Annotated in this window: 60 protein-coding genes (2 of these 60 running past the window's edge); 35 read left to right on the forward strand and 25 right to left on the reverse strand. The window is 51.7% G+C overall.

Going from position 1 to position 57671, the window contains the following annotated elements; translation table 11 throughout:
• Positions 1 to 139, forward strand: partial view of a hypothetical protein gene (locus M2367_RS11515; RefSeq protein WP_042042104.1) — the 3' portion only. Its footprint begins 137 nt before the window's first position; only the last 139 of its 276 coding nucleotides appear in the window; its start codon lies beyond the left edge, outside the window; the stop codon is at positions 137 to 139.
• 112 nt (positions 140 to 251) lie between these two features.
• Here M2367_RS11515 and M2367_RS11520 read toward each other — a convergent pair whose 3' ends face one another.
• Entirely contained in the window at positions 252 to 539 is a 288-nt protein-coding gene (locus M2367_RS11520; RefSeq protein WP_259236748.1) for a hypothetical protein, read from the reverse strand.
• Between the two features lie 123 nt (positions 540 to 662).
• On the reverse strand, positions 663 to 1685 hold the full coding sequence (locus tag M2367_RS11525) for a diguanylate cyclase (RefSeq protein WP_259236749.1): 1023 nt from the start codon (positions 1683 to 1685) through the stop codon (positions 663 to 665).
• A gap of 1419 nt (positions 1686 to 3104) precedes the next feature.
• Here M2367_RS11525 and M2367_RS11530 point away from each other — a divergent pair.
• The 4 genes from M2367_RS11530 (at position 3105) to M2367_RS11545 (ending at position 6419) form a co-directional block, all read left to right on the forward strand.
• Positions 3105 to 4172 (forward strand): hypothetical protein, encoded by a 1068-nt coding sequence (locus M2367_RS11530; RefSeq protein WP_259236750.1) that lies wholly within the window; start codon positions 3105 to 3107, stop codon positions 4170 to 4172.
• A gap of 2 nt (positions 4173 to 4174) precedes the next feature.
• Positions 4175 to 5287 (forward strand): hypothetical protein, encoded by a 1113-nt coding sequence (locus tag M2367_RS11535; RefSeq protein ID WP_259236751.1) that lies wholly within the window; start codon positions 4175 to 4177, stop codon positions 5285 to 5287.
• A complete protein-coding gene (locus M2367_RS11540; RefSeq protein ID WP_259236752.1) occupies positions 5280 to 5960 on the forward strand; it encodes a hypothetical protein in 681 nt (226 codons plus the stop codon). Before M2367_RS11535 ends, M2367_RS11540 begins: the two co-directional genes overlap by 8 nt.
• Before the next feature lie 201 nt (positions 5961 to 6161).
• On the forward strand, positions 6162 to 6419 hold the full coding sequence (locus M2367_RS11545; RefSeq protein ID WP_259236807.1) for a lysozyme inhibitor LprI family protein: 258 nt from the start codon (positions 6162 to 6164) through the stop codon (positions 6417 to 6419).
• 244 nt (positions 6420 to 6663) lie between these two features.
• Here the strand turns inward: M2367_RS11545 and cysS are convergent, their stop codons facing one another.
• Positions 6664 to 8040: a cysteine--tRNA ligase gene (cysS, locus tag M2367_RS11550; RefSeq protein ID WP_259236753.1), complete on the reverse strand. Its 1377-nt coding sequence runs from the start codon at positions 8038 to 8040 to the stop codon at positions 6664 to 6666.
• Positions 8041 to 8411: 371 nt separating this feature from the next.
• On the opposite strand from cysS, the gene M2367_RS11555 reads away from it, so the two are divergent.
• From M2367_RS11555 to M2367_RS11580, 6 genes are all read left to right on the forward strand, one after another.
• Entirely contained in the window at positions 8412 to 8909 is a 498-nt protein-coding gene (locus M2367_RS11555) for a peptidylprolyl isomerase (RefSeq protein WP_042042086.1), read from the forward strand.
• Positions 8899 to 9537, forward strand: a complete 639-nt coding sequence (locus M2367_RS11560) for a DUF4269 domain-containing protein (protein WP_259236754.1) — start codon at positions 8899 to 8901, stop codon at positions 9535 to 9537. Before M2367_RS11555 ends, M2367_RS11560 begins: the two co-directional genes overlap by 11 nt.
• Before the next feature lie 70 nt (positions 9538 to 9607).
• Positions 9608 to 10342 carry a UDP-2,3-diacylglucosamine diphosphatase gene (lpxH, locus tag M2367_RS11565; RefSeq protein WP_259236755.1) on the forward strand — a complete coding sequence of 245 codons (735 nt, stop codon included), beginning with the start codon at positions 9608 to 9610 and terminating at the stop codon, positions 10340 to 10342.
• Positions 10343 to 10473: 131 nt separating this feature from the next.
• Complete coding sequence (locus M2367_RS11570) at positions 10474 to 10722, forward strand: GlsB/YeaQ/YmgE family stress response membrane protein (RefSeq protein WP_042042083.1); 249 nt, start codon at positions 10474 to 10476, stop codon at positions 10720 to 10722.
• Between the two features lie 230 nt (positions 10723 to 10952).
• Positions 10953 to 11588 (forward strand): TetR/AcrR family transcriptional regulator, encoded by a 636-nt coding sequence (locus tag M2367_RS11575; RefSeq protein ID WP_259236756.1) that lies wholly within the window; start codon positions 10953 to 10955, stop codon positions 11586 to 11588.
• A 50-nt stretch (positions 11589 to 11638) separates the two neighbouring features.
• Entirely contained in the window at positions 11639 to 12622 is a 984-nt protein-coding gene (locus M2367_RS11580) for an MDR family oxidoreductase (RefSeq protein WP_259236757.1), read from the forward strand.
• A 304-nt stretch (positions 12623 to 12926) separates the two neighbouring features.
• Here the strand turns inward: M2367_RS11580 and nadS are convergent, their stop codons facing one another.
• On the reverse strand, positions 12927 to 13211 hold the full coding sequence (gene nadS / locus M2367_RS11585; protein ID WP_259236758.1) for a NadS family protein: 285 nt from the start codon (positions 13209 to 13211) through the stop codon (positions 12927 to 12929).
• A gap of 1 nt (position 13212) precedes the next feature.
• A complete protein-coding gene (locus M2367_RS11590; protein ID WP_224432628.1) occupies positions 13213 to 13545 on the reverse strand; it encodes a type II toxin-antitoxin system RelE/ParE family toxin in 333 nt (110 codons plus the stop codon).
• 424 nt (positions 13546 to 13969) lie between these two features.
• On the opposite strand from M2367_RS11590, the gene M2367_RS11595 reads away from it, so the two are divergent.
• From M2367_RS11595 to M2367_RS11605, 3 genes are all read left to right on the forward strand, one after another.
• The gene (locus M2367_RS11595; RefSeq protein ID WP_259236759.1) at positions 13970 to 14989 is read left to right on the forward strand and encodes a Fic family protein; all 1020 of its coding nucleotides are present in this window, start codon (positions 13970 to 13972) and stop codon (positions 14987 to 14989) included.
• Positions 14990 to 15393: 404 nt separating this feature from the next.
• Positions 15394 to 16176 carry a nuclease-related domain-containing protein gene (locus M2367_RS11600; RefSeq protein WP_252410774.1) on the forward strand — a complete coding sequence of 261 codons (783 nt, stop codon included), beginning with the start codon at positions 15394 to 15396 and terminating at the stop codon, positions 16174 to 16176.
• Between the two features lie 197 nt (positions 16177 to 16373).
• A complete protein-coding gene (locus tag M2367_RS11605) occupies positions 16374 to 17873 on the forward strand; it encodes a hypothetical protein (RefSeq protein ID WP_259236760.1) in 1500 nt (499 codons plus the stop codon).
• 97 nt (positions 17874 to 17970) lie between these two features.
• Here the strand turns inward: M2367_RS11605 and M2367_RS11610 are convergent, their stop codons facing one another.
• The 5 genes from M2367_RS11610 to M2367_RS11630 form a co-directional block, all read right to left on the reverse strand.
• On the reverse strand, positions 17971 to 19641 hold the full coding sequence (locus M2367_RS11610) for a hypothetical protein (RefSeq protein ID WP_259236761.1): 1671 nt from the start codon (positions 19639 to 19641) through the stop codon (positions 17971 to 17973).
• Between the two features lie 16 nt (positions 19642 to 19657).
• On the reverse strand, positions 19658 to 20188 hold the full coding sequence (locus tag M2367_RS11615; protein WP_259236762.1) for a hypothetical protein: 531 nt from the start codon (positions 20186 to 20188) through the stop codon (positions 19658 to 19660).
• Between the two features lie 554 nt (positions 20189 to 20742).
• Entirely contained in the window at positions 20743 to 22476 is a 1734-nt protein-coding gene (locus tag M2367_RS11620; protein ID WP_252410777.1) for a hypothetical protein, read from the reverse strand.
• Positions 22464 to 23213: a hypothetical protein gene (locus tag M2367_RS11625; RefSeq protein ID WP_252410778.1), complete on the reverse strand. Its 750-nt coding sequence runs from the start codon at positions 23211 to 23213 to the stop codon at positions 22464 to 22466. Before M2367_RS11625 ends, M2367_RS11620 begins: the two co-directional genes overlap by 13 nt.
• Positions 23214 to 23536: 323 nt before the next feature.
• Positions 23537 to 28849, reverse strand: coding sequence for a DUF4011 domain-containing protein (locus tag M2367_RS11630; protein WP_259236763.1), 5313 nt, complete (start codon positions 28847 to 28849; stop codon positions 23537 to 23539).
• Positions 28850 to 29255: 406 nt separating this feature from the next.
• Here M2367_RS11630 and M2367_RS11635 point away from each other — a divergent pair, with 406 nt between their 5' ends.
• The 8 genes from M2367_RS11635 (at position 29256) to M2367_RS11670 (ending at position 38243) form a co-directional block, all read left to right on the forward strand.
• Positions 29256 to 29639: a hypothetical protein gene (locus M2367_RS11635; RefSeq protein ID WP_259236764.1), complete on the forward strand. Its 384-nt coding sequence runs from the start codon at positions 29256 to 29258 to the stop codon at positions 29637 to 29639.
• An 8-nt stretch (positions 29640 to 29647) separates the two neighbouring features.
• Positions 29648 to 30148, forward strand: coding sequence for a WYL domain-containing protein (locus M2367_RS11640; RefSeq protein ID WP_259236765.1), 501 nt, complete (start codon positions 29648 to 29650; stop codon positions 30146 to 30148).
• A 126-nt stretch (positions 30149 to 30274) separates the two neighbouring features.
• A complete protein-coding gene (locus M2367_RS11645; RefSeq protein ID WP_111587619.1) occupies positions 30275 to 30943 on the forward strand; it encodes a TM2 domain-containing protein in 669 nt (222 codons plus the stop codon).
• Positions 30944 to 30955: 12 nt separating this feature from the next.
• Positions 30956 to 31645 (forward strand): hypothetical protein, encoded by a 690-nt coding sequence (locus M2367_RS11650; protein WP_259236766.1) that lies wholly within the window; start codon positions 30956 to 30958, stop codon positions 31643 to 31645.
• A gap of 510 nt (positions 31646 to 32155) precedes the next feature.
• Positions 32156 to 32866 (forward strand): hypothetical protein, encoded by a 711-nt coding sequence (locus M2367_RS11655; protein ID WP_259236767.1) that lies wholly within the window; start codon positions 32156 to 32158, stop codon positions 32864 to 32866.
• A 503-nt stretch (positions 32867 to 33369) separates the two neighbouring features.
• Positions 33370 to 34533, forward strand: coding sequence for a site-specific integrase (locus M2367_RS11660; RefSeq protein WP_259236768.1), 1164 nt, complete (start codon positions 33370 to 33372; stop codon positions 34531 to 34533).
• A gap of 354 nt (positions 34534 to 34887) precedes the next feature.
• Complete coding sequence (locus M2367_RS11665) at positions 34888 to 35343, forward strand: hypothetical protein (protein ID WP_259236769.1); 456 nt, start codon at positions 34888 to 34890, stop codon at positions 35341 to 35343.
• A 56-nt stretch (positions 35344 to 35399) separates the two neighbouring features.
• On the forward strand, positions 35400 to 38243 hold the full coding sequence (locus tag M2367_RS11670; RefSeq protein ID WP_259236770.1) for a hypothetical protein: 2844 nt from the start codon (positions 35400 to 35402) through the stop codon (positions 38241 to 38243).
• A 390-nt stretch (positions 38244 to 38633) separates the two neighbouring features.
• Here M2367_RS11670 and M2367_RS11675 read toward each other — a convergent pair whose 3' ends face one another.
• The 15 genes from M2367_RS11675 to M2367_RS11745 all read right to left on the reverse strand — a co-directional run bounded on the left by M2367_RS11675 (position 38634) and on the right by M2367_RS11745 (position 50814).
• On the reverse strand, positions 38634 to 39299 hold the full coding sequence (locus tag M2367_RS11675) for a hypothetical protein (protein WP_259236771.1): 666 nt from the start codon (positions 39297 to 39299) through the stop codon (positions 38634 to 38636).
• Between the two features lie 95 nt (positions 39300 to 39394).
• A complete protein-coding gene (locus M2367_RS11680; RefSeq protein ID WP_259236772.1) occupies positions 39395 to 39997 on the reverse strand; it encodes a hypothetical protein in 603 nt (200 codons plus the stop codon).
• Between the two features lie 154 nt (positions 39998 to 40151).
• Positions 40152 to 40694, reverse strand: coding sequence for a hypothetical protein (locus M2367_RS11685; RefSeq protein WP_259236773.1), 543 nt, complete (start codon positions 40692 to 40694; stop codon positions 40152 to 40154).
• 94 nt (positions 40695 to 40788) lie between these two features.
• Positions 40789 to 41322, reverse strand: coding sequence for an SLATT domain-containing protein (locus M2367_RS11690; RefSeq protein ID WP_202007779.1), 534 nt, complete (start codon positions 41320 to 41322; stop codon positions 40789 to 40791).
• 25 nt (positions 41323 to 41347) lie between these two features.
• On the reverse strand, positions 41348 to 42229 hold the full coding sequence (locus M2367_RS11695) for an SMODS domain-containing nucleotidyltransferase (protein ID WP_259236774.1): 882 nt from the start codon (positions 42227 to 42229) through the stop codon (positions 41348 to 41350).
• 701 nt (positions 42230 to 42930) lie between these two features.
• Positions 42931 to 43350: a DUF2787 family protein gene (locus M2367_RS11700; RefSeq protein ID WP_021139615.1), complete on the reverse strand. Its 420-nt coding sequence runs from the start codon at positions 43348 to 43350 to the stop codon at positions 42931 to 42933.
• Positions 43351 to 43410: 60 nt separating this feature from the next.
• The gene (locus tag M2367_RS11705) at positions 43411 to 44046 is read right to left on the reverse strand and encodes a hypothetical protein (protein ID WP_042648291.1); all 636 of its coding nucleotides are present in this window, start codon (positions 44044 to 44046) and stop codon (positions 43411 to 43413) included.
• A gap of 136 nt (positions 44047 to 44182) precedes the next feature.
• Positions 44183 to 44485, reverse strand: a complete 303-nt coding sequence (locus M2367_RS11710) for a YkvA family protein (protein WP_025201450.1) — start codon at positions 44483 to 44485, stop codon at positions 44183 to 44185.
• A complete protein-coding gene (locus tag M2367_RS11715; RefSeq protein WP_034523852.1) occupies positions 44478 to 44834 on the reverse strand; it encodes a hypothetical protein in 357 nt (118 codons plus the stop codon). The genes M2367_RS11710 and M2367_RS11715 overlap by 8 nt, the downstream gene beginning before the upstream one ends.
• Positions 44835 to 44981: 147 nt before the next feature.
• Positions 44982 to 46187 (reverse strand): site-specific integrase, encoded by a 1206-nt coding sequence (locus M2367_RS11720; RefSeq protein ID WP_021139619.1) that lies wholly within the window; start codon positions 46185 to 46187, stop codon positions 44982 to 44984.
• Between the two features lie 520 nt (positions 46188 to 46707).
• Complete coding sequence (locus tag M2367_RS11725) at positions 46708 to 47070, reverse strand: hypothetical protein (protein WP_259236775.1); 363 nt, start codon at positions 47068 to 47070, stop codon at positions 46708 to 46710.
• A gap of 27 nt (positions 47071 to 47097) precedes the next feature.
• The gene (locus M2367_RS11730; RefSeq protein ID WP_259236776.1) at positions 47098 to 48153 is read right to left on the reverse strand and encodes a site-specific integrase; all 1056 of its coding nucleotides are present in this window, start codon (positions 48151 to 48153) and stop codon (positions 47098 to 47100) included.
• Between the two features lie 409 nt (positions 48154 to 48562).
• Positions 48563 to 49456: a hypothetical protein gene (locus tag M2367_RS11735; RefSeq protein WP_259236777.1), complete on the reverse strand. Its 894-nt coding sequence runs from the start codon at positions 49454 to 49456 to the stop codon at positions 48563 to 48565.
• 344 nt (positions 49457 to 49800) lie between these two features.
• Positions 49801 to 50118: a DUF1889 family protein gene (locus tag M2367_RS11740; protein ID WP_259236778.1), complete on the reverse strand. Its 318-nt coding sequence runs from the start codon at positions 50116 to 50118 to the stop codon at positions 49801 to 49803.
• 45 nt (positions 50119 to 50163) lie between these two features.
• Complete coding sequence (locus M2367_RS11745; RefSeq protein WP_259236779.1) at positions 50164 to 50814, reverse strand: LexA family transcriptional regulator; 651 nt, start codon at positions 50812 to 50814, stop codon at positions 50164 to 50166.
• A gap of 119 nt (positions 50815 to 50933) precedes the next feature.
• On the opposite strand from M2367_RS11745, the gene M2367_RS11750 reads away from it, so the two are divergent.
• From M2367_RS11750 to M2367_RS11810, 13 genes are all read left to right on the forward strand, one after another.
• Entirely contained in the window at positions 50934 to 51122 is a 189-nt protein-coding gene (locus M2367_RS11750) for a Cro/CI family transcriptional regulator (RefSeq protein ID WP_259236780.1), read from the forward strand.
• A 25-nt stretch (positions 51123 to 51147) separates the two neighbouring features.
• Positions 51148 to 51417, forward strand: coding sequence for a regulator (locus M2367_RS11755; protein WP_259236781.1), 270 nt, complete (start codon positions 51148 to 51150; stop codon positions 51415 to 51417).
• Complete coding sequence (locus M2367_RS11760; RefSeq protein WP_259236782.1) at positions 51410 to 51919, forward strand: phage regulatory CII family protein; 510 nt, start codon at positions 51410 to 51412, stop codon at positions 51917 to 51919. The genes M2367_RS11755 and M2367_RS11760 overlap by 8 nt, the downstream gene beginning before the upstream one ends.
• Before the next feature lie 13 nt (positions 51920 to 51932).
• Positions 51933 to 52391 carry a hypothetical protein gene (locus M2367_RS11765; protein ID WP_259236783.1) on the forward strand — a complete coding sequence of 153 codons (459 nt, stop codon included), beginning with the start codon at positions 51933 to 51935 and terminating at the stop codon, positions 52389 to 52391.
• A 65-nt stretch (positions 52392 to 52456) separates the two neighbouring features.
• Positions 52457 to 52642 (forward strand): hypothetical protein, encoded by a 186-nt coding sequence (locus tag M2367_RS11770; RefSeq protein ID WP_259236784.1) that lies wholly within the window; start codon positions 52457 to 52459, stop codon positions 52640 to 52642.
• A 2-nt stretch (positions 52643 to 52644) separates the two neighbouring features.
• The gene (locus M2367_RS11775; RefSeq protein ID WP_259236785.1) at positions 52645 to 52914 is read left to right on the forward strand and encodes a DNA-binding transcriptional regulator; all 270 of its coding nucleotides are present in this window, start codon (positions 52645 to 52647) and stop codon (positions 52912 to 52914) included.
• Positions 52915 to 52916: 2 nt separating this feature from the next.
• On the forward strand, positions 52917 to 53090 hold the full coding sequence (locus tag M2367_RS11780) for a hypothetical protein (RefSeq protein WP_259236786.1): 174 nt from the start codon (positions 52917 to 52919) through the stop codon (positions 53088 to 53090).
• Positions 53087 to 53281, forward strand: coding sequence for a hypothetical protein (locus M2367_RS11785; RefSeq protein WP_259236787.1), 195 nt, complete (start codon positions 53087 to 53089; stop codon positions 53279 to 53281). Before M2367_RS11780 ends, M2367_RS11785 begins: the two co-directional genes overlap by 4 nt.
• Positions 53281 to 53739: a hypothetical protein gene (locus tag M2367_RS11790; RefSeq protein ID WP_259236788.1), complete on the forward strand. Its 459-nt coding sequence runs from the start codon at positions 53281 to 53283 to the stop codon at positions 53737 to 53739. Before M2367_RS11785 ends, M2367_RS11790 begins: the two co-directional genes overlap by 1 nt.
• Positions 53736 to 53993, forward strand: coding sequence for a hypothetical protein (locus tag M2367_RS11795; protein WP_259236789.1), 258 nt, complete (start codon positions 53736 to 53738; stop codon positions 53991 to 53993). The genes M2367_RS11790 and M2367_RS11795 overlap by 4 nt, the downstream gene beginning before the upstream one ends.
• Positions 53990 to 56302 (forward strand): replication endonuclease, encoded by a 2313-nt coding sequence (locus M2367_RS11800; protein WP_259236790.1) that lies wholly within the window; start codon positions 53990 to 53992, stop codon positions 56300 to 56302. The genes M2367_RS11795 and M2367_RS11800 overlap by 4 nt, the downstream gene beginning before the upstream one ends.
• Positions 56299 to 56787, forward strand: a complete 489-nt coding sequence (locus tag M2367_RS11805) for a hypothetical protein (RefSeq protein WP_259236791.1) — start codon at positions 56299 to 56301, stop codon at positions 56785 to 56787. The genes M2367_RS11800 and M2367_RS11805 overlap by 4 nt, the downstream gene beginning before the upstream one ends.
• 347 nt (positions 56788 to 57134) lie before the next feature.
• On the forward strand, positions 57135 to 57671 hold the start of the coding sequence (locus tag M2367_RS11810; protein WP_259236792.1) for a gustatory receptor family protein. It continues 924 nt past the right edge of the window; only the first 537 of its 1461 coding nucleotides appear in the window; the start codon lies at positions 57135 to 57137; its stop codon lies beyond the right edge, outside the window.

The raw sequence follows: 57671 nt of genomic DNA on the forward strand, positions 1-57671 counted from the left end.
CAAGGCAGGGGATGCCATTGCGACCAAGCACCCTGCCTACTTTTGCGATTTCAATTACGCCATTGCCTATAACGACTACAACTCGGCGTTTTGCATCTATGCCGGGGCCCTGAAGGCGGAGAGAACCAAAGAAAAATAAGCAGTGGCATAGGCCACCATCGCGGGGGCCGATGGGGCAAGGGTGACGTCACGGGAGCTTGTCCGCCCAGGACATCCGCTGCCGGGTTGGCGAAACGAGCCTGCCAGCGGGGCTATTTGACCCGCATCAGGCGATGGCTGACATCCCCGAGTTCAAGCTGGATCACCTGGGAGCGCCGCATCTCATTGACCCGTTGCAGCAAGTCGGCGCTGTAGCCTTTGCGCCGCATCCACTGCATCGGCTCCTCGAAGCTGTCTTCATTGACGATAAAGGTGTCTGTGTAGGCATCCTTGATGATGCTGACCACCCAGATGCGCTGCTGGAACTCACAGAGCCCCGCAAAGAGGGTGGTCACTTTCGCCCCTAGGGCGCGGAACTGGCCGATAACGCGGTTTGCCATGGTAGAGAGTGCCTGTGTTGAGGGAGACGCATCCTAGCATCCCGGGCGCGGGGGCAACAATGCGTGGCATCAAAGCCGTGGCCCCTTGCCATGGGCTGGGGCACCTCAGATGCAATCCGCCCGTCATCCCAGCGCGCGGCGCTGGCGCTTGACCGCATACATGCGCGCATCGGCCTGACGCAAGGCGTCGTCTATGCTGGTGTGGGCCGGATCTATGGCCACCACCCCCACGCTGGCACCGGGATAGTCCAGCACCCGGGAGGGGATAGGCAGTGGGAAGACGCTCTGCTCGAACAACCGGCGCTGGAAGCCTTGCACCGCCCTCTCGACCGTCTCATGCCCCTGATGAGGCCCCATGCCCACCACGACGAACTCGTCACCCCCGACCCGTGCCAGCAGATCGCCGCCGCGCAGGGCTGCCGACAGTTGCTGCGCCATGGTGATCAGCAGCTTGTCCCCCACCTCGTGACCGTGGGTATCATTGATCTGCTTGAAGCCATCGAGATCGATAAAGGCGATGAGCACAGGGTGCCCGGCCCGATCCGACAGGGAAAACAGGCGAGCCAGCTCCTGCATCAGCGCCCGCCGGTTCGGCAGGCCGGTCAGGGGGTCGCTGAGGGCCTGGCGCGCCAGCTCCTGGTTGGCCTGCTGCAACTGCTGCAGCAACTGCTCCCGCTCCACATGCTCGGCGATGAGGCGTGCGAAGAAGCCGATAAGCTGCTCTGAGCCCGCCACGAAGGGCTTGCGCTCGGCGCTGGCGGCGCACAGGGTGCCATAGAGTGACCCCGAGGGGGTGCGCACCGGGCTGCTCAGATAGGTGCGAATGCCCATGATCCTGGCCGCATCCGAATCGCCCCAGCACTCGGCCACGTTGTCGGTGAACATGCGCCCCTCATCGATGGCGCGCCGGCACAGGGCATCGCTCCAGTCCACCGTGATCCCCTCCGGGATCTGCAGCCCGGCCACGTCGTTGGCATTGTTGGCATAGCGAATGCTCTGCTTGCCCTGCACCAGATCGATCTCGGTGAGATAGGTCGACTCCAGCCCGGTCACCGCCTCGAGCATTTCCAGCAGGGGCCGGGTCAGGCTCTCCAGATCCTGCGCCTGGGTGACCCGCTCCGACAGGGTCTGCAATATGTTGTCCATGCCTATCTCCACTGCCTGCATGTGATGGGCGACCACCTTAGCCAACTCGGGACACGCCCGACAAGGGGGAGATGGGACCGACCTGGGGAAATATCGGCCCGTTCACACTTTGGTGCGCCCCCCGCCAAGGCTTGACGCCCCGCGCCACCCCAGGCTTGCAGCCGTAACGTTGAACCAGCGCAAAAACCTGTCGATTCTGACACTTGAGTCAGCAATATCCGTGGAGCGGGCTCCGTAGGATGGAGGTGGGTGCCCGTTGGGCCCTTTTCCTATGCCAGGGTCAGCGGCGCATTGTGGTAGCGAGAGCCAGGAGCGGTAGCGTCGTTGGCGGATGCCAGCCCGGCATCCCGCGCCTCGGCAAGGTGCGAGGGTTCCACCCTCGACGGGGTTTCCGACGGCCCCGGGACCCGGGACAAGTAGGGTCGAGTAGGGTCGATTAGCGAAGCGTAATCGTCCGCGGTAACAGTCCCCTCCCCCCAACGAGAGAGGCGTTGGGCGCAATATGCACGTAGGGTCGATTAGCACAGCGTAATCGTCCGCGGTAACCATCCCCTCTCCCCTTGCGGGAGAGGCGTAGGGTGCAATAAGCACAGCGCATTGCATGCACCACGGTAACAATTCCCTCTCCCCTTGCGGGAGAGGGTTAGGGTGAGGGGTCGCCAACCTATTTGGCATTGGCATGGCTTCGCCATGCAGGACACGAGGGCGCAGCCCTCGACAGGGTTTCGCCCGCCCTTCGGGCTTGGGCGAGTGACTTTTCTTTGCGTGGCCAAAGAAAAGTCACCAAAAGAAAGGCCACCCCCGCTTGTTCGCCCTCCTGCGTCGGGAGCCCTCGGTTCACCCGTTTGTCCGACGGCACGCGCCGATGGGCCATCCCTGGCCCAGCGGCGCTCGCTCGGCGTCCTGCCTCGCGGCCTGGACAAACGGGCTCACCTCGGCGAACAACAGGGGGGCAACACCCAACCCGTAGCACCGTGGCCGGTTAACAGCACTCTGTCTGATCGGGAGGGTTGTTATCTCTGATCCGGCCCCTCACCCACCGTATGGCAAGACCAAATTGTCGCCCCCATGCAACAGGTATTATCGATATGGTTGCATAGGGGAAAAAATCATTGTGAGTACAACAGCAAGCGGCATACATCCCTATCGGGGAAAGGTTTTATATTGAATGTCCGATAGGGAATATTTAGCCATGATGATACCTAATTTCTCGAACGTCCGATTACGCTTCGCTAATCGAACCTACTGTGCTGACACAACGAGTGACAGACGGAAGAAGTATCAGCCAAGCCACTTGGCTGCTTTAAACAAGGCATTTCACGCTTTCCACTTCAACTTACACCCACCAGCTTTAGAAATAGACTTCCAACATCGCCAAACAACGGCAGGGTCTATGTAAATTTATAATAAGGAGAAAAAATGGCAGAAAATGGCCCCATAGAGGAATTAGCAAAAATCATCTCAGAAAAGATTTTTGATAAATTTCATTGGAAAAAAGTTGGTCCCTGTGATCAAGATTACCCGTGCGAAAAGGAATCGATACATAAACCAGAAAATAAAAAACAATCTCACACTCATCCTGTAGACACCGTTTTTTGCTATAAAGATCCTTATTTGAATAAAATCATTTATTTAAATACCGATTTAAAAAGTTATAAAAAAGGCTCTATACAACCCAAACATATCGAAGCAGCTCTCAACTCCTTAGCGAATACTATTGATTGCGCAAGACACAGCCCTATATGGAACGAAAAATATGCCATAGATGTAGGGCAATCCGAGATAAGAGGCCTTCTCTTCATTTACAATCATGACAACAACTATGAACACAATTTTTATGAGTACTTCAATCCAGAAAAACTACCAGGAGCTAAAAAAAAGCCTCCATCTGTTAATATGGAAAGAGTAAAGGTACAACCCAACCAGCAAATTCATATTATAGAGCCAAATATTATATGCTATTTACTTTCTATGATCTCCGACATGAATGAAATGATCACTGAAGGTACTTTCCCAAGAGGGAAGGAATATGGGTTTTACTACCCCCAACTTACATATCATAAAGTTCTTATTGATGATAAACATCTTCCTGCGACAATTGAACAATTAACCGCACCATTTTTAATTATAAAACATGACCCCGTATCTGAACACTGTAGAGAAAAAGACGCTTATATCGATAGGTATCCTGGAGGGTATGTGGTTTATTATAATCGACCAGGTGATTCCGACTTAGAATTTTTATATTTACTTGATATGCTATCAAGCTATCAAATTCTAAATTTAGATAACAAAATTAGGATCAGGGTTGCTTCTAAAAACCGTAATGACTCTATCCGCTCAAATTTTAGGAGAGCATTAGAAAAATTCTCTCACGAATGGGATTTTGATGTACATGCAAGAGAAAAACTAAATAAAATTGAATTACATCTCGTTCCAACGGTTAAGGAATTTTATTCATCAGAAGAGATATCCTGGGACTATTAATTGTGAAAAATAAACTCTACTGCGTTACAGACAAAGCACTCAATGATGCTTTAAATCAGTCAAGAATAACGACGAGTGAGCTAGGAGAATTATTCCTTGATAGAGGGATAATTATATCAAAGCTAACAAAGAGAGAGCATCTTGCACGAAATTACTCAAAGTTTAATCATGATTATTATGACCACCAAAAAATAGCATCATTTTTAGGTAGCACAGCGCGACGCGAGCGAGTCACCTCAAAAAAAATAGATAATGATATAGCTAAACATGACTTGTTGGAAGCAGCAGAGCGGCTAAAGTCGCATATAGAAAATGATGGGGATTTATGTCAAGTATATGCCAGTGACAAAAATGTATATATTGATATCACATATCTCTCCATGGATTATGGTAAGAGCGAGTTTAAGCAAGTAATAAAGAAAACAGCAAAAATAGAAATTGAGAAAAAGAATACCGCCCTTTTAATAAGAAGACCTGATAATGAACAAGTTGAAAGCTATGAGCAAGAATTACTACATCAAATTGAACGTTTAATAACCCATGTTAACGACGACTCTATTAATGAGAATAATGGTGAGACTTTAAATATAAAAGAGATCAGTCTTGAAGATGTTGACGCGCCAAATTTAAGAACATTATTCTTTACCAAATTAATCGACAACTTAAATGGATTCATATTAGACGATGTAACAGATGCATATGTTTACCATCCCAAGCCAGAAAAGGTAGAAGAGGAAGAAGGAGACGTTGAGACTGGGATTCATGTTAGTAGAGCATCACTAAAAGGAGAAGGCATACTAAAATCTGAAGAGTTGAGTTCCCTTTATGATAGAGGCTTCTATATCTGGAGAGTTAGATGGCATTCCAAGGAGAATTCACCAGATCCAGATATTTATGAATTCGAAGCGCAGTTTAGTAATCAATCCGATTTTAGGGGCTTTTCATATGCTGTGAAAGGTGTCAAAAAATACAAAGGGAATGGTGAATACAATAAAAATTTCGTATCACTACCCAGAGCTGATGAAAATAGACTCTGCAATATAATTGAAAATGCAGCATATTCAGTTATTACAATTATTAATGAGTTGGCTCAAGGGAATGAAGAACATGGATAAGCGCATTAAACTTTTTAGAATGAAGACAGTCATAACAGTTGAAGACTTATATTTATATTTTCAAAGAAACAACTTTTCAAATGAATCTACCTATGGTTTTTTAAATTTAGAACTAGATAATGGCAAAATAAATTCGACATACGTGGAAAAAGAAAGCACCTATCAAGAGTTTACTGACCCTTTGGGAGAAGTATATGAACAAACATTAATAACATATAGTACATTTGATTTTACAGTAGAGCCATTATCAAACAGCATCCTTATTTTATCTATAACCAACCCTCCTAGATCAATTAGGAGTTTCGTAGATAAAATAAGTAGGGATTTAGATTACCTAGTCACTTTCAGCCCTATTGAAATATCAATAAAAAAGCTACTGGAAGACTTGCCATCCAACAAAAAAATTTCATTACTCAGAGTAAAAAAGCTAAGAGTTAGCGGGGTTAAATTGAATGATAGTTCTATGGCAACCATTGAAATAACGTCAAAAGAAAATGCTATCCATGACTTATCCGATTATACAAAAAATGCACGTTATGTGATTGATAAGATAAAGGGGAGCATGTTTATTGATAATGACAGTATGAGTTTTGAAATAACAAAAACCGGATTGATTTATCTTAGCAATGACAACTGTTCTTTGGATTTTATTTTTGATGCCATTCAGCGCTAGTGATTATCTCTCTGTGTGTAAAGATCGAGATATCACCTGACACCGGGCTCAAACCGGTGTCAGGTTTAAACTAATTTAGAACGAACTGCCATAGATCTCGATTTATGCCCCTATTCGTTGTAACTAGAATCTCGTGCTTCGCCATTGGAAGAATCCGTTTGCCCCCTGATGCTGCAGGCGGCGGGCTTGGCCCAGGCAGCGATGAATAATCTGTGCCATATAGGATTACACCCTGGCCTATGCGGCACTGAACGCCGTCTATATGCAATTGGTGGCCACCTAGGAAATAAGCTCAAAAGTGCACAGCGCGCCTGGCTCACATTTCGTGATGCACAATGCCGTTATGAGGCCGGTGTTTATGACGGTGGATCTATCGCCCCCCTCGTACATAGCAGTTGCCTCACCAATCTCACCGAGCAGCGCACCAAAGACCTGATCGCACTTCTGGATCAGCCATAAGCAAGAGATTCCAACCTGTGTAGGTACGAACTTCGGGGTTAAGAAACAGACAGCTTGCCGACATTCCTCCTAGGAATGACATTAGCCCCCCTCACCCTGGCCCTCTCCCCCAAGGGGCGAGGGGATCAGACCGAAGGATGCCGAGGCTTCACGGGAGAGACCACAAACAAAAACCGCAGCCCTAGGGCTACGGTTTTTTATTGGGTCAACCTGTTGGCATCAGGCACCAACAAGGCCACCGGCCTCAGGCACGGCGCCAGCTGGTCTTGCCGGCGCTGTCTTCCAGCACTATGCCCATCTCGGTGAGACGGTTACGGGCGGCGTCGGCGGCGGCCCAGTTCTTGTCGGCACGGGCCTGGTTGCGCTGGGCGATCAGTTGCTCGATCTCGGCCACTTCGTCGTCCGCTTCGCCACCCTTCAAGAAGGCGTCCGGGTCTTGTTGCAAAATGCCGAGCACGGCGCCGAGTTCCCGCAGGCGGGCACCGAGGCCTGCGGCGACATTGATGTCTTCGGCCTTCTGGCGGTTGATCTCGCGCACCAGGTCGAACAGGGCGGAGTAAGCTTCCGGGGTGTTGAAGTCATCGTCCATGGCATCTTTGAAGCGGGCCACCTGCTCGTCACCACCGGCGGCAACGGCCGCAGGCAGATCGCGCAGGGCGGTGTACATCCGCTCCAGAGCGGTGCGGGCCTGCTTCAAGTTGTCTTCCGAGTAGTTGAGCTGGCTGCGGTAGTGGCCGGACATCAGGAAGTAGCGCACGGTTTCGGCATCAAAATGGGTCAGGACGTCGCGGATGGTGAAGAAGTTGCCAAGGGACTTGGACATCTTCTCTTTGTCCACCATCACCATGCCGCTGTGCATCCAGGTGTTGACGTACTCCCCTTCGTGGGCGCAGCAGGACTGGGCGATCTCGTTCTCGTGGTGGGGGAACTGCAAGTCAGAGCCGCCGCCATGGATGTCGAAATGGTTGCCAAGGTGCTTGGAGTTCATGGCGGAGCACTCGATGTGCCAGCCGGGACGACCCGGGCCCCAGGGGCTCTCCCAGGTCGGCTCGCCGGGCTTGGACATCTTCCACAGCACGAAGTCCAGCGGGTTGCGCTTGGCTTCGACCACATCGACCCGGGCACCGGCCTGCAGCTGCTCCAGATCCTGGCCCGAGAGCTTGCCGTAGTCGGCATAGGACTCGACGATGAACATGACGTCGCCGTTGTCCGCCACGTAGGCATGATCCCGGGCGATCAGTGCTTCGACCATGTCGATGATTTCGGGGATGTGCTGGGTGGCGCGCGGCTCTACGTCCGGGCGCACCATGCCGAGGGCGTCGAAATCGGCGTGCATGTCGCCAATCAGGCGCTCGGTGAGATCGTCACAGGTGACCCGGGTCTCGGCGGCGCGCTTGATGATCTTGTCGTCCACGTCGGTGACGTTGCGCACGTAGTTGAGTTCATAGCCGCAGTAACGCAGGTAACGGGCCACCACGTCGAAGGCGACGAAGGTGCGGCCATGGCCGATGTGACAGTGATCATAGATGGTGACACCACACACATACATGCCCACCTTGCCGGTGTGGATGGGTTTGAATTCTTCTTTTTGACGAGTGAGTGTGTTGTATATCTTCAGCATCGATGAGGACCACTGCCTGTGAGTGAAATGGCCTGCCATTCTAACCGCATCCCCTTTAGAAAACGAGCCGGGGCCACCAGTCGCCGCCTTTTTGGTCCAGGCTGGCTGCTTTTTCGCCAATTGGCGGCCATGCCGGTATCGACGCAGCCAAGATGGGGACGGGGCCAGGCCGCTCCCCAGCATGAACCCTGGCCGATCTGCTGACGCCCGTCATGGGTTGATCTCCTGAGAGGGTCGTGCGACTTTGCCCGGGGACCGGGATAGGCTAGAATTGCGGCCACTATTTTTACCCCTAGATGAAAGCTTGCCTGTGACTGCCTCCGGGCCCGGTCACATGCCCACTTTTCACCCGACAGAATAAAGGACATATCATGGTTACTCTGCACACCAACCACGGCGACATCACCCTGACCCTGAACGCGGAAAAAGCCCCGGAAACTGTGGCCAACTTCCTGCAATACTGCCGCGATGGTCACTACGACAACACCATCTTCCACCGCGTCATCGACGGCTTCATGATCCAGGGCGGTGGCTACGCCGCCGGTTTTGACGAGAAAGAGACCCGCGCCTCCATCAAGAACGAAGCGGCCAACGGCCTGTCCAACAAAGTTGGCACCATCGCCATGGCCCGTACCTCCGAGCCGCACTCCGCCAGCGCCCAGTTCTTCATCAACGTCAGCAACAACGACTTCCTCGACTTCAAATCCGCCACCACCCAGGGCTTCGGCTACTGCGTATTTGGTGAAGTGACCGCCGGCATGGACGTGGTCAACAAGATCAAGGGCGTCAAGACCGGCAACTCCGGCCGTATGCACCAGGACGTACCGGTAGAAGATGTGGTCATCACCAAGGTCACCCTTGCTGACTGATTGCTGCCTTCTGCGCACTGATAACACTGCGGCCCCGGCCGCAGTTTTTCCATCTGCGCGAGGCCAATCTGGCGCTGACTGGCGCCGCATCGATTATCTGGCCCAGGGCAATGATCGCCAACGCGCGGCCCATGCCCTGCTGACCGAACGTGGCCTCTGGGCAGCCTTGCAGGCAACTTGTCAGGATCTGGCCCTGGTCAGCACCCTGACCATCGGTCTGGACAGGCCCGGCAGCGATCTCGACATCATTTGTCAGCATCCCGATCCGGCGAGCCTTGCCATGGGCCTCGCCGCACAGGGCTGGCATGGCCGGGACAAGGGCAACGGCATCTGGCTGCTGGAGCGACACCTGACCGGGCAAGATGGTCAACGCTGGCCTCTCGAGCTCTATGTCACGCCCGGGCCCATCGAATCGTTGCACGGCTGGCGTCATCTTGGCCTGATGGCGGCGCTGCTTGAGCACTTTGGCATCGACTTCTACCGCGCAGTGCTGCACCTGCGATTGACGCAGGGTCTCAAGGGGGAAGCCGCCATCTGCCAGCTACTGGCGCTGCCGGGCGATCCCTATCTGGCACTGCTAACGCTGGAAGGGAGCGACCTTGGCTTGTTACACTGGCCCCAGCGTTAACGGATCCCGCATTCCCGTTTTTCAACTCTTAACCCTGGCGTTTCGCCATGACCTTCACCAATAGGGCCCCATGAGCACCCTCTTTATCAGTGATCTTCACCTTTGCAGCGCCCGCCCCGACATGACGGCGGCCTTGATCCAGTTTCTGCAACAGGAGGCGCCGGGGGCCGATGCCCTCTATGTACTCGGCGATCTGTTCGAGTTCTGGATTGGCGACGATGATCCCTGCCCGCTCCACCAACAAGTGGCCGATGCCTTCCTGGCCCTGAGCAAGCGCGGTGTGCCACTCTATTTCATCCACGGCAATCGCGACTTTTTGCTCGGCAAGGGCTTTGCCAAACAGGCTGGCATGATGCTGCTGCCCGATCCCTGCATCATCGATCTCTATGGCACCCGCACCCTGCTCAGCCACGGGGATCGACTCTGTACCGACGATGTCGACTACCAGAAGTTTCGCCGCATCACTCAGTTAAGCTGGCTGCGCTGGCTATTCCTGCGCCTGCCCCTGGCGCGCCGTCGCAAGATAGCGGGCAAGCTGCGTGGCCAGAGCCAGCAGCAAAACAGCCACAAGCCCCACATCATCATGGACGTCACCGAGCAGGCCGTGGCAGATCTGATGAAAGCCCATGACTGCCAGTTGCTGATCCACGGCCACACCCACAGACCCGCCATTCACGACTTTCGCCTCGGCAAGCGCAGCGCCCGCCGCATCGTGCTGGGGGATTGGTTCGAGCAGGGATCCATACTGGTGTGCAAGCCCAGTGGCCAGCAGCTTGAGGCACGGCCACTGCGTCCTATCGAGTAAAGTGCTGATGAACTAGGCTGTTAACGGCCCATGAGTCCGACGATTGCTGGCTCATGCCCCCCTGAGGGCCCTGTGCCTGGGTGACATTTGGGCCTATAGTCTGACTTCCAAACATTGATGAGGATAGTGTCATGGGATTCTTCTCCTGGATTGTGCTGGGTCTGCTCGTGGGCATACTGGCTAAGTGGATCATGCCGGGCAAAGATGGCGGCGGTTTTATCATGACGGTGGTGCTGGGGGTGGTCGGTGCCATGGTCGGGGGCTATGTCAGCACCCTGCTCGGCATGGGCACAGTGACGGGCTTCAATCTGCCCAGCCTGATCATCGCCGTGATCGGCGCCCTGCTGGTGCTGTTTATCTACAAGAAGATGAGCAACTAAGCGGCCGGTCACAGCCATCTAGTATCAAAAGGGCGCCTTGGGGCGCCCTTGCTATTGGGTTCAACCTGGCGTGGTGATGCTGGCTCTCTTCAACAGAGAGGCCAACCAAGGGGGATGGCTGCCGCCTGCTCCTCTCAGATGACTGCCCAGGGTGGAGGGAGAAACCAGGCTCAACATGGGTTCATCATTGTGGATTGATCTATTTCTAGATGAGGCGTCTAATAATCCCTATGCACATAAACGACTCGCTTCCCCGCCGCCCCCGTGGCCGCCCAGCCCTCCATGGGCAATCCTATGCAGACACCCGTGACCTGCTGATCCGCCGTGGTATGGCGCTGCTGACCGAGCGGGGCATCAGTGCCACCTCCATTGACGAGGTGCTCAAGTCTACCCAGATCCCCAAGGGCTCCTTCTATCACTACTTTGCCAACAAGAGTGAGTTCACCCTGGCGGTGATGGATGCCTATCACCACTACTTCTGCGGCAAGCTGACCCGCTACCTAGGGGATAGCAACCAAGCGCCCCTGGCCAGACTCCATGCCTTTGTCGATAGCGCCTGCCGGGGGCTGGAGCGGTTTGATTTCAAACGCGGTTGCCTCATCGGCAACCTGGGTCAGGAGGTCGTTCAGCTCGAACCTGCGCTGCGTCTGCGGCTCGAGCAGATCCTCTGCGGCTGGGAGGCGCTGCTTGAGCAATCCCTCAAGGACGCCGTGACCGCGGGAGAGCTGGCCCCGGAGAGCGACTGCGCGGCCCTCGCCCACCAGTTCTGGATCGGCTGGGAAGGGGCCGTGCTGCGGGCAAGGTTGGCGGGCTCCACCGAGCCAATGACCTCTTTCCTCCAATTTTTCATGAAAATAGCGAAGTGATTTTTACCGATCATTAATAAGCAATCAGTCCAATTAAGGGAGTGCACAGCATGTTCAAGGGTATCCTGATTGAGAAAGATGAGGCGGGCTATCGCGCCACCTACCAGGCCATCGCCCAGGAGACGTTACCCGAGGGGGATGTCACCGTGGCCGTCGAGTGGTCATCACTCAATTACAAAGATTGCCTGGCACTGACCGGGGCATCACCTGTGGTGCGTAAATTCCCGATGATCCCGGGGATCGACTTCGCAGGCACAGTGCTGGACAGCAGCCACCCCGATTGGCAGGCTGGCGACAAGGTGGTGCTCAATGGCTGGGGCGTGGGTGAAACCCATTGCGGTGGGCTGGCCGAACAAGCCAGGGTCAAGGGGGATTGGCTGGTAGCCCTGCCCCCTCGCTTCAGTGCCCGAGAAGCCATGGCCATTGGCACGGCCGGGTACACCGCCATGCTCTGCGTGCTGGCACTGGAAAAACACGGCGTGGCTCCCGGTGATGGCAGCATTCTGGTCACTGGCGCCAATGGCGGCGTCGGCAGTGTGGCCATTGCCCTGTTGGCCAAGCTGGGCTATCGGGTCGTCGCCTCCACCGGGCGTCTCGCCGAAGCGGATTACCTCACGTCACTGGGCGCGGCAGAAGTGATCGATCGCAGCGAACTGTCCGAGCCGGGCCGTCCCCTTGGCAAGGAGTGCTGGGCCGGTGTCGTGGATACCGTGGGCAGTCACACCCTGGCCAATGCCTGCGCGACGACCCGTTACGGCGGCGTCGTGACGGCATGCGGACTGGCTGGCGGCATGGATTTCCCCTCCACCGTGATGCCCTTCATCCTGCGTGGCGTGACCCTCTGCGGCATAGACAGCGTCATGGCCCCGCTCTCCCTGCGCCATCAGGCCTGGGCAAGGCTGGCCGACGATCTCGACATCGAGCGCCTCAACCTCATCACCCGGGAAATCCCTCTCTCCCAGGCCGTTGCACAAGGCGATGCCTTCCTGGCTGGCAAGGTACGCGGCCGGATAGTGGTCAACGTCCAAGGTTGATCCCAACCCCAGGCGGGCGGTTACGCTCGCCTGAATCGCCCCTCGTTCTTGCAATGCCCTTTTATCCCCCCGGTCATTGCCACGACCCAACGCCAGTCATGGTGCAGCGATGGAGCGGCTCCGGATCCGTTTCTCATATCAACCAGACAGTGCCGGTCGTGCCCGCAGTACCATTCACTGCATCAAACGGGTAGCGCCTCTGGATGTTAGGCGTCATGAGGGGTGAACGGATAACTGAAATTTTGAAAGTCATTAGAGGCCCCACTGCCTGGGACCTCTTCACTCTACCTCGTTCAACACCACATCAGTGAGAGGCTAATTCTCGATAGAGATCCGGCTTTTCTTGCATAAGCGTCAATACCTTCGCGGCCAGTCCAGTCGGGTTCCGACGTCGGGTCTCCCAACTTTTAACAGTATCAACACTCGTCCCAAGAGCCTGAGCAAACTCTTGCTGAGAGACATTAAGCGCAAGGCGAATAGCCTTGACGTCAGCAACCTCATAGCGAGTTCTCACGGCAGGCTCAAGACGGCCCTGCTTAATCTCAACAGCCTCATCAAGGGAAGCCTTCAATTCGTCAAACATATTCATGTTAAACCTCGCCTTTCAGTAACGTGGTCAAGCGCTTCAAGTCGGCTTTCTCTGCCGATGTCAGGCTATCTTTCTCATTCTTGGCATACGCGAGCACTAAGTAAATCATCTCCGCTGTCGCCAAAAAGTAGATGACTCTCGCGCTGCCACTCTTTCCTTGCTGGCCAGTTGCCATGCGAACTTTTCGCAAGCCTCCGGTGCCCTGGATCAAATCACCCTTTTCCGGTTGGGCAATGAGTTCCGTTTGTAACGCTCTGAGCTCATCATCTGTTGCAAGAGCTTTTATCTGCCTGGTAAAGACCGATGTTTCAACAAACTCAATGGCGTTACTCACCCATCACTCACTCTAACCATTCGACCTAATGGTGTACATGGTACACCTTGGCGTAAATAACAACAATCACTGGCATTTTAGTGTCGCCACTCTGTCGCCATTCGGCCAAAAAACAAAAAGGCCACTATCGCTAGTGGCCTTCGTAAGTCTTTGATTTTTAATGGTGCCCGAGGCCGGAATCGAACCGGCACGCTCAGAAAGCGAGGGATTTTAAATCAAAGGGCTTCGTTTGCATCTCATTGCATGAAATAGCAAGCAGATGGAGCGAGTAACACCGCTAATTCACAACGAATGGCACCATGTCATAGGTCATCGCATACCGCTTATCACAGAATTCACAAAGATACGCCGCCGTGTTGGTCTTGCCCCCGATCTGATAATCTCTGAGCCTTCGCATTTGCAATCGTTTCAGTCGGAGTCCCCCATGGCAGCCTATTCCCCTCCCTTCACCCTGACCCACGCCATGTTGAGCCGGGTGGCGGAGATCGCCGAATTGGTGGGGCAATGGCGCTCGACGCAGAGCTCGCAAGTGCCCATGCTGCGCCGGGAAAACCGGATCCGCACCATCCAGGCCTCCCTGGCCATCGAGCACAACACCCTGAGCCTGGAGCAGGTCACGGCGGTGATCGACGGCAAACCTGTGTTGGGATTGCCCCGTGAGATCCAGGAGGTGCGCAATGCCTTTGCCGCTTATGAAGCAATGTCGGCTTGGGCCCCTACCTCTTCTGCGGATTTGCTCAGGGCCCATGGACGTTTGATGCACGGGTTATGCGATGACGCAGGGCAATGGCGTAGCAGTGGGGTCGGCATCTATCGGGGTGAGCAATTAGTGCATATGGCTCCCCCCGCGACTCAGGTTCCACGCCTGATGGAACAACTGATGCAATGGTTGGCAGAAACAGAGGCCCATCCCTTGATTGCCTCTTGTGCCTTGCACTACGAGTTGGAGTTTATACACCCCTTTTCCGATGGAAATGGCCGTATGGGACGCTTGTGGCAAACGGTGATCTTGAGCCGTTGGCAACCAGTGATGGCCTTCCTGCCGGTGGAAGCGATCATCAAAGAGCGCCAAGAGCACTACTACCACCAATTAAGTCAGGCCGACAGGCTGAGTGACTGCACCGATTTTATTCTGTTTCTGCTAGAGGCGCTGCGAGATGCGTTGGCCGAAGCGATTGCCGCACAGCCGACATCTCAGCCCACCCCGCCAGAAAAAGTGAGGGTAGAAACGCCGGTAGAAATGAAGGTAGAAATGCGGGCAAAAACACCGGATGCATTGTTGGCGCTCTTGGCGAGCGAGCCTGCCCTGACCCTGACACAAGTAGCCGAGCGGATAGGCAGATCGACCAGCACGGTGGAGCGGGCGGCGGCGGCGTTGGTTAAGGCGGGACGATTACGCTTTGTTGGTCCGCGCAAGGGTGGGCATTGGGAAGTGTTGTCATAGGACTGCTTGCTAAGGCCACCGAGTGAGTTGCTACAGCCGCCCAGCTTCCGGGTCGCATCAGTAAACATACAACCAGCCAAGTAAACCCAAGCGCAACGACCCCCATTTGCGCACAAAGGGGGGCGCAGTAACTCTCTGTTTTATCTCACTAACACCACAAGGTGTAAGATCTCCATTGGGGATAATCAGATACTGTGATACTTGCCCCACATCCCAATGGATAGACTCCTATAGGTCAGCTAACCTGACCTCACCACATCCCCAAAAAGACGCATGAAATGGAATTCTCGTCGCTCGCGGTATCTGTTCTGGCAACTACTGGCTTGTTCTTGTGCCCAATATTCTTATCTGTCGGGATCATCTTGTTAATAAGAAAAAGGCTTCGCTCACATAGGGTCAGCCCGTTGACCGCCGACCTGCTCAGGCCAGCGGGTCACACCCTGCAACAGCAAATCCAGGACCTGCAGATAGACCTCTTTTCCCAAATGCTATTCACGCCATTGACCATGATGATGATCGGGTTCTACCTCTTGTTACAGAGCTACATCGATAAGAGGGCTATGAGCACGACTGTGATGCTGATTTCCGGGGTTGTTATGCTGGGTCTCTTTGTCTATGGCACAACCAAAACTTACAAAATGGCCAACAAGGTTCAGCACCTCAAGCTGGGTTATTCCTGTGAACTGGCAGTTGGGCAGGAGTTGGACCAAATCGTTAGGCCCCAACAGCACCCCTATCGGGTTTACCACGATATCCCGTTTGATGGATTCAATATCGACCATTTGATCATCTGCCCTAACGGGGTCTTTGTCATCGAGACTAAAGGCCGCTCCAAACCCATCAACAATGGAGAAAAACAGTTCAAGGTGCGGGTCGAAAACGATGCGCTGCACTTCCCAAACCATGTTGAAAAAGCACCACTCGAACAGGTCCGCCGTAACGTCACCACCGTGCGTAACTGGCTCAACAGTGCAACAGGGACCGAGGTCCCGGTTGGTGGAGTTCTGGTTCTGCCTGGCTGGTTTGTGGATTTACGCCAGAAGATCACCTTCCCCTACATCGTCAGTGCCGCTGCACTCCCCAAACAACTCCCCCAATTTAGAGCTGGCTCACTAGAACTGGCCCAGATCCAGGCCATCGCGCACCAAGTAGAGCAAAAAGTACGGGACGTCGCCAAGGCTGGCTAACAGGGCTTGATTACCAACTAATACTCCATCAGTCAGCAAACTTATCCCGCCACCCTTGAATGCCCCTCAGTTTGAGGCCTTTGGGGTATAGGGGAACACCGGGGGATTCGCTGCGATGAATTTGAAGCCACCCATTGCAGGTAAAAAGCCAGCGGCGCTATTGTACTAATTCTTTTTTTGCACAAGGAGTGTGCTCGATGTCTATCTCGCTCATGGATCTCGCAACTTATTACGGTGTCGATGACATTCCTGCTGCCCTATCGATGGGCGATAACCTCCATAGTTTGCTCGTAGCCATATTCAGGAATGAGCCTCTGACTTCGCCCCGCTACGACATTCTAGCCAGCTACGATCTCAACGCCTTGAGGGGCTTTATCAACGGCGATATGACTCTCCCTGAGTTCAGACGCCAATCTGCGGTAGAACAGGAGCAGCGCCGTTCTAAATCTCTTTACTATAAGGGCCGAAAGATTGTGCATCGCTACCAACCTTCAATCACGAAGCCCTTGGCTGCTCAGCCAGACGACAAAGCTAATATAGAGAAGACCAGTCAAAATCCCACTTGGGATTACCTGCAGAAATTCCGGATCAAAAATGGTCTGGCCGATGGCCAGCATTCTGTGTCCCTCCCCCCGCATGAACTGGCCAGACAATTCTGGGTGGATGATATCACCAGTGCGATCACGGGCGGTGCCAGATTGCACAGCCTCCTTGTCGCTGCCGGACAAGGCGCGACGATATCAGCAGCTAACAGACAATTTCTCTTGAACAGGGGGTTGAATGCCTTGCTGTGCTTCTTGACCGGCGAACTATCCCAAGAGCAGTTCGACCAAAAAGGGAAAGCGGAACAGGAGCAACGAAACGAGCTTGCGCAACAGAAACAACGCGAGATCGCCGCTCAGAAGGCCGCAGATGAAGAACGTTATAAAGCCGAGCAGAAAGCCCGCCGTGTGCGACTTGAGGCTGAGCGGATTCAGCGTGAAAGCGACCCCAAGTACATCGCGCGGATGAAGAACCAAGCACTCAGGGAGAAGTATGGTGTCACTGGATATGTCGAATCACACCACCTCAAACAGCTCATGGCAATCCTTCTCAAGCTGGATGCAGGCACAAGGCTGCTGGAGACTGAAACCATCTGGCTCAAGAGCAATGGCCGTGAGTACGAGACAAAGGAGATTCTGCATAGCTACAACCGACTCGAAGCGGATCACTGGCTAGCAGAGTACCGCAACAGCAAGAACCCATGGAGTGCAGTCAATGCCAGCGGACACTTGCGTAAATGCGCAGCATCGAATGAGGCGATTGCGCTGCTGAGTGCCATACCAGCCAAGAGGCAGGGTCAGCCAAAGCTGAAATCAGCCATTCTCACCACTCATGGTGGTGCGATGCGTGACCATGGCGAACATACTGCCGCATTGAGCATGGGCGCTGAAGCTCACCGCCTTCAACCCAACAACTTTCGCCCCTGCACACTACTTGGTGCAGTCTGTATCGAGCTTGGCAACATTAGTGAGGGACATGAGTGGTATTGCAAGGCGGAAGCCAGAGGCGCTGGTCGTGACAGTATTATGTCGGATGTCAGGTCGCTTCTTACCCGGATGACAGCCGATAAGCGTGAAGCGGTTATCGCGGAACTATTGCGCATTCATCCCGAACAGTATCGATGGCTAACGAAGTGGCGTCAGGCCAAGGTGTAGCTGACATTATTGCTAGCAAACTGAAAGTGAATCGCTACCCGTTACTGAGAATGGACTGGGATGTGTTTAGAACACTGGTAGCGATTCACCCTTTTTATTAAGCCAGCTTCGCCATTGTCGAGAAGATGCCTTCAGTGGTCGAATCGATTTCGCTTTGCAGCAACTCATCAATCCGGCGCGATTGGATTTCGCGATTCACACCAAACAAATCCATCTTATCCAGCAGGTGCATGACCAAAGAAGTGACGACCGCAGTCAAGATGGATGAAGCAATGATCGCAAGCCACTCTGGCATGCCAGAACTGCTTAGCCATGATTCAATGGCAAGAGAGGCAAAGATGGATAGTGAGCCCGCGAACAGCTTCAGCAGGGCATCGCCTTTCTGTGACGACGTAGTTTTCTCATCCCGCAGGATAGGAATAGCGCTCATCAATATCTTGAACCCTTCCTTCACCAGTCGCATGACTTGCTTGAAGACACCCACAAAACAATTAAGAATGCCTTCCATTAGCATCGAAAGGAAGTTCTTAAAAAAGCCCAGCGCGGCATCTTTGAGCAACGGAAGTGCATGAGACCACAGGTGGTCTTTCATTCTCCCCAAGCGGATCTTAAGGGCTTCCGAAAAGCTGTCGGCCCCAACCCCCTCCTCGATACCATTCTTGATACAGTCGCTCAGCTCATAGTAGATAGGCTTTATCGCGAATATGATCACGTTGCCTAGCGCATAGTGACTGGATGCATTGGCCGCATCCTTCCCTAGCGTGATCTGCACTTCGTTGTCGAAGAGAACGTTTTTGGCTACGGTCACATTGGCTTTGGTATCAATGGCTTGTTGTGCCTTATCCATCGCCTCGATCTGGTTTTGCCGGGTTTTCCTCTCTTCATCGCTAAGTTTGTGCTTTTTGTTTTTGAACTGGACATACCCTTGGTCTAATTCAGCCTGCAACTCATCCCGCGTTTTGTCGAACTTACCGATATTAGAGCCGGCGTTGTTTTGCTTGCTGGTGACGGCATAGTTTTCATCAATGTTGATGATGGTTTTGATGTCGTCCAGATGTAGCGCCTTATTGCTCTTTAGCGAGTTGCAAATCTCAGCACAAGAAACGATGTGATCCGTTTCAGCATAACGATCACTTCTTCCCTCACTATTGGCCTGAGCTTTTGTCAGGAAAATGTCCTTTCCGTCGTACTCATCTTTGGCACGATAATCGCCATTAAAATGAGCCTCCTTCTTGGCTTTCATCTTTTTACCATCACGCATCAAGAGTTCTTCATCTTTGCGCGTCATGGATCCGCCATTGAAGCTCGAATGACTGCCGAACTCCGCAATGTTGTCCCGCTCATTCAGGTTTTCGGTATAGCTATCTACCATTGGGCTACTGTTTGCAGCATTCGCATAGGTAAACACCCTGCACTCCTGATACAGGCGGGAGGCGGTTAGCCCCTGCTTGGTGCCCATCTTGAAAGCCCGCATAACACCGTCGAACAAGCTGAGGAAGACAGGCTCCAATATTTTTTCGATGGCACTGCCTGTGTTCAGGCTATCCAGAAGAGCCTGAGCCTCCCTTTGAGTAGCTATGGCATCCGTGTCTTCAAGCTGGTTACTGAAGGCTTTTGCCGAATCAGTACCTTCAATGAAAGCCTGATCAACCGGAGTGTCCAAAAACTCCACCATCGTTGAAGGTGAAGCAAGCGCTCTTGGGGCCTGCGCATCTCTGGCTTGACGCATCTTTTCCAGACGGTCTAAATGTTGATTTTTAGTTGTCATATCGCGCCGACTCCCATTACGCTGCTGCCAGCTTGTTCCAGATCTCAACGAACTCAACATCAGCTTTAGTCGGGTTTTCTTCAATACTCGCCATGATGTCAACGATTTCGGTGAACATTCGCTTGTGATGCAGCTTATCAAAGCCCTTTTCTCTGATGAGCGACCAGACCGTTCTCAAGTTTGGCGGGGTGAGTGTCATTTCCCTGACCTTATCTTGGACGTGTTTGGATCGCGTTTGCACCTTGCCAATGCCGAACACCAAGTCTTCCAAGGCTTCGACCTTGTAGACTGGCAATGATCCATTAGCGCGGGCACAGCTAATACCGACTGCATAGGCGCAAATGATGAAGTCATCGCGCTTCAACGCTTCTTCACTCATGGCATTGATCTTTTGATGTAGAGCCGAGAGCTCGGCAGCGTATTCCGCCTTCGCCATTTTATAGCCATCGGCGCGACCTTCTTTTTTGCCAGATTCTTTGCCTGCAAAATACGTCATTAAGATTGCCGCAACCCCCCCGACTCCTGCCGCTATTCTTCCAAAGCTCATTGGCCGCTCCCTCTTGTTGCCATTATTATGAATGGTGAATAGTCTGCCATAACAATATAGCTAGCTGTAATTCCCCCACTGCGAGGCGTTGATGCGATAAACCTACTGGATTTGCCATTACATGAGTAGGTAGGGGGATCACAATCACAGGAATTCTGGCGTATTCTTCGCACCAAGCGAAGTGGGTGTGTGCTCCTATTCAATCCAACCCTCTTTCGGTATCTCCCTCAGTGGCAAGATACCGGTATCGCAGTTAAGTGGCTCAATAGCATCAACTCCGCCCCATCTCTGGGCGAGCAGCAACAACCTCACCGAGCGCGTCTTCCTGGCCCGCTCAACCGCTTCTCGCCAGTCGATAACAAAACCCCTCTGAATCGCCCCGGCTTCTCTAAACACTTTTGAGCCGTTCGAAATATTGCTTTTCACACTCTACTGGCGGCGCCGCATCAACACAATGATGGGATACCGCCAGCAGAAGCCGAAAAGCGGCTTAACTATGTGTCCGGATTTAGTTGACCACTACAAAATGACTTTGAAAGTTATCATTGCGATACCTAGGCTGCATTTCGTTTTCGTTGAGATTCATTGCTTAACGCCGCCTGTAATTGTTTCTGAAGCGCGGCCACGTTGACCTGAACCTCTCGCATTGTGCGCTTTGGCTCGGCGCAATGATACAGACATAACAGCGCCAGGGAGCCGACCAGGGGGATAATCACATAACAATGCTGGAGCAGAACGGCGTTAACCGGGTAGACGAACTCCTGTAACCGGATGATGAACTCCAACCCCAGCGAAAATGCTCTGCCGCTATTGAGGGTAGTTGCCGCGGAGAAGGTCTGATATGCCTTGGCTTCGACCAGGGGATTAGCTGCATAATACAGAGCCGACACCCCCGTTGAGACCAGGGCTATAGCTGCGGTCATGGCTTTCAAGGTGCGAGCCTTGCTCTGCTCATCGAGCAAACTGCGGAAGATCAAGGTGGTGAGCTTCATCATGTGGCCAAACCCCCCGAGCAGCGACAACAGCAGGGCCAGCGGAACAACCACCAGGGTCTTGACCGCGGAATCGGCCTTCTCAGCCAGCGGTCCCGGCCCCACGAATCGAGCGGTGGACGAATCCACCTGCGCTTGTAGCCTGGCGATGATGCTGTTTGCTATTGGGAGGTACACCTGGCGCTCGATGTCAGCAAACTCCGTCACAAGCGGGATCCGCCTAATTCCGTCTACTCCCAGCTGCTCGCGCACCGCGGCCTGTACCGGTTTGAGCAGCATGAACGATTCGATAGTCACGTAACGACTGGGATTGCTGATCCCCATCGAGTCGCCCAGAGCCTTCCAGGTGTCACGATAGGCTTTCTGCCGCACCACAGCCTCGAAAGTCTTGCGATCGGTAGGGCGCCAGTTATTCGGCACTGGCACCCCAGCCTCGCGCACCTTTTGACGTACCTGGGCAAATTTAGAGGACGGGACCTGGTTAGGGCGGGCGTGTTTGGTGAACAGGTTAGTAAACCCCGCACGTTTTAGCTGGAACAGATAGTCATCCCAAGCGTCTGTGGCTGCTTGCTTCAATGCCTCCGGGCTAGTCCTTACAACGGCCTTGTTATAGGCGCGGGTATATTCCATATAGCGTTCTTCCACCCCCCGAACGATCTGGGGCCAAGTGTCATTGTTGAACTGGGCTGGAGACCCCAGGCATTTGGTCCGATCATCGAGGGCGTCGCAGGGCTTGGTCACGCTGATGGAGATCGCCTTTTTCAGCAGCAGGGTCATCTCGTCCTGGACATTGGGGTAGTTGAACGCCAATGCCGGGAAGATGGCAACGAATGCCATTACGGATGACTTATGCTCCAGCACCTCCGGGGTATGGATGCTGCGTAAGTTCAGGGTGCCATTCGAGAGGCTACGGCCCGCCAGGGTCAGCAAAAAGGCGCCTTTTCTCGCTTCAGCGGTAGCAAACTCGGTCTGAATCCGATGGTCGATGAACGCGTCCTGCGCTTTATGGTTCAGACCCGTGAACAAGAGTACCAGCCCGAACGACCAAAGGATCCGACGGGAGGGTCGTATGTGCTGTTTGTCGATGAACATCCCGATGAACAGCAGCGAGATGGCCACCCCCGTCAGCAGCCGCCCGACGTTTTCGAGCTGGTTGATCTCATCCAGGGTTGCCTCCCGGCTGCATAGCTCCAGCAGGCTTGCGCTGAACGCCAATTCGCACAACAGATAGAGCAGGGTGAGCCAAAACAGTTTTGTGCCAAGCAGCGCCTTAAAGCGCCATGTTATTGCTCCCATGTCACCACTTCCTGGGTGGTCTGGCTGGAGACCTTCTTAATCTCAATGGTGCCAGGCTGATAGGTTGCCTGGCGAATGACCGCAGGGGGGCTGGTGGCCGGTCTGGTCTTGGCTGCCGGGGTGCGTTTGCGTGATGCCGTTGCCGTCTGCTTGGGACGCGCTGGCGAGCTCTGGCGAGCTGTCTTTGTTTCGGTAGGGGTTGCCACTGGCCGCTGGTATCGGTATTCAGCAAATTTGGCCTGGCGCACGTCGAATGCGTAAAGCGAGTCGCTTTTCCCTGCAGGGTCTTCAAACATGATGTATTGCCCATTACGGGTTACGGTGTTCTTGGTGTACGGCTGGCATCCTGGGAACGGGTGGATTACGGTTTGGCGGTCGTCGTACCACACAGCCCATTGCGCTGTGGGGCAGTTGGCGCTGGTCCCGCGCACGACGACAAGCCCAGTCCGTGCTGATGTGTCGATAAAGTTTTCGAGCGAGCTGAATCCGGTCATCCCCCGGATGAGATCGCCGATGGTCATGTACGCCGTGGTGATGTCATAGGTGCCATCTAATCTGTTGCGACGAACCTTCCCGAGGTAGGGGCGATCCCCACTGAGAGCGAACGACCCTACGGACTCATAACTCGCGAAACTGGCCAGCGGCCCAACGATAGGTATTACGGCGTTGCCTTGTGTCGAGCACCCGGTCATTAAGAGACCGGTGACGACGATGGCGGGTAACGTTGCTTTCTTCACTACTCACTCCCTTCAGTGCTGCTCCAGGAGCAACAACAACCTATCCAAGCCCACCAAGAAAAAATGGCTGAATCACCCCAAGTTCACTAAACACTTTTCAGCCTTACCATGAAGCGATGACTGGAGGGTTATGGCCCTGATTCACTCCTGAGTGAACTTCAATTACCCAAGGCGAGAAATGCACTATCCGACGCAAACCATGAGCAATGTGCATTTCTTATGGTTAGTAACCATTTGATTTATATGCAAATCATCGATAGGTGTAACAACACTATTGGGGATAAACACATAACGCTGTATATACCCCCACCAGAGAATTTCATTTAACCCGGTTGTACTTCAAGACGCGCTTGCTCTTCCAATACGTCTAGCCGTGCTAGAAGCGCTTTCAGGGGGATCTCTCGGTTAAACCACCAGTCAGTCGACCAAATACGGTGAATATTCCAGCCTAAACCTTCAAGCACCATTTGGCGCAAGCGATCTCGATCACGAGCACTCGGTGCGGAATGATAAGTAGCGCCATCGCACTCTACTCCCAGCAAAAATTTTCCTGGAGCATGAGGATTGACTACAGCCAGGTCGATTCGATAACCGGATACACCAACTTGTGGCACAACACGCCACCCACGGTTACGCAAGGCGTCAATGACCTGATATTCAAAAGGACTATCAGGTTCCCGCCCAGTTGGTATGGCTTGTTCAGTCAAAACACGGGCGCCATGCAAAGCGAAGTCCAGATAGGCTTTTAGATCTGCCACCCCCCTGGCATTAGTGCGCGATAGATCAATGTCCTCTGGCCGTAGGCTTGAGAATATCTTGACTTTGTGTCGAGCACGGGTAACAGCCACGTTAAGGCGGCGATGGCCCCCTTCCTTGTTCATTGGACCGAAATTCATACTCAACTTTCCACTTGCATCCTTAGCAAAGGTAATTGAGAACAAGATGATGTCACGCTCATCACCCTGAACATTCTCCAAATTCTTGATGAAGAGTTCTTCTGAGCCAGCCTGTGCAATAGCCTCATCCAGTTGCCGATTCGCAAGGCGCCGCTGATCCATTAGTTTCTCTATCAGAGCCTGTTGAGTAGAGTTAAAGGTAATGACTCCAATGGAGAACTTCTTACCAGCACCTGAGAGATAGTGCTGCTCGATCTCATCAACGATCTTGGCCGCTTCAATTTTGTTTGTGCGCGACTTGCCGGGCTCATATACCCCTTTCGAATCAACAAACTCCACAGAGTTATCCGTTTCCACGGGACTTGGGAAAGTAACTAAATCCGACCCGTAATACTGGTGGTTACTGAATGTAATCAACCCTTCGTTACGTGAACGATAGTGCCAAGCCAACCGAGACAATGGCATGCCACATGACAAACATTCATCCAGAATAGATTCCATCTCGATGAGACTTTCATCATCAAAGTTTCCAGAGGCATCCGAGGCACTAAAGAAGTTGGTCGGAGGTAGCTGTTTAGGATCACCAACACAAATCAATTGCTTACCGCGTGAGATTGCACCAACAGCGTCCCACGTCGGTATCTGCGAGGCTTCATCAAATATAACTACATCGAACATCTGAGTGCTCGTGTCTAGATACTGTGCAACGGACTGAGGTGACATCAGTAAACAGGGTTTTAAGCGTGGCAGCACTGCGGAGGATTTTTTAAGCACCTCTCTTATCGGACGATGCATCTTCTGCTTCTGCGCTTCATGGCGCAAAAACCCTATTTCCCCTTTCAAGTCACCCGTCAATTCTGACCCAGTTGGAATCTTGCCGCGCAACTTGGCCTGTACATACTGAACTGTGAGTTTCTGGAAACGCTCATCAGCCTTTTGGAACTCTGCAATTTTATGGGCTTGTGATGCGCCAGAGAAGTTCGCGAGCAACGGCTCTCTATCCAAAATGCACTTTAGCCACCAGCTAGCATAAGACACCACAAAATGATCTTTAAGATCAGCAAGATCTACTGCACCTTGCTCGACCTGCTCAATCAAGCCCTGCAATCCAAGTAATAAAGCCTTCGCACGGGAGTCATTCCAGACACACCATGGTTGGATTTCCTGTTTATGTGACTGCCACTGAGCATGCATTGAACGTATGCAACCCAGTAAGCCCACTTTGGCCGAGCCCCCCAAAAATTCGCTATTACCAGTGAGCTCCCTAAGGCTGGTGAACAGCGCGATGAACCCCGAATAAGAAGTCCTGTAAGCCTGGGCCACGTTATAGAGCCGCCCACCCGGTCTAAAGGACTCATTTTGATCAGAAAGCAGCACTCGAAGCGAACTTCGGGCGATGTCTAACTGCTCCATCTGTGCGTCAAAGGCTTTTTGCACAGATAAAGCCAAATCATCCATCCAGCGAAGGTAGGCTGCCGCCTGACTCCAGTCGGTATTCTCGGCCTTAAAAACGTCTCCCAAGCAACCTGATCCGATTGCTGCATTTTCGTGAAGGTACTGATCCTCTACATTTAATTTGGCCAAATTATCAAGGAATGCGTCCATCTCCTCGTCAGCAACGCGCGACTTATCAAGGCTAAAAAGTCTAATCTGATTAGAAATCTTCCGCTTAGTAAACCATTTCTTGGGCCACCAATCTTGGGATGCCGCTCTCCATTGAAGTTTTAACGGCGCGGCTTTTAGCGTTTTTAGTTCCGCGTCGTAATTCTTGAAGAATGACCATAGGACGGTACGCTGCTCGCCATGCCGGATAAGTTCGCCCAATTTCTTACGTTCTTGTGTGCTGAACGCTTGACTAGCTGACTCCATCGGCACCTGTGAAACGTTAAGTAAAGCAGCAGCAAGTTCATCAATGGACTGCAACTGATCCAAGCTCGCTTGATTAGCCTCGATTTTTACGAGCGCGGAGAAATCCTGCAAGCTGGCCTCGATATCGCTCACTTGCTCAACGGATTGCTTAGCCGTTTGCAATAGGCTGTCCTGCCAAGTAGGAGTCCAAGTTGTCTTCTTTACTTCATTGAGCGGGTGAGTCGATATTTTGGAAAGGCGTGTAGCCAACGCTGCCAAATCACCCACAAAATCTTCCAGACTGCATTTTTCCTTGTAGTCATGTGTCTCTGGGTCAGTCCAATCAAAGCGAGCTGGTTCTTTGTCGCTCACTAACGTCCAGCCCATAGCTTCGTACACTGTCAAACCGTTTCTATGTGTCTGATGTAACACCCTAACCAAGGCATTCAGTTCGTTTCTCAGCGCAGCCAACCGCTCTGCCTCGTACTCCCAATCAGCAACGAGTTTGTTGTCCGCGCATTCGAGCACCTGCACAAACTGCTTGGAAATCTCTGATTTCTTAGCTTTAGTCGAATGCAGCTCTAGGCAGAACTCCGCCAACCCAATGTCTGTTAATCGGTTGTGTACTACCTCCAACGCAGCCATTTTCTCAGCTACAAAGAGCACAGTCTTACCATTGGCCAGGAAGTGAGAGATGAGGTTGGTAATAGTCTGAGACTTGCCCGTTCCTGGAGGTCCCTCAACGACCATGTTTCGACCCTTTTCGGCTGTGCAGATGACAGCCAATTGAGACGAGTCAGCCAACAATGGTGTGTACAAAGATTGAGGTGAGAAGTCGCGATCCAAATCCTCAGGCCTGATTGCTTTTGTGTCATCCTGGAAATTTTCACCGTGATGGTTAACCAAATGGTCTACCACCTTATTTTTGAGTAAATCCTGAGAATTTTTGGATAAATCTCTCCACATGAGGTACTTAGCAAAAGAATACAGTCCAAGATAAGAATCCTCGATGACTTCAAAACCTTTCAAGTCCTCAATTTTCTTCCTTAATGTCGCAAAAATCTTGTCTACGTCCACACCGGAATCATCATTTGGAAGCTGCCCGTCGAGATACGGTAAAGAGATGTCAAATGTTATTGCCAGCTTTTGTAAGAGTGTGGGGTTAAAAATTGTTTCCTCATCAAGACGTTCCAATCGGATGCCAGAGCCTACCGCACCGCGTTTCAATTTCACAGGAACTAGGAGAATTGGCGCCTTCAATACAGTCTCGGCTTCTGGGGTTTCTTTCCAGCATAATGTACCCAACGCAATATATAGACTGTTAGATCCGGTCTCATCTAAGGTGTTTTTAGCCTCACGGAATATAACAGTGGCGTAGTCCTGCAGTTTTTCTTTTTCTACATCAAAACAGATTTCTTTTTTTGGTAGCGCCGATTTAGCATACTGCTCAGCCGAGGTCATGCCGTATTCGGCTTTAAATTCTTCCTCACTTCGGGGGTCGCCCATGTCAGCCATTGAACGTTTGGCTACGAGCTTGAATTCACCACCTGCTGCCAATGCGTCTTCAAGATCCCCCGCATCATGAGTCACTACTTTTAGGAATTTTTTGCTGGGTTTGAAATTCAGTAGACGATTTCGTAAAGTCAGATCAAGCAGTTTGGACTTCCAGTTTGCCATACGACCTTCCGGAGTGTTGTCAGTCACTACGTTTTCGGTGGTTATGACTCCTGGATCTAATGGCGGCAATTCCGGGACATCTTCAATAATTGGTCCTGTTGGTGAAAAATCCTCACCATAGTCGACAGTGCCTTTGCCTAGCGCTGCAATAGCACGCATCGGGCGAATGTGATTCTGGCGAGCCCGCTTGATGTCAATCGCGTATTCAAAAGTATGCTCCTGGGCTTCTTCCAGATAATTTGCTGCATCGGCAATAGCCTTTTTCATAGAAGCGGCCTGAGGAATCACTGTGGTCTCAAGCGTGAGAAATTCTCCGGAGGCAATTCTCTTTCTCACATCTTGAGCGCAGTCTTCTACCGGGTTGGAAAAGTACGAATCAACTAACCAGACCCCAACCCAAGCATGACCTTCCTTGACCAAAATTACGGGGTTCAAACCCGCCTGTTCCAGACAAGCCGCCAAAAGTACGCTGGAATCCAGACAAGTCATCATCTTGCCATCGAGGATCTGGGCAGTAGTCCGAATCTTCTGTCCTGTTCGCTCGAAAGAGGCAGGCGGCGGTGCGTAATGGAACCCCATGTTTGCTAGAGTTTGGTAAATTGCATTTACCTGTTTCCAGACATACTCACGGTTTTTACTCTGATATCCATTCATGCTCAAGCCTGTGGATGACTTAAGCAAAGAAGATGCGGCTGACAGTATGCGATCAACTTCTATAGGCGTGGGTTGAACATGTGCAGCCAATAGCTCTGGTAAACCCAGTGTTGCTCCCCACTCGTTACGAGCTAATACACGAATCGGTTCGTTGTGAACCAAAGGTTCTTCGCCTTCTTTAGACACGGTAATTATGATGTTACCGGTCTCAGCCTCATCCAGATCGAATAGATAGTCGTGGTTTAGCGAGAGCTTTAGTTGAACTGAGTTGAAGGTTCGAGACTCTTCAGCACCGAAGATATCAAAGGTGAAACGCTTGGGTTCAAAAAATGCCGGATTGACACTTATCTGAAAATCCACCTGCCTGAACGACTGTTCGCTTTTGTTGCGAATAATTAAACGCTGAATTAGTGGGATATTATTTTGAGCTGCGGCGTAATTTACTATCTTTGCCGCTTCAATTGAAATCTCAAATGAATCACTAAATAAAGTGTCTGAGGACTGCACCTCCGTATTAACCACAACACCTTCATTTGGTATATTCTCGGATGTATCACTCATTCACTATTTCCTTATATCGCAATCAGAGACAAACCATATAACTCGAAACCGTGTCACCAAACAAACACAAAAACCCTCCATAAAGAAAGGGAATGGTTATGGGGTCTACCATAACGGACAACCCGTTGTATAGACAATCTAAATTAACACATCTTTCTTATTGTGCGCTGTGGCTCACTGGGCGGTTAAAAAACACACATGGTGTTTTAGTTCCTCCCGAACACAAACGACCATCGTTGCCCGCTCAACCGCTTCTCACCGGTTGATAACAAAACCCCTCTACTGATGATAAAAACCCATCGCCGATGATGGGTTTTGCGAAAAACTACCTACCAGCCAATTCGTCACGCCGTGTCGCGGCCTGTTTGGATAATCCGCGACACGGTTATTCCCCTTCTGTGATGGTATGCACGAACACGACAAGATTGCTCAGCGCCTCGGTATGCTCCTCACCCGCCTGTACAGCGGTGAGAGGCTACACCTGAGTGATCTGGCCACCGAGTACAACGTCACCGTGCGCACCCTGCAGCGGGATTTCAATCAACGCCTCAGTTATCTACCGATAGAGCATCGCAACCAGCAATACTGGCTGGATCCTGAGTTTCTCAATCACAAGAACGACAGAAAACTGCGAAAGCTGGCCGAACAGCTTGGCATCACCGACCTGTTCCCCCGCGCCAGTGAACATCGTCTGGGTCAGCTGCTGGACAGAGGCAACCCAGTCTCTTCGCCATCAAGGGGTTCGATGGTCAATCAGCTGACTCACTCATTCACCAGATACCGGTATTAGAGCAGGCAATGACCCAGCATCTGCAATGCTGGCTCATCCCCAAAGACCAGCGCAAGCAGCTGTTTAGCCCCTATCAGCTCATCAACTATAAAGGCACCTGGCACTTGGTCGGCGTCAGCGAGGGGCGGTTGCAAGCCAATCCGCTGAGCTCCATCGCACTGATTGAGCTATCGCAACAGACCTTTACCCGCGATGCGCTAATTCAACGACAAATCGATACCGATCCGACGCTCTGGCGCTCCGGCATGATCGAGGTGCTACTCAAGGCCAATGCCGCCATCGCCATCAACTTTCAGCATCGCCCGTTGCTGCCCGAGCAGGAGATAGTCAAAACCCTGGATGACGGCGCGCTGTTATTGAGCAGTCGTGTGCTCGATGCCAACCAAATTCTGCCTGTCATCAAATCCTGGATGCCGGGGCTCACCGTGATCTCGCCCGGTTTTATCCATGAGCAAATCGTCCGTGATTTACGCCATCTATTGACCCTGATGAGCCAGGCTCCGCCCTGACCCATTTGTGACAAAGATCCCAATTTATACATCTGGCGACAGCGCCTGACATGCCGCGACACCACCTGTCGTCGCTGTTTCACATTGTCGTCAACCATCCCGCAGTCGATATCCAAGGAGTAATGCATGAACACCATCAGCCTGCAAAAAGTGTCCGACAACACTCTTTGCTCCACCAGTCCCTATGAGCAACTCTTCGAGCATGTCGCCGCCCATTTGCAAGCCCAAGGCGGCACGTTAAAAACCATCGAGCGCACCCAAGGCAGGATCGAAGCAGCATGGAAATATGGCTTTAACCCTTTCGGTATGCGTATCACCGTGAATTTTGCCTCCCAAGGCGATGAGACCATACAGCTCACCCTCAATGGCTCGTTTGTCGATGCCATCGATACCTTCGGCGCCGCAAAGAAGAAAGCCCGAGCCATAACGGATGAGCTGCTGAAGCCTATCGATATCGCAGCATGGCCTATTAAAGAGGGGGCGGCATCCTCCCAACAACCCTCTGCCGCGACCACTCCCCCGCAGGTACCGCTAAACGGCGCAAACGCCGTTGCGCACCGTGGCAAGCGCAAGGGGCTCACCGCTGTGTTCGCATTCTTGGGCGGCGGCATTGGTCTGCATAAGTTCTACACCGGAAACTGGGGCTGGGGGCTTATCTACCTAGCGCTCTGCACCACCGGCCTTCCCCTGATCTTGTCCGTGATCGAGTTCATCCGTGTTTTGTGCCTGACACAGGAGGAGTTTGACCGTCGCTATAACTACCGCCCCATATCCGCGTTTTCATGGGTGTGGTGAGGAGCGCCTTGTATGAACATAAAAACTGCAGTCGGTTTAATGATGCTCTGCTCGACAGGCGCTTATGCTGGCGTACTCAGCATGCTGGATGTGGCAACCCTCAAGGAAAGCGAGCTGGAGATGTGCCCGAACATCTCCGTCGAGAAGATGGTCAACAGCTTTTTCGAAGACCCCGAGTGGACCGGCGGGAAAGCGGCGGATGGTCGGAAATTGGTGAATGTCAGCGGCACCATCACCTATGCCAGTCAGCCTGCACGGGCCATGGTGCAGGTCTGGATGCAAGATGATGGTTTTTCTGTGGAGGCGTTGGAGATTAACGGGCGACCACAGCCCGAGGGAATGCTGGATCTACTGCTAGAGAAAATGTGCCAGAGCGCCAGAGGTACTGACCATACCGGGGATCCACAGCAGCAAGCAGTCGAGCTGCCGTTCACGGGAACCCGGTACTTCAACTTCGGGGATGAAAGTGAGATTCAACAATCCATCACTATCGCCCCCAACGGACGCGTCACATTGAGAACCCACGGCGCAACATCTGTCTCTGTCGATTATCAGGGCATGTATGAAAACCCACTGCTGACACCGGCAGGGAACTACCGAATTGATGCCGACAAGATATATATCACCGACGAAGGCGGAGACTTCCCCGACCCGTCAGAGTGCGAGGTCATCGTATGCGAGACGGAACTGTCTGCACCTTGATGTGCTGATGCCGAAACACAGCGAAAAGTGGACGGTACTCATCGCCTGGAATGTGGCACGGACGGTGTAAACTGGGGGGGAGCCTGTCAGTAATCCGGCACCATAGAGCGGAAAACGCAGAGGTCAGGGCCGGGCGGCACTGACCTCTACTTTTGAACGCTCCTAAAAATGGGGGGATTACCGCATCACCTGATCCAGCTTCAATCGCCCACATGAAAATCCATCATCCTTCGCAACACGCGTGAAATGCGCATTGCAGCCTGCACGTAACCATATGATTTATCGACGAAGAAGTAATAGGTGTAACAGCGCCATTGGGGATACATAGTGTACTGGTCCAGGACGGGAGCTGGGGTGATGTCCTGAGGGATGATTTAGGAAACGACAACATGGCAACCAACCGTAACTGCTTACCCTTCAATGCTATACCAGCTCTTGCAGCGAGTTGAGGATCATGGATAATCAGGAAAAATACTATTAGAAGCTGTTATTCTCACCTTAGGATTTTTTATGCCGCACAAATATCTAATTAATGATAACGACTCAGATATCGCATATGTTCTTGAAACACATCCAGATCTTACGCCAGATATCTTATTTGAAGAAATCGACGGCAAGTTCACTCTTAGAAAGCAGCCTATAAAGAAATATATTTATAGTGAATTTTCTCGAATGAATGATTTTTTTAACTTAGAGTTGCTGAGTAAGTATATTTATTATCTTCATGCCGAATGCATCAAAAAATCGAAAGTGCAGGGTAAAGTTTATGATGCTCTAGTTGCATTTGGATGGCGTTTCATTGGGGAAGAAGACATTACCGAAAATCTATCTGGTGAAGTAAGACAACTGTATTCTGCATTGCAGATTGAATTTGAGAAATGTGGCTCAATTTATAGTGAGACAACCGATGACTCATCATTTTACGGTGAAGATAATGCAATAAAAGAATATGCAACAAAACTTTCCGATTCGATGATAGCTTTCTTGGATAAAGTGGACATTCCCTCAAATATAAACATAAAAAACAATACTAAAAAACGGAATATTATCAAGGCACACTTTGCGAGAGCCTGGCTCGTTGAGCCGGCCATTAAGATGCTAAAGAAAATCGATAAGGATACATCAGAACCCTATTTGATAGACTTAGTTGGCTTTATGTGCATGGTTTTTGGCACCGCAGCATTTTTTGTTTTGTCGAAAAAAAAACGACACATTGTCTGACTGTAGGTCGAAGATAAAAACTCCAGACCAATACTCCATTACAAACCAAAGAAAAACAGAATTTCAAGGCACCACAACAACTGACCTTGCAGTACGAAAACTCACAAGAAACCTATACCTCAAGTTAGTCATATATTATTTAGAAAGAAATTGGGATCACGTCTCCGCACTATACAGTACACCAGAGAAACCCTTTGCATACACTATAGAAAACCTATTGCTTGTTTTGATAAGTATTTGTGATGATGTTTTTATTTGTGATGGTGCCGCGCCAATAGACCTCTCTTCTAGACCGAAACTCGACGAGCTTGAAACCCGGCATGAAATTAGAGTGATGCGGCGTATGCTTAATACGATTATCGGAAAAGATGGACCACTGCTGCCTGAGCCGACAAGTAATGAGAATGCTATTTAACAAAAATGGCATTTCCTGAATGCATGTGATGTCAATGATGTAACCACCCCAGATGACCTAGCATCCTCCTTTTTCTGAAGGAGGATCTATGTCCATTACTAATCTGAAACTGACAAAACGAGCTCTTGAGACCTTACCACCGCCAGCCAATGGCAAGCAGCAGGTATATCGTGATGCTGACGTAAGACAGCTATACGTGTACCGGTACGCTCTATCTACGTCTTTCGTCTTCGACACAACCCATCGTTACAAACGGGTCTTCGAGACCATTGGTACCTATCCGCAGATCTCCATACAAGAGGCCAGGGACGAGGTGCATGCGAGGCTCCATAAACTTGCCCGCAATACGTATCCCCTGGGACAAAACAAAACCCTCCAAGAGATCTTTGAAACCGCCTATCTCGACGATATGCAGCTGCATAAGCGCAATACGCAGTCAGAGCTGTCCAAGGTTAGAAAACACATCCTGCCGGAGTTTGGAAGCCGTCGTCTAAAAACACTGGATCGCCAATCCATTGTGGCCTTCCAAAGGCGACTTGCTGAACACCTCAAGCCTGCCACCGTGAACAAGATCTTGTCTGCCCTGTCGAGGATGCTGACCTTGGCCGTGGAGCACGGATACCTCTCTGTCTCACCGATGAATGGGCTACGGCAACTCAAGGAAAATAACGAACGAAAGCGGATCCTGAGCCTTGATGAACGGTCTCGTTTTATCGATGCATGTTATGTCCAAAACTCGGAAGCAAGTCGGTCGTTATTACTGTCTCTCTACACAGGGATGCGGATTGGGGAGGTGTGCTCCATAGAACAAGCCCACTTGCACCTCGATGAGGCTTACCTGATCCTGCCTACGACCAAGAATGGATTACCTCACCAAGTGGCCCTGACGTCTCATGCCATCAGACTCATCGAAACACAGCAACTACTGGTCAACAAACAGAGGTTCCTTTTCCCCTCCTCCCAATCCTCTTCAGGGTACATGAGCTACCCACGGCATGCCTTTCAGCGGATTTGTGCTACAGCAGGGATCAGTGACCTTTGCATTCATGATCTCCGCCGAACCTTTGCCACGGAACTGATGCTACAGACGGGTGACATTGCCATGGTTGCACAGGCCCTGAACCACTCATCACTACAGATGGCGATGCGATATCAGCAACGCACCACGACCCATTTACTCCCTCATATCAATGCCACTCAACAGCAATGGCTCTCTGAAGACATACCACTGCCCGCAGCGTGTTCCAGTTGAGTTGCGCGGAACACCATTAAGACCCATTCGTAACCAACACACACAAAATTCCGCAATGCATGTGTTGTCAATGCTTTGGGGGGTCAACTTCTGAATACTGCAATCCAGTCGAACGAACAGCACAAACGAGAGGTTGCGATGGACGATGTACATATGTTGACACGAAGCGAACTAGCTATGCGGTGGCGCGTCAGTAAAAGCACCATCGATAAGCAGATGATCATCGCCCCTGAGAAGCTACCCCCGTTTGTAACCATCGGTCGGCAAACCCGGTTCCCACTAAGTGAAGTGGAGAAGTGGGAACGTAAACAACTGCAAAACCTAAATTAACAACCCTAACTACAGGAGGCTCTCATGAGCACAAATAACACCCAACATGCTGCTGTCTACCAAATCGTAGGTGCATTCATCAAAGTAAACGGTCGCTTCACGCACCTCGACACGATAAGCCGCGTTGTTCAAATTCAACTAAATGACCCAGAACAGCCACATGCGCTGATGGCATGGTCCGACAGTAGTCTTTTCCCGGCCATTATGCACAAAAGTCGTGACCCTGAAGAGATAGCAGAACGCTTCAAACAGGTGTCCAGCCTTGTGCTCAAGCAAAAGAAGCGCAAATTCATCCACGTCGACAAGCTGTTGTTTGCTAAAGACATTATTGCCAACATTTCGTCTGTTGTTGATGAAGAGCGCGTATTGCTCAGCATCACTCCGCAGATAGTGGATGCCAAAGCGACTTGGATCACCTACGACACGGAAGAAGAGCTCGATGAGGCCCTAGCAAAGATCGAACATCAGTTAGCTAACTAACTGACCCCATTCAACCAAGGGCCTCTAAAGAGGCCCTTTTTTATGGAAAAACAACCATGAGTATTCACAACCAACCGCCACTACAGAGCGGAACTGCAGTTGCTATGGATTGTCCCATCAACGACAGCCTCTTTGCATTCCCAGAACCGGACGCAATGACCGTCAACGAGGATTATGCACAGCCTGACATTGGTTACGAGCAATTAGAATTGGCTCGTTCTATACAGCTTGCGCTTGATCCCAGCACCTACATCCTGGACTCAAGAAACGCCGTAGATCCCATAATGCGCGGGCAGAGTGCGTCCGCCGAAGAAGATCTGTTGCTGAAAAAAGCATTGACCCGATTGCGAGCGGGGGAAACGGTCACCCTAGCAAAGGGGGAACCCATCCACATCGGTATTGATAGCGAATATGTCTACGACCCCAAGACCAAGCGCAATGTCATCCTGTCATATCAATTCCACGTGATAACTGAGTTAGGGTCCCACTCGGGGATCATCTATCCCAAATCCGGGAAAGTGAGTGATCGGTTAGAGTTTGACCCGTTCATAGCCCGTATCGTCATCATGTGTAAAGAAAAAGGGATCATCACGAAATGGCCCAAAAAGATCTATGTCTATGCCCATTTCCTTCGCGCTGACCTGGCGTCCTTTAGTGATTTCTTCCGTAAGAAAACGAAGGTCAGCGGTATCCGCAAGACCGTGACGACAATGACAGAAACCTACGGTGTAGATATCAAAGCATTGCTGGCACGCAGGGCTCAACCTGAGCCGATGATCTTGAAAGATTCACAACGCAAGAAACACATGACTCTGATTGCCTTTGTCGACACGATGCTACATACCCCCGGTGGAACAGGGTTGGCAACGGTAGGCGAGATGATCGGAATTCCCAAACTTTCCATCCCAGATGGGTATTCCATTGAACGCATGGATGAACTCTTGGCCGGGGACAAATCGGCCTTTGAAGCCTATGCGCTTCGAGATGCAGAGATTGCGGTTAAGTACGGGCTACGCTTGCATGAATTCATTAAGCAACATGGCCTCACTCGACTACCCGCGTCCCTTGGGAGTCTGAGCTGCAGTATGTTTCTAAAGTTCCTCCGAGATCAGGAATATGACCAGCACCAATTGCTCGGAACAGAAGTAGTTGAACGCTCACGGTGGAATGATAAAGAAAGTCGACTAACCTCCCAGAAGCTGCGTCAAATGACGTCGCTTGCTAGGACTTTTGAGCCATTAGCTATCGATTGTTACCACGGTGGCCGTAATGAGAGCTATTGGAATGGGCCGACGCCGGTTTCCAGCTTCTATGATTTTGACTTGAGTGGTGCCTACACCACAGCCCTCGTTGATCTGTTCCCACTAGATTATGGAAATGCTCGACTAACTAGTAACCCAGAAGATTATCGAGGTCACGTCCTCGGGCTAGCACGTGTCAGATTCTCCTTTCCCACTGGATTACGCTTCCCCTGCTTACCGGTCTTTGATGAGAAATATGGTTTGCTCTACCCCCTCAGTGGTGAGTCAAACTGCACTGCACCTGAAATCGAGGTTGCTCTCAACATGGGATGTCAAATCGATATCATTCAGGGGATCATTATCCCTTGGTGTGACGTGGAAGTTAGTCCGTTTGAATCTTTCGTGTCCTTTGTCCGAAAGATGCGTAAATCCTACACAAAGAAATCATGTGACGAGCTGTTGTGGAAGGAGATAGGCAATTCTGTCTATGGCAAGCTAGCACAAGGATTACAAGGTAAAACCGCCTTCGATACAACAACCGGGTTGAGCAAGAAAATTGACCGTTCTGCCATTACTAATGCGTATTTTGCCGCTCATACAACGGGCATAGTCCGTGCGGTGTTGAGCGAGATCCTGGCCGCAATCCCAGCTAACAAAACCATCATTAGCGCGACCACCGACGGGCTCCTTACAGATGCGACGTATGAAGAATTAGATCTGAGTGGACCGCTATGCTGTCGATTTCAGGCACTTGGTGAACGGCTTGATGGCGACAGTTTTCGGATGCTAGAGCTCAAACACGGGGCTAACCAGCTGATTGCCATGAAAACGCGTGGGCAACTGACGGCTATCCCTATGGAGGGTCAGCCGGATATCTTGGCTAAGGCCGGAGTCAAACCGCCCTGCTCCAAAGATCAGCACCAAAACTACATGTTAGACCTTTATTTGAACCGTACACCTGGTCAAAAAGTAGATAGTGAACAATTAGTTAGCATTTCAGAGATGTGGATCAATGAGTGTGATCTTGTCTCGATGACCAAGACCAAGACACTGAATCTTGAATTCGACTTCAAACGGAAACCTATGCAGCCATCCATGCAGAACGTGTTAGGCATTGAGCATATCTGCTTTGAGACGCAACCTTGGCCGACAGCCCAAGCCGCTATTGAAGAGCGCATAATCTTCGACAGCTGGCGCAAGAATCATTGTCTCAAAACACTCGAGGACTGGGAGAACTGGGAAGATTACTTAACCTGCAAGGGCTCGATGAAAAGCAACGTGATGCGTATGACGGATGAGGGTTCGCTTGGCATCCTCAAGCGGGTTTTCCTGCGTGCTTATACCCAGTCCGCCTTCGGTATGACGAAAACAATGGGCTACAGCGAGCTGGCCGAATGGCTGACGGTCAATGGCTGCCCAACCAGCGTGGATGACTGCAAGTCCGCCAAACGCGCCAAGCTGGTCGGGCAGTGTGTACCGGTGACGACGCGCACCATCCGCCTGGTGCGGGTGATCCTGCAAGAGTGTCCGGGGTTAGAGCTGGGGGCGCTGTTCAAGCCCGAGGACATACTTCAGCTCCAAGACAGGCTGAACAGCGCCAAGGCAGGGATGGCGCAAATCACGCAGAATGCGCCGAGTCATGAAGTGATAACCGACTGATTGATATAGCAATATCTGGTTGGTGTAATAACGCGATTGGGGAAGCAACTATTATGTTGCTTCCCCTTCTCTTTTTACTAGCAATGTGATGATGCCGAAGCGCACCAGAAGAAGCACCAGAGTCGATTTAGACGACCGATAGCCTGACAGTGTGACCCGTTAGCATGAATCGGATTGAATGGATTCACTGGGCCGGGTTTGTCGACTATCTTGAATCTCATATGAACCAACGAAGTAGGATTTCATGCATAGCAAATGGAGATGGCCAGCCTTGAAGGTTGCCAGATGGGGAGGGATTACCCGGGCAAGACGCCATTTTTTGCGGCTGTAACACTCATCAAGGAGGAGCATCAGCATGATAGATGACGGTGGTTGAGGGGGCGATGGTAATCAGGATGTGTTTTTTGCTATTACCCATGCAGCTATAGCACTTACAGCTACCGCCCCCCAATGGTTCGTTATTTGAAAAAGTAAGTTTCGATACTTCTCTCTATTTCTGGCATCCCAAAAATACAACCATGCTACATAAGCATTTTCAAAAACTGATGAATACTCAAGCAAACTATCAACCCTTTGAAATATTAGATACTGCCTAATAGACTTAAGTATTCTCTTTTTTGTTAATTTATTGGGGTCTTTACAGCTATAAATGATAAGACTCTTACTTTCCCAAGGTTTGTCATCGTTTTTGGCTGGCATGAGGAAAATATCAAAACTTCCTATTGCTGACGTTGTTATAGATAAAGCAGCTCCAACTTCCTTTTTTCTGTCGAAGTTGGTTGACCTCTCGTCCTTGGTAATGACCATATTTCCTGTAAACCTGAAAGGATGGCTCACTTGTACGCAGTCGTAACCAATATATATTTTGTCGGAGAATTCACTATTAAGGTCGTTATCTATATAAAACTCTCTGCCATTAACATTAAATCCAGAAAAAGCTTCACGGAATATCACTTCAATTTCTTTCTTCTTGATATTCCAATTAATCGTAGCGTAACGACGAAGCCTCTCCGCTTTCTCCCGCTTTATTTTCTCTCTCTCGATAACTGACTTCACACTTCCCCCTTAGGTACATAACGCAGCTTTAAAGGGCCGAAAAAGCGTGGCTTTTGAGGTCCCAGAGAACGCGGCGAACGATTTTGAATGCTTTGTCATGCATAACCGGCTATTTTATCTATTTCATACATAAAGTTATTGTGTTGAAGCAAAGGTATGTAATCAAATCCCTCTCCCTCGCCTTCCTTCCAAATTACATATTGGCAACCATCAAAATCATCTAGAGTAGCTAAACCTTTATATATCAGCGTAGGTACAATAGTTAGATCCAGAACGGTCATATTTGAGAATGTTAGCCATACATGAAGCTCGAGGCTTTCATCAGGACAAAAGCCTTTTGCTATTGTCTTTTTTATCGATGACTTTGAAACCTTATAAACCTCCCTATTTCTGAACTTCACATTCCCAACAGTTATTGCAACAGGAACTAAATCTCCTATGGGCTGTGACATCCAGTTTTCATAAAACTGCTGAGATACACTATGACATAAGTTTTCAAGGCTTTGAGGTGAATTCTCTATAAATCTTTGCGCAGCATTACCAAGATTTTGATCTAAAAAATCATTAAGAACCTTATCAAGCAGCCGACTTTTAATTACACTAGCAACCTCTTCATAGTTAAGGTTAGCTCGCTTGTGTTCCTTGTCGAATTTTTCCAAAAATTTTATGGAATCAACAAATTTATTCAGATAGCTCATTGTTTTATTATCCATGATGATGCATAACGCTGCGTTAAGTGGTGAGCAACACGACAACCAAACCTAAGCCATTGTGCCGTAATCACTAAAGCTGATTCAAACTCAATATGCCAAGCGTTGTGACTCCGTCTTAAACGCTTTGTTATATGCGCAGTCATTGAATGTGATGAACAATTAGAGAACGACCATTAGCCTGTAGTTTTGGTATGATTTCATATTGCCCTTTAATTTCAAAATTATAGTCCCAACGACCTACCTTCTTTTCATAAGATTTAGCATCAATCAAACCTTGAGGTAAATGTTCGATTACACCAGCTTTAACTAGTTGAATGCAAAAACCTTCATGCGCCTCTTCTGATTCAACAATTCGTTCAACCTTTGCTAAATCAGCTAGCATATCCATACAATCTTCTTTGCTTGCACCTTTAAAATACTTTAATTCTATTACTATAGTTTTTGATTCTGTCTGGATATGTAAATCAACTCTACTTCTCCGGTTTTCAGTGGAACTGCCATGCAAGCGATAGGATTGGTAGTCACTTTGCAAAGTGTGTTCAAATCGAATAATTGCCTCTGGTAAGGCTTTATATAGTTCACCAAATAACACGGACTGAAAATCAACCTCCCTATCAATAGGGTAAAGGTTGTCAATTCTTAGCATTGAGCTATCTAACGCTTCCAATACTGCCTTTTTCACTGCAACTCCTAATTTAACTAGTTGAGCACATAACGCGTGCCATCACCGGAAGGAATGGAGCGCAGCGTAATTCCTGTCCGAGTGCATGGCATTGTTAGCCCCTTTTTAGCTCCTTCGGAAGAAACGCATCGATTTCAGCATCCGAAAACGTCATATCTTCGAGTTGCTGTAGAGCTTCCTGAGCCTTCTTGTAAGCTTCATACGTAGTACTCGGTGCGCCCGAGTAGACGGCGTGCAACTGCTCTAGAAGTACGTCCCGTTCCGTTTGAAGTGATTCAAGAGGCTTTTCGCCCATACGTAGGTCTGTAATCAGGGAGAGATACTTCTCCCTAATAATCCACAGATCGGCACCAGCCTGCCGATGTTTCTGGGCGAGTTCGCCCAAGTCGTAGTTCTTTGTGTAGGCGTTCAAGACCAGCAGCACCGTTGAGATGACGATGCCGACAAGCGCACCAATATCACCAGCCCCGAATACAGCAGCAATAAATCCACCGGTCGTTAAGGCTGACAATATGATTTGCCAAAGCTTAACTGTGGAAAGTCGTTTCAGAAGAATATCCGCGCACTTCTCATGGGTCTTGTGGGAATACACAACGCGCCCAAAACATTCGCGCAATTGACCTTCCAAGATTGCTCGCGAATCTGGCGTGTCACTAGTCTGGGAATGAGGTTCCAAATATATCTCTCCACTTCTGTTTTGCCGACCACTCCTGTTTCGGGTTAGATGTCTCGTGCCCTATTGCCTCGACTGCGATGTTGTAGCACCGCGTCGCCTTCCATTGAAACATGCCTTTCCCATAAACGTATTGACCGCTGCCTGGTGCCTTCCAGTACTCTTGATCTTTGTCTTGGTCTGCCATAAAGCGGAAAAAATCGCGACACATGTAATCGTAATACAGGAACGATTTGTCTTTGTACTGCCAAGTATCGATGAACTGGTACGCTAGCGTATCAAGAAGTAACCCCCCGATCGGGACGTCCCATTTTCGTTTCCACGCACGCATCATCCGGCATAGGGGGGCCAAGTTCCCGTTGCAGGCCGCATTTCGCGTCCTTATGGCGGCGATTTCTGGTTTTGGGTTTGTGACTCTCCAACGGCCACCATTGTTCGCATCGGGATAAGTGAAACTATCGTCTTTATTGATGAATGCAGGCACTACCTCGAAGGTGATGCCATCTGTGAACGGCACAAGGATTACCTGTCCGTCGCCCCGTATGCTTGTGGTCGCGTACGTCTTTTCTATGGACTTCTTGACTGCTTGGAGTAAGGCGGATTGACCGTTTCCGGTATGGCCGTCGTACTGTCGGTAAACTTCATAAGGCAACTGGAAAATCATATCCAGGTCGCTGATGCCATGGATTGCCGTATTTCTCCCATAAGAGCCGACGTATAGACTGTGGGCAGTCTCCGAGGTTGTTGTCCAATAATCCGTGTTCAGTCGCTGGGTAATGGCCTTGTACCTCGTTGAGATTGTCCCCCCGTCTTGGACGCGGAGATTTTCACAGAATGTGCTGAACCAGTCCGCTAAGCCCATACGCTCTCCTTGGCTAACAGTGATTAGATGGAAGGTGGCACTAATCCGTTAGCAGCGCCTTCCATCTAACTCCGCCCTAATTTCATCACTGTAAAGTAAAAATTTAAATTAAATCATAGCATTACCAGCAACCTTTGGGTGGCTGAACGTATTCACTTGACTTCCTCTTTTTGCGCTATCATTACCACTGTATAAAAAGTCAGTTGATAAGTCATGGATGCGCAGCCAACCCACGCCTGTGTGAACAGATGCATAAGAGCCCTACCATACCAGTAGATTGAAACATTTAACATTTGCCATCATCACAGAATGAGTGATTACTCGACAGCGGCAGCTCTGTGTTGCGCAAATCGAGCCTGTTGCGTGCAAACAAGCATCCAAAAACTCAGATAGTCAGCCGGTTTCAGGCTTGGTGGAATAACGCTATTGGGGATACACACATATCTGTCTTTCTCCCTCCTCGCTGATGACAAAAAAACAAGCCTCCCAGCCTCGGGCTGGGGATACTTGTTTTGTTGTTCTGGTGAGGTAGATGAACCCCTGTAACAGTCGAAGGATGGACTAACCTACTGAGCCGCTGACCGGTTTCGAGTTGGGTTAGCCCATCGCTCCTTGCCCTACATGGAAAGGTAAACACAGCAGCGCCACTGCCAGTACCAAACCGCCGCTGGTTCCTGTTCCTCTCCTGTCCGGTGCGACGGTTACGCAGCCACTGAGACGGTAAACACGCCCATCTGGTAGTAACTGACGAAGTTCGACTCCCACATCGTATAGAGCTCCCTGGCCGACGCTGGTCCCATCTGGCCGTAACGGAGCAGGTAGTATTCTTCGCTCAAAAAGTTGAAGTCGATCTCTTTGACCAACTCCGCCATATCCTCCGGCCCCTGATAGCTAAAGTCCGTCACGTAATCGAACAGCCACCTGTCTTTACGCTTGAGCAGCCGTATTTCTACCGGATGAAAGCCGCCACGGACCGGGCCGTAATCCGGGTCCCGGAAGTTGAAGACCAGACTGGATTTTCCCTTCAGCACCATTCCAGATCTAACCAGTTCCTGATCCAGAATACTCATCAATGCCTGACTGACAGGCAGGGCAAAATCGCCCGCAAATGGGATCGTCATAATCACCTCAGATTGGTTGTTGGAGGGCTCACCCTTGGACAGGTGAGTGCTATGCAGGGGTTATTCGATGGTAGAAGATACGGTACAGAGCTCATTGGTTAGCGAACCCAAGCGCTCAAGGTAATCAGGCACCAGTTCGTGCAGCATCGGATTGCCGTCTGCCTTCTGGACCAACTTCAGCCCGTCCGAGCGCAGAATGGCTGATAAGAATCCGGCGTTATTGGCACTGCCACCTTTAAACAGTCGCTTCATAACGCTGGATTTAAACGGCTTGTCTGCGGGCAAGGAGCACAACACACCGTCAATCGCCGACAGCGCAATCCACTCCTTGCTATGCAGACCCCCACCCTGATTGCCGGTGATTTTCAGGAACAGCTCGCCACTCTCTTCATGACGACCAATGGCATAGAAAATCAAACCTTCTGATCGGGCACTGAGTTTCTCGGCGGTATGGTTGAGCAAGGTGTGTATGGGTGCAGGGCCGCCGGGCACGGAGTCTGCGGTGTCGCCGGGTCCAGGCCTGGCCTTGTCGGCGTCAGCCGCAAGGGCTGGCGAGAGGGGGTCGGCGCAGCCGCTTGCTCCGGATGTGAGTGGGGGCTCTGTGGTTGGCGCGGTGTCGGGGGTGTTTGATGCTGCTGCCGTATTACTGACAGATTTAGGGGTCTCTTCAACGCGGTTTTTACGGGGTCTTGTCATGATAGTTTCCTTACAACATCGTTAGATAACCAGAGATTGCGATCTCCAGATCATCGGTAGATAGGTCATAGATAAAGGGTCATAGATAAAGGGTCATAGAAAACGCGATAGCGTGGCAGGACCGACTCCATCACTGTCACAGTGATCTCATTCGATCTTTCGCGGATTGACGGTGGTGCGACTTAACCGGCAGTGCGGCTAATGCCGAGGTGATGACTGATAAGTCATCCAGATAACCGGCAAATGGAATGGGATCTGGTACCACGTCGAACGGGTTTACCAGATAAGCCAGCGCACCGATGATGAGCGCATAGCACCAGACCGGCAGATCGCCATCCGTGAGCAAGACATACAAGAGCACGGCCTTCTCCAGCAGCTCCTTAATTCCCTTGATCTCTTTTAACTTGCGCATAATGTCGCTATGGCTGGGATTACTCATGGTGCATCGCCTCCAGGGTGGGAAGCAGCGGTGCATCTGAGTGGATCAGCAGGTAAATTCCCGCCCCCTCATCGTTGAGAATGGCCAGCAGCAGACGCCAATCTTCGGATATGGCGAATTCTTGCTCCGGGTAACGCAAACCGAACATCACCTGATTCTGGGTATGCTGTGGCATGGCCTGGAACTCACTCATCGAGTCAGTCATCTCGATAATGACCAGACTACAACCGGTCGCGTCCCAGAATGCCCTCGCCTCCTCTACTGATGAAAAGGGCTCGATAATTTGCTCCATGACCGAGGCGTGGAGTGCCGGGTAGGCCGCGAGCAATGACTCCTCCGGCCATTCCATACAAGTTTTCATCGTTTTTCTCTCCAACAAAAAGGCCCTTAAGCTCAGATGAACTTAAGGGCCTGGGAACTGTGAAATGTGGACCAACAGCCGATGTGACAGCGCTGTCTGGTAATTAATATCTGTTTATAAACAATACCTTTTCGGTCACTCTGCCTGGATCATCGACGAGAGACCTTCGCTGATATTACGACTGCGCTCAGAAGTCAGCTTTGCATACCGCTGGGAGGATTGAATGCTGGCGTGGGCCAATTGCGCCTTGACGTCATACAGGCTGTATTGCCCGGAAGAGACCAAGGCACTGGCGACAGAATGACGAGCCGTATGGAAGCAGACCTCATCGCGGTCTTCGATACCCGCTTTCTGCAACACCCGTTCATAGGCACATCTGGGTTCACCAATGGGCTTGCCCTGACATCGAATATGCTGGCTCGCGAATACATAGGGATTACCGGCTATTCTGGGGAGCTTCTCCAGAATATCGATAGCCAGCGCACTCAGATAAATGATCCGGCTCTTGCCATTCTTGGTCAGGGGTACGAACAACGTCTTATCCTCCCAGTTCACATGTTCCCATTTAGCGAGTAACACCTCTGATTTTCTTGCCCCCGTCAGGTAGAGCATCGCAATGAAGCTGCCTGCGGCTTGATTGCGATCCTGCAATGCCACCTCAATGACCCGTTTCATCTCTTCAATCGATAGGAAGCGTGTCCTGGCATTGTCCTCCTTCAACAGCTTGATCTTGGCCGCCTCGTTGGTGTCCAGAATGCCCCAGCGCACCGCATAGCTACCCATGGTCTTTAACTGGGCCAGCACACGGTTGGCGGTACTCGGTGCGTAGGCCGTCTGCTGAGGGTTGTTAGGGTGAACCATCTCCGATTGCAACTGCAGGACATCCATCGCCTTGAGCTGTCGGTAACGCATGGCCCCAAAGCGTGGTTCTATGTTGTGTTTGAACCGCTGAATATCGCTGTTGATCGACCGCTTGCCGATGGTCTTGAGGTGCGGCAAAAAGGTCTGCCAGAAGAACTCCGAAAGGGTGGGCTCAGTTTTGTAGCTATCCCGCTCTGCTACCGGGTCGATGCCTTCTGCCAGCATCGCCTTGTACTTGCGGGCAATGGTCCTGGCTTGGCTCACATCGATATCGCCGAATCGTCCCAAAGCGATGCTGCGCTTCTTGCCCTGGAGGGTATAGCGCAGTAGGAAACGCTTACTGCCCTGGCTTTTTCCTGACAAGAGTTTTAAGCCAATGACCTCTGTATCGGAGAACTCCAGTTCAGTAGCGCCTGCGTCTCGTTGTTGTGCGGGCAAAGCCTTGATGGCTGCATTGGTAAAGCGAAATTTGGTCTGCATAGATACCTCCGATGATAGGTTGGATCATGGGATTAATATCTGTTTCAAAGGGGGTTCAATGCGGGTTTGGGAAGTGCGCGGCCAAGACGTAACAGCACGCCACGCTTGCCTTAGTACCAGAGACAGACCCCGGAAAAGTCCGGAGCAGTAGCCTACCAAACGTCCTTGGCTATGTTGGAAGACTGAGCAGGTTGTTCGCAACGAATTGCAGGAAGTAGTAAGTCGCTTAGACAAGAAATGGACAAGAAAGGAAAAGTGAGAGAGGGGAAACGCTGGGGAGCAGAAACAAAAACGACGCAATGAAGCGTCGTATCTGTTTAATCTGTAAGGCTTTTTTCTTCAATTTTAATGGTGCCCGAGGCCGGAATCGAACCGGCACGACGCGAACGTCGAGGGATTTTAAATCTGATACAAGGCCGTGGTAAATCAAGTGCTTACATAAAAATCAATGAGTTAGAAAACCAATGGCAGCCAAAAACGACCGTGCATTAGAATTTTTGTCGCCACTCTGTCGCCACTTTTATCCCTTCTCGGCCAGCAGCGCCGACAGCCTACGCCACTCATCGGCAAACTGCCGCTTCAGATAAAACTGCCTGAATGCGATGCTAAGTTTCCTGGCAAAACTGGCCTTGGCCTCCTCCGCCAACAAGCTCTGAATTTCCGCCCAAAGCGAATCACGTTCAAAGCCAGTCCAAATCGGTGGTACTGGGGTCAGGGTGTTGGTGTAACAGACCGGAGCCACCCATTCGAACAACGCTTTCTCCACATGGGTAATGGGAAAGGCCCTCGCCACCCGAGCGATGTACTCGAAGTCGACCTCATTATCGACAAAGAGATCGGACAGCGCTTCGCACAGGTCAATGTCTGACAATTGCTGATCCATTCAAAACATCCGATGGCCGAAGTGGCTTCAATTTAAACCACAGACGGCAAGCGGGTTCAACCTCACCGCGTCTTCCAAGTGGTCGGGGGCGAAGTGGGCATAACGCATGGTCATGGCAATGGTGGAGTGGCCGAGGATTTTCTGCAGCACCAAGATGTTACCGCCGTTCATCATAAAGTGGCTAGCAAAGGTGTGGCGCAGAACGTGGGTATTCTGCCCTTGGGGCAGCTCAAGCCCAGCCCGTTCGACCACCATCTCAAAGGCCCGATAACAGTCACTGAACAGACGGCCACGCCTTCTGGGCAGCTGACCAAAAAGCTCGGGGCTGATGGGCACGCTGCGACTCTTCTTGCTCTTGGTTCGGGTGAAGGTAACGCGGTTGGGGGATACCTGGGACTGGGTCAGCTCTTCTACCTCAGACCAGCGGGCGCCGGTGGCAAGGCAGAGTTTCACCACCATCAGCAGATCAGGGCTTGAACTCTCGGCGCAGGCGTTCAACAGACGCTTGAGTTCGTCGGGGTAGAGAAACGCCAGTTCGGCCTCGGCCACCTTGTAGGCACGTAGGCCATCGACAGGGTTTTCACCCTGCCACTCCCCTAGCCTTTTCAGCTCGTTGAATACCGCCCGCAGGTAGGCATGTTCACGGTTCACCGTGTTGGGGGTGACCCCCTGCTTCTCCTGATTGATGGCGCGCCGATCGGTGATGTCGCCGGAAAGCCTTGCTTCACGATAGGCGGCAAAGTCGCGGGCAGAGAAGTTGACCGCCAGCGGATCCCCCAGGGAATGGCACACGGTCAGCAGCTTGGACTTGCGGGCTTCTCCATCGCGCAGGCTCTGACCATGACGACCAAACCAGAGTTCGACCAGGTCGGAGAGGCGCCGGCCGTCGGTTGGCTCCCCCTGCCCTTCCAGCCAGGGCTTGCCCTTGTCCGGATCCAGCACAAAGCGCTCGAATGCCAGCGCCTCGCCCTTGGTAACAAATTGCTTGCGCACCCGCGGTGCGTTGGGGTTGGCATTGCTAGGTCGCCCCTCCGGATAGATCTCTGCAAGCCACTTGCCGGATGTTTGTTTTCGTACTGCCATCATCCCTCCATTAAGTACTGTGATTATATACAGCAATGGGTAGTCATTGGCAGTGTTTGGTTGTGGCGTAGTCATACAAGGGGGAATGCCAGTGGACTAAACTCAAGATCGACCTGTCCAACTTGACTGACTTGTTCAGCCAGGCAACTGGACAAGGCGAGGCAGTAGAGGGCTGGACATGAAAATGTGGAAAGTTTGCCTAATCGCAGCGCAACTCTTGCTGACTACATGTGCCTCATCCGGTGGCTCAAGACCTCCCCCAACCGGGAGATGGTGGGGGTAACGGTGGCGGTAGTTATTTTACCAATTAGCCCAATACTATCGAAGAGACATCGGCAATTTACTGACACCCCGGTTCTTTCTGTTACAAAATATTAATTACTACCACTATGAAACTATTAACATAACACTACAAAACTGAGAAAACATATTTATTCATAACTTGCTTCAACATTTCTTCTTTTTTCATCTTACTTAGATGTGAATATCTAAACTCAAGTGCTTCTTTACAAACAAGCTCTGCATCGTCTATAGATTCAACAAGCCCTTCTTTCTCAGCGTCACTTAGCATTTTAAGTAGATCTTTAACTATGGCTTCAGAAAAAGACTCACGCCCCCCTCCTTTTCTCACATTTAATTTCACTTCATCATGATTACTTAATTCTCTGAACGACTCTGTTAACTCATTCAATTTCCCAATAATATAGTCATCTTTATCCATATGCTTCGTTTTAATTTCGGACACTTCGGTAATAGCGTAATTACTTAAGAATGGAGAGTACTTTCCTCCACTACTCCTAGCCACCTCAGTCTCGTTCATTGTGAATTTTACTTTATTCAATAATTCCTCTTGGAATGAAAGAATTTCTATGTAGTTTAGGGAGTGTGGGTATTCAATATGCTGCATGTTGCCAATATCAAATGAAAAAGGGGTATCCCTATCTTTTATGATTACAACCGGTTTATCAAAAGCTAAACGCATTCCAAGTTCAAACATTACATTAGGGTTTCGGGAACTAACATCACAAATTACAATTTCATTGGTGAATATGTTTTGTACAATGTTTTTATGGATAACATTCACTGCCTCCGATTCACTAACCATTTGAACCCTTAATTTGAGGCTGCTTATTGCTGATGTAATTATTTCCCTCACCTGACGCCAATGCTCTGCCGTTCCTCCGTCATTGGAGGCTATCGGCATGATCAGACCACAAGTAATCGGTTGTGTACCTGCACCAACAGCACCAGCTTGTTCTACGACTACTTGCCCATCATCCTGCAGTGGTTTATCCGCACTCATTTTTTTTCGCTCTGTCATATTCCATGATACCTATTTTTATCGCGTCTCTTTGACCGGCGTTGTACATTGCCGTGTCACCCATTTTCTGGAGGACCTATGTCCCAACTCAAAACCGTACGTAATCAGCAGGCCGAGAAATGTAGAGTCGGTTTGAACCACAAACTGTTCAGTGCCGCCTCGGACTATTTCTGCTCGCTCAACCATCCCGAATGGAACGCACTCTACAATGCGACCCCCGATGAGTACCATCACGACCTTATGGTCATCTTGAAACGGTGGTGCGACCATGAGGAAGCCAAAATACTCGCGCGATTTGACAGACGGGTTGCGAGAGGTGGACCTCTTTAAAGGTCAATCCGGGTCAAGAGGTCAGAGACCGTCCGTTCACCCCATCCAGTTTTATGGGAAATTTGCACCCTGCCACCTTGATCTATTTTCCCAGCCAATTCAGCCAAGGATTTAGCGTGCTTTTCACTCCAGCCTTGGCGTTTAGCAATTTTCAAAACGGCATCATGCCCACAAGAAACCCCGCGCTGATAAAGCGCCTTGAACAATTCCTTAGCCATTGAGCCATCAGCTGGATGCACGATACCTGTTGCAACGTTCACCATTACTGAGAGTTTTTCTATCGCTTGCTCAAGCACATCCTTTGAATGTGGCATTACAACTCCTAATGAAGTCGGATACAAAAAGGGCGCATCAGCGCCCTATCGTTTTCTGAAAATCCGGTGTTCTACCATGACGCCAATGATCTCGATGTGCTGCCGGTCAGAGTGCATGGTGGGGTAATCGTCGTTGAGGGGGACAAGTTCAAACACCTCTTGCCCGTTCTCGTCGATGCCGCGAGGCCGGTATTTCTTGAAGGTGGCCTCTTCGCCGCCGTTCTTGGCTACGACATAGTCGCCAGGACGAGGTGACTCATCGGGGTCAACAATTACCAGATCGCCTTCATTAAAAAATGGGGTCATGGAATTGCCACGGATCCAGAGACCAAAGCCACAGGGCCCGACATCAACACTGGCAGCCACATACTCGATATTGCCATCGAAGGTGGTTGCCTGCTCGCATATCTCCCGCCAGTTACCCGCTTGGACATAACTCAAAATCGGCACCCGGTTCCCCTGAGGGATCACGGCCGGTTCGACGTTTGATAGATCTGGCGAACCTTTCCCCGTTGAAAGCCAGTGCGCTGACACCCCAAACACCTTGGATAACTGAGCCAGATTATCCCCGCTAGGTGAATGTTCATCGTTCTCCCATTGAGAGATAGATGACTTTTTCACACCAATGAGTTCACCCAGCTTCTGCTGGGTAAGCCCATGTTTTTTCCTGAGTTCTTTAATGCGTTCACTTTTCATAGTTCAGTAATCTAAACAATTTCAAGTCCAGAGTGCTTGACCCAAAAGTCCAGATGACTTAACTTTGCCACGTGTTAAGCCATCTGGACATGTCCAACATATTGAACTTTGAGGTGCAAATGAAAACTGAATTAGCCGTTGAGCACTTCGGCTCTAAAGCAGCAATTGCTGATGCTCTGGGCATCAAAAAAAGTGCCGTTTCACAGTGGGGGGACACCATTCCCCAAGGCCGCGCCTACCAAATCGAAGTGCTGACCGGCGGCAAGTTGAAAGCCGCTCAGCCCCACGCCGCGCAAGGCCGCGCGTAACTCACACCGCAGGAGGCAACCATCCATGATCATCGCCCCCATCCATATCGATACCCCGGTTTGCACGGTCGAGAGCTTCTCCGAGCGCACCGGCTTGACCCAGCGCACGGTGGAGAACTACGTGCGAGCCGGGCGCATTCCCATCATGCCCAAGCAGGGTCGCGCTGAAAAAGTGCTGATCAACCTGGTGCTCTACACCCAGCAGGCGATGAATCAGCCGGGGTTGGAGCCTGTTCCTGCCCCTGTGCGTCGTCCCAAAGTGTCGCGCAAGCAAAGGGATGAAAGCCATGTTTGAGCAAACTTGCAGCAAACATCATCACTTTGACTCAGCATGCTCGCGCTTTGCCGCCAGCCATTCATTGGCCGAGGTTGCCCGCGCGGCAGGTATCGGTGAGCAGGTCCTGCGCAACAAGCTGAACCCGGCACAACCGCACCAACTTACCGCCCGGGAACTGGTGGCCATTTATCACGCCACCGAGGGGGACGAGACCCTGTTCGACGGTTTGCTGTTGGAGTGTGGCCTCACGGCCGTGGCCATCCCGCAGGCAGAACGGGCCCCTTCCCTGCCCCATCAGGCCATCGACCTGAACGCCAAGATCGCCAGCATTGGCCAACGCGCTCTGGAGCTGACCGACCGCGGCCGGATCACCCGCTCGGAGCGCAACACCCTGGTGAGCGTGGCCACCTCGGCAATGGGATCGCTCGCCATCTTGATCCACGACATTGAGGCCCGCTTTCAGGCGGTGCCCGCCCTGGCCTGTGCATCAGACATCCTGATGCAGGCCGCGACCATGTGAAGGGGAAACCACCATGCAAACGCAACGCATCGACCACGAGCAACGCAACTTGGCAGGCCTGACACCTGATCAGCAGGTGGCTATGAACACCGCCGGCTGCCTGCTGCTGCGCGAGCTGTTCGGCAAGTCCCGCTCAAGCCTAGATACCGACTGGCTGGCACTGGGCCAGGCCAAGAAAGCGGCCATCTGTGCCATCGCCCGCCAGCCGAGGGGCGAACTGATGAGCGCCACGTTATCGGCCCTGCCTCATGCCCGGCGCGAGGCGATCAGGCTGGCGGTGATGGCGCTGGAGTATCAGGGAGAGTTTCGCGGCGGCTGTGACAGCAAGGTCTGGCACCCGGCACCGATCACCCGATCCATCAGGGATATCGAGCGGGAGAAGAAAGAGAGAGCGGCAAAGCTTCGCATGAAGCGTGCCGTGCTGGCGGCAAGCCAGATGACCGGGCAGGGCCCCCGCCCCATTGGGCAATAAAAAAGCCCGCTTAACGGAGCTGCAACTCCAAGCGGGCCTTCAATCGTCAACTAGGAAAAATTGACATGGCAACTTTAGCGATCCCCTGCGCACTGCGCAACCTTCGCATTCAACAACGCAAGCTGGCGGGCCGGTATGGCGCTCGCCTTACCCGAAACCCTGACTGGATTGCAGCCGCCGAGCGCCCCACCGCGCTGGCTTGGGTCTCTCTGTTCAGCCGTATCAATCCCTGCCCTCAACAAGGAGCCTGACCATGAATGCACAACCTACCCAGATCAACCTGCTCAACCACCATGCCGCCAAGCGTCTGCGCCAGTTGCGGGAGCGGTTGGCCCTGAGTCGTCCGAAGTTTGCCGATCAGTTGGGGATCCCGCCCACCACGCTCAAGAACTACGAGCTGGGATACCGCGAGATTGGTGGCGGCCTGTTCTTGCTGATGGCTCAGCACCCCGAGTTGAAGCAACACACCGACTGGTTGCTGACCGGACAAGCCCCGGCGCCCGTTACCCCAGAGGGAGCATAATCATGGCCACCATTTTGACTCGTCACACCGTACCCAGCATCGCCGCGGCAAGCGCTTACCTGGTCAAACAGGGATACAGCAACTGCGGCACTACCTGGCTGCGTGGTCAACGCCACTATGCTCGCCTGGAAAACCTCTGCTCTGGCCGAGTTCGCATTGTCGAGGGGGTGGCATGAGCAAAATATTTCATCCCATCAGCCAGCAGGCGGCCGCAAAAGCGGTCGCCGACCTACCCAAGCAGCTCGCAGCCAGAGCCCACCGCGCTAATGCCTATCGCGGTAACGAAGCCCCGGGCTTGCGGGCTCAAGCCCAACTGCATCAACGCTGGCATCTGCTGTTCATCCGCCTTAACCGGAGGGCTCATTAATGCGCGACGCCATCACCATTGCCCGCCAAGCTCCCAAGCTGGTCGAAGGGATGCTGGCCGACATGTTCGCCGCCAACGCAGAGGATAACCGCATCAGCTTGGGCGGCGTCTATTCCGGTCAGCAATACATCCAGATCCAGCTGGTTGCCACCAGTAACCCGGCGGCACTGCTGGATGATGACGGTAACGAGGAGGATGAAGAAGACGTGGGGTCAGCAATGACCCCCGCTCACAACCAACTGACCACCCACTGGCTGGCTGCCCGGGGCGAGTTCATCACTGCCGGTGGTGAGGCCAGAGGAGATCGGGATATTTCCCGGGAGCTGCTGGCGCTCGGCGCCGTGCGCTCTGTCTACTGGTTGGCCCTGGGCCAGGGAGAAACTGCACTGGCCCGGGAAATTGGGCAGTGGTGGCAAGAGTGCGCCCCGCTACATGGCCAGGGGGAGCACATACGATGAACTATCGCCTGCAACAGGAGATGTCTCACCGGCTTCATCGCTGGCAAGACACCCATCGTGAAGACGCAGCCCGGCTGCGCTTCTATCAGCGGGAGTTGGCCAACACGCGCCAACTGCCTGCCCGCCCCCATGCCAGCATCAAGCTGCTGCTACGTCAGTGCGCGGCAGCCCGCAAGATGAAGCATCACGCCGCCAGCACGGTGATTAGCTGCACACGCAACATCAGAGATTTGTCCGGAACGTTCCCCCAATGACCCGCACCATAGCAAAGCTACCGCTGTCCAAACGGACGCTGCGGCAGCGTATCGATACCCTTTCCAATGCTCTGCCCGGCGTCAATCTTGACGCCGCATTCATTGGCGCCCCCGGTCAATATGACCTGGTGTGGGCGGTGCAGCTGCTCGATGGTTTGTCACCTTTACTCACCCAATCGCTGTTCAAGTCATATGTGCGTCGTCGCAAGGATGGCTCGGCCAGCAACTGCCGCAGCGCCAACATCTGGCTGCGTGAGCGAACCAAGTGGGTGCGCCGCTTGATCATGGTGATCCCGGTCGATACCCATCACCTCCGTGATGAGGATGGCCGCAAGCGGGTGGCGCATCAGTTTGCCAACCAGACAGCCGCTATCTGGAGCCACATCGAACGGCGCATCAAGGATGGGGAAGAACCCGATCTGGTGCAAACCTGGGAGGCGATTCGCCAGCCTGCCGATCAGTGGGGGTTTGTCGGTGTGATGCCCAAGTTCAAGACCGACGAGGTGCGTGATAACTGGATCTTGAGCGTGATGGTGCGCCTACTCTCAGCCAAGTGGTGGGAAAAACGCATCAACCGCACCTGGGATCGTCTGCAGGAACACATCAACATCTTGCTCGGTAAGGTGCGCAAAGGTGTCTCTGCCTACATCTCGAACGCCACCATGAAAGTGGTGCGTGAGCGCAAGCGGGCCATGATGCGCTGGTTGGCCGAATCGGAAGTGATGAACGAGCAGCACGACCTGGTCGTCTCGATGAAGGACTGCTGGGAAGCCAGCACCTCCAACCCGGTCAATCGTCGCAATGAGATGATGACCCGGATGCGTGGCTTTGAGGACTACGCCGAAGAACAGGGTCATGTGGGGGTGTTCTTCACCTGGACAGCACCAAGCCGCTATCACGCCTGGAAGACTGGCCCCAATGGCAAGACCCTCGAAAACGAAAAGTACCATGGGGCAACCCCGCGCCAGACCTGTACCTATCTGGCCCAGCTATGGAGCCGTGCCCGCGCCTCGCTTAAACGCTGGGGATTGCCAGTCTATGGCTTTCGGGTATGTGAACCACACCATGACGGCACCCCGCACTGGCACCTGCTGCTCTTTATGCGCCCTGCCGACAAGTGGCGGGTGGTTAGCACTCTCCAACACTATGCCTTGACCGATGATCACAAAGAGTTGGTACGCGAACCCCGGGGCCGCCCTCCCTTCACCGACATGACCCCCCGCTTTGACTGGAAGGAGATCGATCCGACCAAAGGGGATGCCACCGGCTACATCGCGGCCTATATCGCCAAGAACATCGATGGTGAACATGTTGATGGAGATGAAGAAGCTGGCACCAAAGCCGACCAAGGTGCGCAACATGCTTGCGCCTGGGCCAGTTGGTGGGGCATTCGCACCTTCCAGCAGATCGGCGGTGCCCCAGTCGGCGTCTGGCGTGAGCTACGCCGCATCAGTAACGCCAAGAAAAATGGCAATCTGGTGGGGCCACCCAAACCCGTGCTGCAGGACCCTGTCTTTGAGACCGCCCGCTTTGCTGCGGATAACGGCATCTTCCGCTGCTACCTCCACGCCATGGGGGGAGCCCTGGCCACCCGCATAGAACATCCCATCAAACTGGCCCACCTCATCGAGGAGCAGGCCAATGCTTACGGCGAAGACATCAAACGTCTGATGGGCCTGCACTCGGCTCGCCTTGGTGTGCGCACTCGCCTCACCGGTTGGGAAGTGGTGCCAGCGGGCACCTATGAGGCAGCCAAGGCCGCCGGGGGTTCGTCTTGGGGTGTAGGTGTTCAGTCGGGCGACAGCCCGGCTCCTTGGAGCTCTGACAATAACTGTACGCAGCCAGACCCTGCGGCGTTTGCGGATCAGTTGATGGCAGAGCAATGGGGGTTATCGCCCTTCTCCATCGACCGTTTGCGCTCTGGTGCCAGCGTCACGGCGGACGGCTTCACTCTTTGGCTTGAGAACGGCCAGCTGCAGGCAAGCAAAGAGGGCAGGTCCAGCGATGCGAGCGCCAGACAAGAGCAGGAGTGGCAACGGGAAGAGGCTGCCAAGCAGCAGGAGCGGCAAACTCACTGGAAATCCAGCATCAAGGCGGGACTACTCTGCGGAAAAGTCGGCATCGATGAGTGGTTTGACAGCATAGCGGATGCGGATCTGTCGCTGGCCACGCAGACATTGGAGAAAATACTCACGGCTGAGGCCAAGGGAGCACCTGATACCTACGCCAACGATCCACTGTTGCGCAGCCTGGACCAGCTGATCGCCGAGTTGCGCGCCGACGAACTGACGAGGGAGGAGTACTTTTGAAGCACCGACAAGCCGCTGCCAGCAAGGCGGAATACCGTACCCTGGATAATCGCGTCACCTGCCTGCTGGCATGGCCACCTCATGAGATCAGCGCCTGGGTGCAGATGCTGCAGGGCCATCAGCAGCAGATAGCCTGTTCCATCTTGCGCCGTCGTCATCCACGGCCCACACAACTGAACCTGCCAGCAATCGGTGAGGAGGTTCCAGATCCGTTTCAGGTCAACCGGCCCACAGTGCCGGTCACCTCTGCCGATGGTCGCCTCCTGACCAAGGTTCACGCTGTACCAGGTCTAACCCCCGTCGTGATCGATGTCGACGGTACCATCCGCTGTGTCAACACGGGCCGCACCCTCTGGATAGCACCGGGTAGTCGCATTGACCGAGCCAACCCGGGCGCCTCTGAACAGCGCAACTCACTGTACAAGCCATCATTGCACCAGGTAGTGGCTGACCACCGTCAGCACGTAGACGCCGTCACCAGATAACTTCCAATAAACACAGCTCAGGGCCTGCGGGTATCATCACCAGAAGACCCTTTCCTTCTCTCTCATTCCTCCGCCCTGCATCTTGGCCAGTTGCACCATGTGATACGGGTCGCCTCGATCACAGTCCTGACTTGTTCACGAAGGCAAGGCTTGGGGGTGCTTTCCATTGCAGTTCCTTGGTTGTACTTTTTGCACAGTGGCAGAAGTAACGCCAAAAAAGGAGGTCAAACGAATACGACTAGACACTGGAGGTAAGCTGGTAATACCATAATCAGAAATTATTTTTTAGTTTCAGTTATTTTAGTAAAACGGTGTTAATTAGTTCTAAAACATAAATAAGGAAGTGTATGAGTCGTTGGATTGAGTCATTTAATCATCACGCTTATCGGGCTGCATGGATAAATATCATCGAAATTTCAAATGAAATAGCTGTTGATGATGACACTATTGTCACTAGCGTCGAAGAAGTAGCCAGATTTATAAAGGTCGTTGTATTTATAAATGAGTTATTATCAGCATGTGACCCTGAGTTGATCCCAACCTCCACATGGGATAACTTTCATAGCCAATCCAATGCTTGTTTAACCCAGATACAACATTATCAAAACAATAGAAACATTGCCCATGTTACTAATGCGAATGCCAGTTTAGATAACTTATTAACTTATATTAGGCCCTATCAAGTCGTTGCAGGAAAAGCAGCGCAGTCAGCGAGCGCCTCGTTTACTGCATACACAAGAGCAATAAATAAAAACCTCATCTCCTTTCAAGAGAAAGCCAGTGCCACGTTAAAGGAGATAGAAAACATTAAAGATATGGCAATAAATGATGCAGATGAATCAGATGCAGCAAAAACTCGTATCAAAGAGTTAGAGACGAGGTAC

The sequence above is a fragment of the Aeromonas sp. BIGb0445 genome, from assembly GCF_024809075.1.
Lineage (GTDB): Bacteria > Pseudomonadota > Gammaproteobacteria > Enterobacterales > Aeromonadaceae > Aeromonas > Aeromonas rivuli.

What these genes read in the sequence shown, in the direction of transcription:
- M2367_RS11540 (WP_259236752.1), top strand. Translation starts at nt 5,280, where the DNA reads ATGGATAAGCGCATTAAACTTTTTAGAATGAAGACAGTCATAACAGTT.
- M2367_RS11615 (WP_259236762.1), bottom strand. Translation starts at nt 20,188, where the DNA reads ATGAGCTTTGGAAGAATAGCGGCAGGAGTCGGGGGGGTTGCGGCAATC.
- M2367_RS11655 (WP_259236767.1), top strand. Translation starts at nt 32,156, where the DNA reads ATGCCGCACAAATATCTAATTAATGATAACGACTCAGATATCGCATAT.
- M2367_RS11530 (WP_259236750.1), top strand. Translation starts at nt 3,105, where the DNA reads ATGGCAGAAAATGGCCCCATAGAGGAATTAGCAAAAATCATCTCAGAA.
- M2367_RS11525 (WP_259236749.1), bottom strand. Translation starts at nt 1,685, where the DNA reads ATGGACAACATATTGCAGACCCTGTCGGAGCGGGTCACCCAGGCGCAG.
- M2367_RS11660 (WP_259236768.1), top strand. Translation starts at nt 33,370, where the DNA reads ATGTCCATTACTAATCTGAAACTGACAAAACGAGCTCTTGAGACCTTA.
- cysS (WP_259236753.1), bottom strand. Translation starts at nt 8,040, where the DNA reads ATGCTGAAGATATACAACACACTCACTCGTCAAAAAGAAGAATTCAAA.
- M2367_RS11700 (WP_021139615.1), bottom strand. Translation starts at nt 43,350, where the DNA reads ATGACGATCCCATTTGCGGGCGATTTTGCCCTGCCTGTCAGTCAGGCA.
- M2367_RS11635 (WP_259236764.1), top strand. Translation starts at nt 29,256, where the DNA reads ATGCACGAACACGACAAGATTGCTCAGCGCCTCGGTATGCTCCTCACC.
- M2367_RS11725 (WP_259236775.1), bottom strand. Translation starts at nt 47,070, where the DNA reads ATGGATCAGCAATTGTCAGACATTGACCTGTGCGAAGCGCTGTCCGAT.
- M2367_RS11630 (WP_259236763.1), bottom strand. Translation starts at nt 28,849, where the DNA reads ATGAGTGATACATCCGAGAATATACCAAATGAAGGTGTTGTGGTTAAT.
- M2367_RS11790 (WP_259236788.1), top strand. Translation starts at nt 53,281, where the DNA reads ATGCGCGACGCCATCACCATTGCCCGCCAAGCTCCCAAGCTGGTCGAA.
- M2367_RS11555 (WP_042042086.1), top strand. Translation starts at nt 8,412, where the DNA reads ATGGTTACTCTGCACACCAACCACGGCGACATCACCCTGACCCTGAAC.
- M2367_RS11610 (WP_259236761.1), bottom strand. Translation starts at nt 19,641, where the DNA reads ATGACAACTAAAAATCAACATTTAGACCGTCTGGAAAAGATGCGTCAA.
- M2367_RS11710 (WP_025201450.1), bottom strand. Translation starts at nt 44,485, where the DNA reads ATGAGTAATCCCAGCCATAGCGACATTATGCGCAAGTTAAAAGAGATC.
- M2367_RS11695 (WP_259236774.1), bottom strand. Translation starts at nt 42,229, where the DNA reads ATGGGCTTAGCGGACTGGTTCAGCACATTCTGTGAAAATCTCCGCGTC.
- M2367_RS11650 (WP_259236766.1), top strand. Translation starts at nt 30,956, where the DNA reads ATGAACATAAAAACTGCAGTCGGTTTAATGATGCTCTGCTCGACAGGC.
- M2367_RS11640 (WP_259236765.1), top strand. Translation starts at nt 29,648, where the DNA reads ATGACCCAGCATCTGCAATGCTGGCTCATCCCCAAAGACCAGCGCAAG.
- M2367_RS11575 (WP_259236756.1), top strand. Translation starts at nt 10,953, where the DNA reads ATGCACATAAACGACTCGCTTCCCCGCCGCCCCCGTGGCCGCCCAGCC.
- M2367_RS11735 (WP_259236777.1), bottom strand. Translation starts at nt 49,456, where the DNA reads ATGAGTGCGGATAAACCACTGCAGGATGATGGGCAAGTAGTCGTAGAA.
- M2367_RS11800 (WP_259236790.1), top strand. Translation starts at nt 53,990, where the DNA reads ATGACCCGCACCATAGCAAAGCTACCGCTGTCCAAACGGACGCTGCGG.
- M2367_RS11730 (WP_259236776.1), bottom strand. Translation starts at nt 48,153, where the DNA reads ATGGCAGTACGAAAACAAACATCCGGCAAGTGGCTTGCAGAGATCTAT.
- M2367_RS11755 (WP_259236781.1), top strand. Translation starts at nt 51,148, where the DNA reads ATGATCATCGCCCCCATCCATATCGATACCCCGGTTTGCACGGTCGAG.
- M2367_RS11720 (WP_021139619.1), bottom strand. Translation starts at nt 46,187, where the DNA reads ATGCAGACCAAATTTCGCTTTACCAATGCAGCCATCAAGGCTTTGCCC.
- M2367_RS11740 (WP_259236778.1), bottom strand. Translation starts at nt 50,118, where the DNA reads ATGCCACATTCAAAGGATGTGCTTGAGCAAGCGATAGAAAAACTCTCA.
- M2367_RS11680 (WP_259236772.1), bottom strand. Translation starts at nt 39,997, where the DNA reads ATGAGCTATCTGAATAAATTTGTTGATTCCATAAAATTTTTGGAAAAA.
- M2367_RS11645 (WP_111587619.1), top strand. Translation starts at nt 30,275, where the DNA reads ATGAACACCATCAGCCTGCAAAAAGTGTCCGACAACACTCTTTGCTCC.
- M2367_RS11715 (WP_034523852.1), bottom strand. Translation starts at nt 44,834, where the DNA reads ATGGAATGGCCGGAGGAGTCATTGCTCGCGGCCTACCCGGCACTCCAC.
- M2367_RS11760 (WP_259236782.1), top strand. Translation starts at nt 51,410, where the DNA reads ATGTTTGAGCAAACTTGCAGCAAACATCATCACTTTGACTCAGCATGC.
- M2367_RS11570 (WP_042042083.1), top strand. Translation starts at nt 10,474, where the DNA reads ATGGGATTCTTCTCCTGGATTGTGCTGGGTCTGCTCGTGGGCATACTG.
- M2367_RS11780 (WP_259236786.1), top strand. Translation starts at nt 52,917, where the DNA reads ATGGCCACCATTTTGACTCGTCACACCGTACCCAGCATCGCCGCGGCA.
- M2367_RS11620 (WP_252410777.1), bottom strand. Translation starts at nt 22,476, where the DNA reads ATGGGAGCAATAACATGGCGCTTTAAGGCGCTGCTTGGCACAAAACTG.
- M2367_RS11665 (WP_259236769.1), top strand. Translation starts at nt 34,888, where the DNA reads ATGAGCACAAATAACACCCAACATGCTGCTGTCTACCAAATCGTAGGT.
- lpxH (WP_259236755.1), top strand. Translation starts at nt 9,608, where the DNA reads ATGAGCACCCTCTTTATCAGTGATCTTCACCTTTGCAGCGCCCGCCCC.
- M2367_RS11765 (WP_259236783.1), top strand. Translation starts at nt 51,933, where the DNA reads ATGCAAACGCAACGCATCGACCACGAGCAACGCAACTTGGCAGGCCTG.
- M2367_RS11745 (WP_259236779.1), bottom strand. Translation starts at nt 50,814, where the DNA reads ATGAAAAGTGAACGCATTAAAGAACTCAGGAAAAAACATGGGCTTACC.
- M2367_RS11605 (WP_259236760.1), top strand. Translation starts at nt 16,374, where the DNA reads ATGTCTATCTCGCTCATGGATCTCGCAACTTATTACGGTGTCGATGAC.
- M2367_RS11785 (WP_259236787.1), top strand. Translation starts at nt 53,087, where the DNA reads ATGAGCAAAATATTTCATCCCATCAGCCAGCAGGCGGCCGCAAAAGCG.
- nadS (WP_259236758.1), bottom strand. Translation starts at nt 13,211, where the DNA reads ATGAATATGTTTGACGAATTGAAGGCTTCCCTTGATGAGGCTGTTGAG.
- M2367_RS11670 (WP_259236770.1), top strand. Translation starts at nt 35,400, where the DNA reads ATGAGTATTCACAACCAACCGCCACTACAGAGCGGAACTGCAGTTGCT.
- M2367_RS11595 (WP_259236759.1), top strand. Translation starts at nt 13,970, where the DNA reads ATGGCAGCCTATTCCCCTCCCTTCACCCTGACCCACGCCATGTTGAGC.
- M2367_RS11580 (WP_259236757.1), top strand. Translation starts at nt 11,639, where the DNA reads ATGTTCAAGGGTATCCTGATTGAGAAAGATGAGGCGGGCTATCGCGCC.
- M2367_RS11795 (WP_259236789.1), top strand. Translation starts at nt 53,736, where the DNA reads ATGAACTATCGCCTGCAACAGGAGATGTCTCACCGGCTTCATCGCTGG.
- M2367_RS11750 (WP_259236780.1), top strand. Translation starts at nt 50,934, where the DNA reads ATGAAAACTGAATTAGCCGTTGAGCACTTCGGCTCTAAAGCAGCAATT.
- M2367_RS11770 (WP_259236784.1), top strand. Translation starts at nt 52,457, where the DNA reads ATGGCAACTTTAGCGATCCCCTGCGCACTGCGCAACCTTCGCATTCAA.
- M2367_RS11705 (WP_042648291.1), bottom strand. Translation starts at nt 44,046, where the DNA reads ATGACAAGACCCCGTAAAAACCGCGTTGAAGAGACCCCTAAATCTGTC.
- M2367_RS11775 (WP_259236785.1), top strand. Translation starts at nt 52,645, where the DNA reads ATGAATGCACAACCTACCCAGATCAACCTGCTCAACCACCATGCCGCC.
- M2367_RS11520 (WP_259236748.1), bottom strand. Translation starts at nt 539, where the DNA reads ATGGCAAACCGCGTTATCGGCCAGTTCCGCGCCCTAGGGGCGAAAGTG.
- M2367_RS11545 (WP_259236807.1), top strand. Translation starts at nt 6,162, where the DNA reads ATGAATAATCTGTGCCATATAGGATTACACCCTGGCCTATGCGGCACT.